Raw genomic sequence first — 56,040 nt, 5'->3', positions numbered from 1 at the left:
CACGACGAGCTGCGCACGCGGCTCGAGAGCGGCGGCACCGCGAGTGCCTGAACCGGACGGAGCCGTGCCCGACGCGACCCCGGTCCGCCTCGATGCCCTGCTCGCGACACGTGGCCTCGCGCGCTCGCGCACCGCTGCCACCAAGCTCATCCAGGACGGCCGGGTGACGGTGGACGGTCGTCCTGTCGTGAAGCCCTCCACCCCGACCTCGCCGGCTGCCGACATCGTGGTCGACGCGGCCGACGAGTGGGTCTCCCGCGCTGCCCAGAAGCTGATCGGAGCGCTCGATGCGTTCGGCGTCGACCCGTCCGGCCGTGTGGTGCTCGACGTCGGTGCGAGCACGGGTGGCTTCACGCAGGTGCTCCTGGCCCGTGGTGCTCGCCGGGTCATCGCGCTCGACGTCGGGCACGGGCAACTGCACCCGACGATCGCCGTCGACGAACGTGTCGCCGTGGTCGAGGGCACCAACGCCCGCAGCCTGACCCGGTCGGACTACCTCGCGCTCGACGGCGCCGCAGCCGAGACGACCCTGGTGGTCGGCGACCTGTCCTTCATCTCGCTCCGGCTCGTGCTGCCCGCCCTGGCCGAGGCCGTCCCCGCCGACGACTTCGTCCTGTTGGTGAAGCCGCAGTTCGAGGTCGGTCGCGGTGGGGTGCGCGAGGGCATCGTGCACGATCCGGCGCTCCGCGACGACGCCCTGATGAACGTCCTGTGGGCCGCGTGGGACCTGGGCTTCGGGACCACCGGGCTCGCGGCGTCGCCCATCATCGGGACGCACGGGAACCACGAGTACCTCGCGCGCTTCCAGCGTGGTGTCGGTGGCAATCCGACAGAATGGAGAGTCCGAGCAACCGAACTCACAGAGGGGACCGCATGAGCGACGACCGGCACATCCTGCTCGTCTCCCACACGGGTCGCCGTGACTCGATCGACGCTGCGGTCGAGGTCTGCGACCTCCTGCACGCCGCCGGTCTGATCCCGGTGATGCCGTTCGACGAGTACGCCGACATCCGGCGGGCCGAAGCCTCGGTGGGGCAGGTCGACATCCTGGGCGTCGACGTCCAGGCGGACCAGCTCGAGATCGTCATCGTGCTCGGCGGCGACGGCACGATCCTGCGCGCGGCCGAACTCGTGCGCGAGACGCGGGCACCGATCGTCGGCGTGAACCTCGGGCACGTGGGCTTCCTGGCGGAGAGCGAGCGGGACGCCCTCGCCGAGACCGTCGAGCGTGCTCTGTCGGGTGAGTACCACGTCGAGGAGCGCGTCACCCTGCAGGTCGACGTGGTCGTCGGCAACCAGATCGTCTACTCGAGTTGGGCGCTCAACGAGGCCACCATCGAGAAGGCATCGCGCGAGCGCATGCTCGAAGTGGTGACCGAGGTCGACGGACGCCCGCTGTCCTCGTTCGGGTGCGACGGCGTCGTCGTGTCGACCCCCACCGGGTCCACGGCGTACTCGTTCTCCGGCGGCGGTCCCATCGTCTGGCCCGACGTCGACGCCCTGCTGATGGTGCCGCTCAGCGCGCACGCCCTGTTCGCCCGCCCGATCGTGGTGGGCCCGGACTGCACGCTCGCGATCGAGGTCCTGCGGCGCACGAGCGGTGTCGGGGTGCTGTGGTGCGACGGTCGCCGGACGCACGACCTGCCGCCGGGCGCTCGCGTCGAGGTCCGACGGTCGCCGGACCCCGTGCGGGTCGCGCGCCTCAAGGACGCCCCGTTCACCGACCGGTTGGTCGCGAAGTTCCGGCTCCCGGTCACCGGGTGGCGCGGGCCGCAGACCGACGAGGACGAGGACCACCTGTGACCGGCCGAGGCGAGGAGCACCACCGATGATCGAGGAGATCGCGATCCGTGACCTCGGGGTCATCGGCGAGACCACGCTCGAACTCGGTCCGGGGTTCACCGTCGTCACGGGCGAGACCGGTGCCGGCAAGACCATGATCGTCACGGCCCTCGGGCTGTTGCTCGGTGCTCGGGCGGACGCCGGTTCGGTCCGCCGTGGTGCCTCGAGCGCCGTGGTCGAGGGCCGGTGGAACGTCCCCGAGCACGCTGCCGTCGCCGAACGCGTCGAGGACGCCGGCGGCGCGGTGGAGGACGGCGAACTGATCCTCACGCGCACGGTCTCGGCCGAGGGGCGCAGCCGTGCGACCGTCGGGGGCCGCAGCGCTCCCGTCGCCGTGCTCGGTGAACTCGCGGACCAGCTCGTGACGGTGCACGGCCAGTCCGACCAGATCCGACTGACGTCGTCGACCGCGCAGCGTGCGGCGCTCGACGGCTTCGGCGGGGCGGCCCTCGAGAAGGTCCTGAACCGGTACGTCGCCGCGTACGACGCGTGGCAGCAGCACACGGGCGAACTGGAGACACTGACGCGCGACCGCGACGAGCGGGTGGCCGAGGCCGACCGGATCCGCGCTGCCTCGGACGAGATCGAAGCGGCCGACCCGCAGCCCGGCGAGGACGTCGAGCTCGCCGAGCGCGCCGACCGGCTCGGCAACCTCGAGGAACTCCGGCTGTCCGCGGCCCTGGCGCACGAGGCCCTGTCCAGCGAGTCCCTCGACGGCGTCTCCGACGTCGTCGGCCTGGTCGAGTCCGCCCGACGCGCCGTCGAGCGGGTCGCCGACTCCGACGCCGCCCTGCAGCCCGTGCTCGAACAGCTCACGGAGCTCGGCATCCAGGCGGCCGAGGCCTCGGCGAGCATCTCCAGCTACCTCGGCTCGCTCGAGCCCGAGGCCGGGCACGACCTGGAGCTCATCAACGAACGGCGCGCCCTGCTCGCCGGCCTCACCCGCAAGTACGGCGAGACCGTCGACGACGTCATCGACTACGGGCAGCGGGCGAGCGACCGCCTGCTCGAGCTGGACGGCGACGACGACCGCATCGCCGCCCTCCAGCAGTCCGTCGAACAGGACGAACAGGCACTCGGGGCGGCCGCGGCCGCGTTGACCGCTGCCCGCACGAAGGCAGCAGCGGACCTCGCGAAGCGCGTCACGACCGAGCTGAAGACGCTCGCGATGGCCGGCGCAACCCTGGTGGTCGAGGTCACCGAGGCGGGGGAGTACCGCCGACACGGACGCGACCAGGTGTCGATCCTGCTGCAGCCGCACTCCGGCACCGACCCCCGACCGATCGGCAAGGGGGCATCGGGCGGCGAGCTCTCGCGCGTGATGCTCGCGATCGAGGTCGTGATGGCCGGCAGCACGACCGTGCCGACGTTCGTCTTCGACGAGGTCGACGCCGGCGTGGGCGGTGCCGCGGCGATCGAGATCGGCCGTCGGCTGGCGAAGCTCGCCGAGCGCACGCAGGTCATCGTCGTCACCCACCTGGCGCAGGTCGCGGCGTTCGCGAACAACCACCTCAACGTGGTGAAGGACGCCAGCGGCGCCGTGACCTCGTCGAGTGTGCGACGGCTCGAGGGCGACGACCGCCTGCAGGAGATGGCGCGGTTGCTCTCGGGGCTCGGCGACAGCGCGAGCGGCGTGGAACACGCCCGCGAACTGCTCGACGTGGCCGGCCAGACGGCCTGACCTGCCACACGGCCGCAAGCACGCACGCAAGCACGCGCGCACGGCCCGAAGACCCGGCCACCCACCCCGCGCAACGCCCACGGCGAACCGAGGTCGCGCCTCCCGGCAGTTCTGACGTACGATGGAATCCCGTGGCGGACACTCTCAGCAGCGGTACCCAGGCAAACACCCCGACCCCGAAGGTGACGAAGCAGATCTTCGTGACCGGCGGGGTCGTCTCGTCTCTCGGCAAGGGCCTGACGGCAGCCAGCCTCGGCAATCTCCTGACGGCTCGCGGCCTCAAGGTCGTCATGCAGAAGCTCGACCCGTACCTCAACGTGGACCCGGGCACCATGAACCCGTTCCAGCACGGCGAGGTCTTCGTGACCGACGACGGTGCGGAGACGGACCTCGACATCGGGCACTACGAGCGTTTCCTCGACATCAACCTGGCGCAGTCGGCGAACGTCACGACCGGCCAGGTGTACTCGACGGTGATCGCCAAGGAGCGTCGCGGCGAGTACCTCGGTGACACCGTGCAGGTCATCCCGCACATCACCGACGAGATCAAGCGTCGGATGCGCGAGCAGGCGGAGAACGACCCGCAGCCCGACGTCATCATCACCGAGGTCGGCGGCACCGTCGGCGACATCGAGTCGCAGCCGTTCATCGAGTCGGCGCGCCAGGTGCGCCACGAGCTCGGCCGCAACAACGTGTTCTTCGTGCACGTGTCGCTCGTGCCGTTCATGAACGCCTCGGGTGAGCAGAAGACGAAGCCGACGCAGCACTCGGTCGCCGCGCTCCGCTCGATCGGCATCCAGCCCGACGCCCTCGTGCTGCGGTCGGACCGCCCGGTGTCGGACTCGAACAAGAAGAAGATCGCGCTGATGTGCGACGTCGACGAGGACGCCGTGGTGAACGCCGTGGACGTCCCGTCGATCTACGACCTGCCGACGCTGCTGAACAACCAGGGCCTCGACCAGGTCATCGTCGACGCGCTCAAGCTCGAGGCCGGCCCGGTCGACTGGACCGCGTGGACCCCGGTGCTCCGTGCCGTGCACGAGCCGAAGAAGGACGTCACGATCGCCCTCGTCGGCAAGTACATCGACCTGCCGGACGCGTACCTGTCGGTCACCGAGGCGCTCCGTGCCGGTGGCTTCGCGCACGACGCGAAGGTGACGCTGAAGTGGGTCGTCTCCGACGACTGCACCACGCCCGAGGGCGCTGCGAAGCAGCTCGGCGACGTCGACGGCATCTGCATCCCCGGCGGGTTCGGCGTGCGCGGCATCGAGGGCAAGCTCGGCGCGCTGCGCTTCGCCCGTGAGCAGGGCATCCCGACGCTCGGCCTGTGCCTCGGCCTGCAGTGCATGGTCATCGAGTACGCCCGCCACGAGGCCGGCCTGACCGACGCGTCGAGCACCGAGTTCGACCCGGAGACCTCGACGCCGGTCATCGCGACCATGGCGGAGCAGGTCGACATCATCGCCGGCGGCGACCTGGGCGGCACCATGCGCCTCGGCCTGTACCCGGCGACGTTCAGCTCCGGGTCGTTGGCCGAGTCGCTCTACGGTGCGCCCGAGGCGTCCGAGCGCCACCGTCACCGCTACGAGGTCAACAACACGTACCGGCAGCAGATCGCGGACGCCGGCCTGGTGTTCTCGGGCACGTCGCCCGACGGCAGCCTGGTCGAGTACGTCGAGCTGCCGCGTGACGTGCACCCGTTCTACATCGCGACGCAGGCGCACCCGGAGCTGCGCTCGCGTCCGACGAACGCGCACCCGCTGTTCGCGGGGCTCGTCGCGGCCGCGATCGAGCGCCACGAGGCGTCCAGCCTGTTCGACCCGCAGAACGAGGAGCAGGTCGCGTAAGCACAGCCCAGCCACGAGCGGACGGGAGGTGGGCCCCGCCAGCCGGTACCGGCGCACCGCGCCAGCGGGGTGACGGCCGTGCCTGGAGGGACGGTGCCAGCTGGCACCGCGCCTCCCGTCAGTCTTTGGTCGCGCCCACCGAACCTGGTTCCGGACACGGAACCACGGAACGACGCGGTGCTGTGTCCGGAACCTGGTTCCGCGAGGGGCGCGTGCTTGGATGGTTCCGTGACTGACGCACCCATCGCTGACGAAGCCGCCTCGTTCGAGGTCACCGAGTCCACCGTCGTGTACGACGGCGCCGTCTGGGACGTGCGCCGCGACGCGATCGCGTACCACGACGAGACGATGGTGCGGGAGTACATCGACCACACCGGTGCCGTCGCGGTCTACGCCGAGGACGACGAGGGCCGTGTCCTCGTGATCCAGCAGTACCGGCACCCCGTGCGGGTGCGCGACTGGGAGCTGCCGGCCGGCCTGCTCGACGTCGAGGGCGAGGACCTCCAGGTCGCTGCCGCCCGCGAACTCGCTGAAGAGGCCGACCTCGAAGCGGACACCTGGGAGCCGCTGGTCCGGTACAACACGTCGTCCGGCGGGAGCAACGAATTCCTGCAGGTCTACCGCGCCCGGGGCGTGCGGCCCACGACGACGGCGTTCGAGCGCGAGGCTGAGGAAGCCGACATCGTGAAGCGGTGGGTGCCGCGGGCCGAGCTGGTGGAGGCGATCCTCGATGGTCGGCTGCACAACTCCGGGCTGGTCGTGGCCGTGCTCGCGGTGGATGCGCTCGAGCGAGGCCGCGCATGAGCCTGCGAGAACTGGTCGACGCGGCGACGTGGACGCACGAGCCCGAGGCCGTGGAGTTCGACGGCGACGTGCTGCGCGTGACCGCGGTCGAGGGCAGCGACGCCTGGCGGACCACCTCGTACGGGTTCGTCCACGACTCCGAGCACGCGCTGGTGCAGCCCCTCGACGGGTCGTTCTCGGTCGAGGCATCGTTCGTCCTCGACTACACGGAGCAGTTCGACCAGGCCGGTGTCTTCCTGCGCGTCGACGAGCGGAACTGGATCAAGGCCGGTGTCGAGTTCTCCGACGGGACGCCGCAGCTCGGCGCCGTGGTGACCCGTGACTTCTCGGACTGGTCGGTGGCGCCCGTGCCGGAGTGGGTGGGACGTGTGGTGACCGTCCGGGCCAGCCGCGACGGTGATGCCGTGACCGTCCGGGCGTGGGCCGACGACGAGGAACCCCGGCTGGTGCGGGTTGCGTACCTCGATCCCGATGCTGCCGTGTCGGCCGGACTGCTGTGTGCAGCTCCGACGCGAGCCGGCCTGACCGTGACGTTCACCGGGTACCGGGTCGGGGCCCCCGACGAGGCACTGCACTGACCGTGCGCCTGCTGTCGTGATTCCCCTGGACCGTGCCACGGAGACGTACCTGCGGCACGTCGCGATCGAGCGCGGGCTGTCGCAGCACACGCTGTCGGCGTACCGGCGTGACCTGGCGGTGTTCACCTCGTGGCTGGCGACGGCTTCGGTCGTCGAGTCCGACGGTGCCGACCGGGCCGGCGGGGCATCTGCGATCGACGACGTCGGGCGGCTCGCTCGGGCAGACGTCTCGGAGTTCGTGACCTACCTGGCGACGAAGCCGGACGGTCCGCTGGCACCGAGGTCGATCGCCCGGATGCTCAGCTCGGTGCGGTCGTTCACGGCCTTCGCGGCGGGGGAGGGCTGGCTGCCGCTCGACCCCGGTACCGCCGTCCGGCCGCCGAAGGCCCCGATGCGGCTGCCCAAGGCGATCTCGGTGGAGGACATGGAGCGGCTGCTCGGCGCGGTGTCGACGGACGTCTCCGCAGACGGCGTTTCCGGTGTGGACGACCCCGTGCGGCTGCGGGACAAGGCGTTGCTCGAACTGCTCTACGCCACCGGCGCGCGGATCTCCGAGGCGGTGGGGTTGTCGGTGGACGACGTGACGACACTGTCCGACGACTCAGCCCCCGACGCCGACGGTCTCGCCGTCGTGAAGGTCACCGGCAAGGGGAACAAGCAGCGGGTCGTGCCCCTCGGCAGTTTCGCCCGGGCGGCGATCGACGCCTACCTGGTGCGGGCCCGTCCGGTGTTCGCGGCACGAGGGGCCTCGACGCCGGCACTGTTCCTCGGCGCCCGAGGTGCTCGGCTGTCACGGCAGAGCGCGTGGCTCGTGATCCAGTCGGCGGCCGAGGCGGCGGAACTCGAGGCGCATGTGTCGCCGCACACGTTCCGGCACTCGTTCGCGACGCACCTGCTCGAGGGCGGTGCCGATGTGCGCGTGGTGCAGGAGTTGCTCGGGCACGCGAGCGTCGCGACGACCCAGATCTACACGATGGTGACGGCGGACATGCTGCGGGACGTCTACCAGACGGCGCATCCGCGGGCGCGGCGGTAGGGCTCGTCGTTCGGCGGGCCCGGGCGTGCACTTCGTGAGCAGAAATGGTCGGGTCGCTGGTCGGTACCCGACCATTTCTGCTCACGAAGTCGGACGGTGACAGCCCCGGATGCGTCAGAAGAGGTGGAACTGGGCCGATGCCGCCACCGCGCCCGTCGCGACCGCCACCACCACCGCGCTCGAGGACGCACTCCTCGCCGCGACCGCCCACCCGCCGGTCGCACCGGGGCGAGCGACACCGACGAGCCCGCACACGAGGGCGAGCGCGCTGCTGACACCCAGCGGGTTGACGAGGATCGACGTCAGGGCCAGCAGCACCGCGAGTATCGTGAACACGCACAACCGGCGGTCGCGACTGCCGCCGGACGCCCACGCGTGGGTCCGGATCGATGCCGTGTGCACGGAGAACGAGGGGCCGACAGGTGCGACGACGATCGGCAGGACCGGTTCCGGAGCACTCGGCAGGACACGGGTCGCGGCACCCCAGGCGTGACCGTCCCACCAGCGGAGACGACTGGCGTCCTGCGGGTCCGGGAACCAGCCTGCGGCCGGCAGTGTCACGGGGACTCCTCGAGGTGCGGGGGGATGGTGCTCCTCGACGGTAGGGGACGCCGCCCCGCCGCCACAGTCCCAAGGTGGGTGTCGGCACAAGTGCGGACACCCGGCGGTGCGCTACGGTCGGCTGGTGACCGCGAGCCTGGACGACTTCTGGAACGAGCGGCGCGACGAGGCCTCGGAACTGCCGGCCGAGGTGCCGGAGGCGTGGTCGTTCGGTGCCACGCCGCACCAGGCTGATGAGCTGCTCGGCCTGGTGCTCCGCGGGGTCAAGGACGGCACAGCGTCATCGCTCTGGGACTACGAGGCGACGGGGGATCCGCTCCCCGCGGCCGGGGAGTGCAGCATCGTGACCGACGGCGCCGGTGTTCCCCGGGCCGTCATCGAGACGACGGACGTCCGGATCGTCCCGTTCGACGCCGTCGGGGCCGAGCACGCTCGCGCCGAAGGCGAGGGCGACCGGACTCTCGAGCACTGGCGGACGGTGCACGAGGCGTACTGGCGTGAGCACTCCGAGAACCCGCGCGGCTTCGAACCGGACATGCCGGTGGTCTGCGAGCGCTTCCGGCTGATCTGGCCGACGCCGACGCCGACGCCGACGCCTGCGCCGACCCAGACGACGACGCCGACGCCGGAGTAGACGCAGCCGCCGACCGTCAGCGCCTGACCGAGCAGATCAGGCCGGGACGGGTGCCGCGTCGACCTCGGTGAACACGTCCTTCACGGCGGCGAGCAGCCGCGCGTTGAAGTCGACGCCGAGCTGGTTCGGCACCGTGACGAGCACGGTGTCGGCAGCGCGGACGGCCTGGTCGGCCGCGAGCTCCGCGACGAGGTCCTCGGGTGAGCCGATGTACGAGCGGCCGAAGCGGGCGAGCCCGCCGTCGAGGTGCCCGACCTGGTCCTGCCCCTCGACCTGTGCGCGCACGCCGAAGTAGTGCCGCGACTCGTCGTCGATGATCGGGATGATGCTGCGCGACACCGACACCCGAGGGGTCCGCTCCCAGCCCGACTCGGCCCAGACGCGGCGGAAGCGCTCGATCTGTTCGGCCTGCAGTTCGTCGAACGGCACGCCGGTGTCCTCGGTGAGCAGGGTCGACGACATCAGGTTCATCCCCTGTTCGGCGGTCCACTCGGCGGTGGCTCGTGTGCCGGCGCCCCACCAGATGCGGTCGCCGAGCGAGTCGGAGAGCGGGGAGATCGGCAGCGATCCGACCGAGCCGGTCATCTGCGGGTTGGCGTTGGCCATCGGTTCGCCGGCGATGGCGCGACGGAACACGCTGGTGTGCGCGCGGGCCATGTCGCCGCCGTTCTCGTCGGACGCGTCCGGCACGTAGCCGAACTGCTGGTAACCGGCGAGGGCGGTCTCGGGTGAGCCGCGGGAGACGCCGAGCTGCAGTCGTCCGCCGGAGATCAGGTCGGTCGCCGCGGCCTCCTCGGCCATGTAGAGCGGGTTCTCGTAGCGCATGTCGATCACGCCGGTCCCGATCTCGATGCGGCTGGTCTTCGCGGCGATCGCGGACAGCAGGGGGAACGGTGCCGCCTGCTGCGGTGCGAAGTGGTGCACGCGGAAGTAGGCGCCGTCGACGCCGGCCTCTTCGGCAGCGACCGCGAGGTCGATCGCCTGCACCAGGGACTCACGCCCGCTGCGCACCTTCGACCCCGGCACGTCGCGCCAGTGTCCGAACGACAGGAACCCGATCTTCGTCATGTCGATGCAAACGCATCCGGAGAGTCGGGCATTCCGTCACGACTACGGTGTCCGCCATGGACGACCCCCGCACTGCGCTCGACGCGGAACGCGCCCGCAACGAACGGCTGCTCGCCGACGTCGAGCGGAGCATGCGCGACGTCAGTGACGCCCGCCAGGACGCCAACTCCGACGACGAGCACGACCCCGAGGGCGCGACCCTCGCGTGGGAGCGCGGCTCGCTCGGCGCCGTCCGCGACGCGGCCCGGCAGCGGATCGAGCAGGTGGACGCCGCGCTCGCGCGGCTCGACGCCGGCACCTACGGAACCTGCGCGGTCGGCGGCGAACCGATCCCAGCGGCCCGATTGGCCGCCGTCCCGTGGGCCGCGACGTGCGTCGCCCACGCGTGACGGGCCTCCCGGCGGACACCCGCTGACGGACGGGAGGCGCGGCGCATCCCCGCCACACGTCCTCCGTCACGCGCACCGCGCGTCCACCGCGTGCGCCGCGGATTCCCAGCCGCACGCCCTACGTTTTCGGCATGGACGGCGACGCGAACGACGGACCCGGCGAGGGCCGGACCGACGGTGCGCCGCGACAGCGCTTCCAGTGGTTCCACGACATGCGGACCTGGATCCACGCGCGGCCGCACCTGCACCTCTTCTACAAGGTGCTCGTCGGCATCGTCGGCGGGCTGGTCGTCATCATCGGACTCATCCTGGTGCCGCTGCCCGGGCCGGGATGGCTCGTGGTGTTCATCGGGCTCACGGTGCTGGCGAGCGAGTTCCACTTCTTCCACAAGATCATCGTGTGGCTCAAGGCGCAGCTGCACCGCTTCTGGGACTGGGCCAAGCGGCACGGACCAAAGCGCCTGCGTGATGCTGCCGACCGGGGCAAGGCCGACGTCGACGCCGCCCACACGGGTGCTGCTCGGACGGTCGGGGTGCGTGCTCGTGGACGGGCGCGCGGCGCGAACTCGGCGCACCCGGGGCACTAGCCGTCAGCTGGTGCGAGGTTGATCACTCCGTGCGGTGCTGTGGCCTCGCACCGTGTGGCCAACCTCGCACCAAGCGGGTGCCGGGCGCCGGCCCGCCTACTCCGCCGCGACGCGGATCGAGCCGGTGGCGGTGCGCTCGATGACCTCGGCGGCCTGCTCCTCGACGGCGGCTGCTTCCTTCGACGTCAGCTGCAGCACGAGCGCGACGACGGCCGCGAGGACGATGAACCCGCCGTACCCGGCGATGACGGGGACGAGTCCGATCGACGGTTCGAGCAGCCCACCGATGACGGCGGGGACCCCGAACGCCAGGTAGCTGACGACGTAGATCGTCGAGAGCAGTCCGGCGCGGTGGGTCGGTGCCGCGGTCGCGAGCAGCATCCGCAGCGGCGCCTGGAACCCGGCGCCGAAGCCGACGCCGGCGATCGCACTGCCGACGACGAGGCCGGGCAGGGAGTGGGCCATCACGAACGCCACGGTCACGATCGGGCCGAGCACCAGGGCGACGAGCCCGACGAGCACGGCGCGACGAGCGTCCATCCGCTGCGTCGTGAGCCCGGTCAGTGCACCGACGCCCGTGACGACGGCGATGAGTGCGCCGGCCGCGAAGTGGTTCGTGATGCCGAACACGGCACCGAGGGCCGAGGGGACGAGTGAGAGGAACATGCCGCCGAGGGCCCAGCTGGCGACGAGGGAACCGACGACCCCGCGGAACAGTCGACGCGAGCTCCGCGGCACGCTGATCGTCGGGCGCAGCGAACGGAGTGCTCCGGGGCGCCGTTGGACCTGCTCGGGGACCACGAACAGCGCCAGCACGAGGAGTACGAGCAGTGCGCCGAAGACCAGGTAGACGAGCTGCTCCGGCGCCGGACCCCACTGCACGAGCGCCCCGCTCGACATCGCACCGGTGGCCAGCGCGATCGGCGGGATGACGCCGTTCAGCACGCCGGCCAGGGTCGGGTGCCGCTCGAGCGAGTTGTCGATGAGGGCCGCCCCGAGCGCACCGATCAGGAGCCCGACGGAGATACCCTGCACGATGCGGTCGACGATGAGCGCGCCGACGCCGTCCGCGATCGCGAACAGTCCGAGCGACAGGGCGACGCCCAGACCGCCGGCGACGAGCACGGGTTTGCGGCCGACGTGGTCGGACAGTCGGCCGGCGATCAGCAGACTCGCGAGCAACCCGGCGACGTAGATGGCGAAGACGCCGGTCAGCATCAGTGGCGTGAGGTGCCACTCGGCGGCGTAGACCGGGTAGATCGGCGAGGGGACCGCGGACGACGCGACCGACACCAGGAGCATCGCCGCGAGGATCCAGAACCCGGCGACCGAGCGAGCTGACTGCTGCATGAGCATCCTTCCGATGGTCCGTTGTACGACTGCATTCGTACCGCAGTCCGCAGTACGACGCAAGTCGTACAGCAAGCCGAACGGTGGTAGCGTCCCGTCCATGCCCGCGCACGTCGATGCCCCCGAGCGGCTGCCCCAGCCGTCCGCGGCCGAGATGGACCTCCCCGTCGTCCTGGACGCCCTGAGTGACCCGATCCGGTTGGCGATCCTGCACCGCTACCTCGTCGACGCCGCCGGTGGCGAACGGAGCTGCGGCTGGGTCGGGATCGACCGACCGAAGTCCACGCTCACCCACCACTTCCGGGTCCTGCGCGAGGCCGGACTGCTCGAGCAGCACCTCGAGGGCCTGACCCGCATCAGCCGGGTCCGGATCGAGGACGTGCAGCAGCGGTTCCCGGGGCTGCTCGACCTGGTGCTCGACTGGCAGGTGCCCGCGGCGCTGCTCCGCGACGGGATCGAGTCGTGAGCACGGTACCCGGCGCGGGTGCCGGCGCCGGGGCGGCCGTGCACACGCTCCCCGACATCAGTGCTGACCCGGCCGCGACGACGGCGCTCGCCGCGGACCTCGACGCCGCCGGCTTCACCGTCGACCGGGTCGACGCACTCTGGGGGACCGAAGCGGCCGCATCGCTGCACCGGGGGTCGCGAGTGGCGGCCCGCCGTGCCCTGGCTGCTCGTGAGACATCCCCGCTCGGCACCCTCGCCACCCTGTTCGTGCTCGGGCTGCCGACGTCCCGCGCGGACGCAGCTGCCGCGTTCCCGACCGCCGGGCTCGACGCCGTGGTCGCGGCAGGCCTGCTGCGGGTCTGCGACACCGACGCCGCAGTCGTGGAGCCGACGGTGGACCTGCGCCCCTACGCCTTCGTCGACGACCTCGGCGCCGGCAGCTGGTGGATCGTCTCGGACCTCGGCGAACTCGCCCTCGGCCACGCGATCAGCGAGGAGCACGTCCTCGGCATCGGCGGCGCCACCACCACGCTGAGCGGCCTGCAGATCCCCGTCCCCGTCCGCACGGTCCTCGACCTCGGCACCGGATGCGGGATCCAGGCCATGCACGCCCGGCGCTTCGCCGAGCACGTGGTCGCCACCGACATCTCGCGCCGCGCCCTCGACATCGCCCGCTTCAACGCGCAGCTCAACGGCATCGACGGGATCGACTTCCGGTACGGTTCGCTCTTCGAGCCCGTCGCGGGGGAGCGGTTCGACCGCATCGTGTCGAACCCGCCGTTCGTCATCACACCCCGTCGGCCGGGCGTCCCCTCGTACGAGTACCGCGACGGCGGCATGGTCGGCGACGCGCTCGTCGAGACCGTGCTCCGCGGCCTGTCCGAGCACCTCGAGCCCGGTGGGACCGCGCAGCTGCTCGGCAACTGGGAGTACCACTGGGGCGTCGACGGCCTCGACCGTGTGCGCAGCTGGTTCGCGGACACCGACCTCGACGCGTGGGTCATCGAGCGCGAGCGCCAGGACCCCACGTCGTACGCCGAGACCTGGATCCGCGACGGCGGCACGAAGCCCGGGACGCCCGAGTTCGACACGCTGATGGGCGCCTGGCTCGACGACTTCGCGGACCGCCGCGTCACCGGCGTCGGTTTCGGCTACGTCGTGGTGCGTCGAGCCCTGCCAGGAGGAACGGCGAGCCTCCGCCGGTTCGAGCGCGTCCCCGAGACGCTCGGCTCCAACCCCGCCGGGCTCGGCGCCACGGTCGCTCGCGTCCTCGACGCGGCCGCGTGGCTCGCCGCGCACGACGACGCCGCGCTCGCCACGGCACACCTGACGGTGGCGGGCGACGTCACCGAGGAGCGCTACTACTGGCCGGGCAACGACGACCCCACGGTGATGACGCTCGTGCAGGGCGGCGGACTCGGACGGCGGGTGGACGCGGACACGGCGCTCGCTGCGTTCGTCGGAGCCTGCGACGGGGACTTGTCCGTCGCGGCGATCGTCGGCGCGCTGGCGCAGATCACGGGTGTCGACGAGCAGGTGCTCGCCGCCGACCTGCTGCCGGTGGCGCGCGACCTGGTGCTCGACGGGCTGCTGCTGCCGGCCTAGCGAAGGGGCCGCTCAGCGGCGGACGCGGGCGCTGCTAGCGGCCGTCGCGCCAGCTGTGCTCGGGGGCGTAGCCGAGCAGCTCGCGGGCCTTCTCGGACGACAGCAGCGAGCTGACGCCGTCGATGTCCGCGCGACGCTCGATGTCGGGCACGTAGCGCTCGACGAGCTCGATCGTCGGGGTGTCCATCACGGTGTCGGGGCTCGCGATGACGAACGCCTCGAACCCGGTGAGCTCGGCCTCGACGGCCTTGCGGACCGCCTGGGCGCCGTCACGCGAGTCGATGTAGGACCACAGGTTGAAGGTCTTCGCCTCCGGGGTGGCGTCCCACGGGAACGCCGGGTAGTCGGTCTCGTCCATCACGTTCGAGAACCGCAGGCCGATCATCTTCAGCTCCGGGTCCCAGCGGGTGAAGTGGCGGGCCATCTCCTCTTCGACCGCCTTGCCGAGCGAGTACGACGACTGCGGGCGGACCGCGAACTCCTCGTCGACGGGCAGGTAGGGCGGGTGGTGCTCGCCCATCGGGATGCCGAGCAGGGTCTCGCTCGACGCCCACACCAGGTTCTTGATCTTCGCGGCCCGTGCGGCGTGGAAGACGTTGATCGACGCCGTCACGTTGTTCGTGATGAGCGCCACGTCGGGGACCTGCCCCGGAGCGGGCACGGCCGCGAGGTGCACGACGGCGTCCACGTGGTCGTACCGGTCGTCGATGCCGAGCAGGGCGTTCAGGACCTGGCCGTAGTCGGTCAGGTCGATCCGGACGAACTGCACGCCCTCGGGCTGGTCGGGGGAGGGCACGCGGTCGAGCAGCACCACGTCGTACCCGTGCGCATCGAGGTCGCGCACCACCGCTCGTCCGAGCTTGCCGCTGCCGCCGGTCACCACTACACGCGTCATCGCGTCACTCCACATCCTCGTCGGGTCGCCCTCCGGGCACGCCCCATCCTGCCCGGCGCCGCCTGACCCGACCAGGCCCTGTCCGTACCCCGCTGTCCGGCGGGGAGCGCCGAATGTGATGTTCCGGCTACGCTGCAAGTGTGAGCACTCTCGCTGACCTGGTCGACGCGGGCAAGATCGGTGATGCCGTGCAGCAAGCACGCGGGCTCACCCCGGGGCGGGTTCGCGAACTCCTGTTCGCGTCCGGCGGCTTCATGCGAGACTCTGGGCCGTACGACGAGTTCTTCCGGCGTTGGTACGCCACGCTCGACAGTCCGTACCTGCGCGCAGAAGCGGCTGACCGGTTCTGCCAGGCCTACCTGACCGAGCTGGCCGACGTCCCCGGCGCGGAGCAGTTCGGCGCGGCATTGGCGACAGAGTCGAAGCGAGACGTGCTTGGGCACCTCGCGAAGGAGATGCGCGGGCGCAACATCTCGGATTGGTCGACCTCGCCGGAGGAGCCCCTGTCGAAGGCGCAGGTCCGTGCGTGGGCCGACGCGTCGTACGCGCTGGCCTCGGTGCGGTTGCCCTGACCGTCGCGTGACCGGAGCCGCCGCGCTGGACCGCGCCGTGCCTCCTGTCAGGCGGTGGGGGCGACCTGGGCGATCGCGAGCCGGGCGACGAGCTCGACGTGCTGCGCCATGTCCCGCGACGGGTCGAACAGCCACTGGATCTGCATGCCGTCGGACACCGCGAGCAGCACGCTCGTCAGTTCCTCGGCATCGACGTCGGCGCGGAGTCGTCCGTCCTGCTGCATGGTGCGGAAGTCGGCGGACAGGTCGCGACGGCTGCGCTCGTAGCGCTCCTGGAAGTACGCGTGCGCGGGGTGCTCGGGGTCGGTCGCAGCGGCGGCAGAGAGGTTGACGAACATCTGCACCAGGCCGGGGACCTCGGCGTTGTGCCGGACGATCGCGGCGAGCAGTGCAGCGGGGTCGGGTGCCTGCCAGTCGTGGGCGAGGTCGAGCTCGTCGCGTCGTCGCAGGATCTCGACCCAGAGCTCGTCCTTGGAGTCGAAGTAGTGCAGCAGGCCGGCCTGGGTCAGCCCGACGGCGTCGGCGATGTCCTTGATGCTGGTGCGGCGGAACCCCTGCGAAGCGACGAGGTCGAGCGCGACCGTGAGGATCTCCTCGCGCTTCGCGATGCCCTTCGCGTACGAACCCCGTCGTGCCATGGCAGGACTGTACCGCTCGGAGTGCACACAGAAAACCTAGCCGCACTTGGTTTTGGTGTTACCGTGGGCGGAGCCGCCGACGAAGGCGTGCGAGTCACCGGTGCAGGTGGCGTACCCGAGAAGAGGTTGCAGTGGCCAACGACGCCCTGACCGTCAACGACACCCCGACCGCAGTCGCACCCACGCGCGGCCGAGGTGCCCCGCTCATGTACACGCTCGGCATGCCGATCGCGATGCTCGGCCTGTACATCGCGCTGCTGCCGCCGGTGCTGGTCGCCATGGCGCTCAAGGTCGCCGAGATCGCGCCGGACAACCAAGCGGGTGTGCTCGGCCTGGCACTCGGTGTCGGCGCGTTCGCCGCGATGGTCGCCAACCCCCTGGCCGGTCGCTTCAGCGATCGGACTGCCGGGAGGCTCGGCATGCGTCGTCCGTGGATCATCGGTGGCACCGTGGTCGGCTTCGCGGGACTCGTGGTCGTCGCGACGACGACCTCGACCGTCGTGCTCGTCCTCGCGTGGGGCGTCACGCAGATCGCCTACAACGCCACGATCGCCGCCATGACCGCGGTCCTGCCGGACCACGTCACGCGGTCCCAGCGCGGCCGGGTCGCGGCGCTGCTCGGGCTCTCCCAGAACCTCGCGCTCGTCGGCGGCACGTTCCTCGTGCAGCTCTTCTCGACCTCGGCGACGCAGATGATCATCCCCGGCGCGATCGGGTCGATCGTCGTCGTGCTCTACGCGCTCGTGTTCCGCGACCGCGTGCTCACCAACCGGCCGACGTCGAAGCTCAGCATCGGGCAGGTCTTCGGCTCGTTCGTCTTCAACCCCGTGAAGCACCCGGACCTCGGCTGGGCCTGGCTCACCCGGTTCCTGATGGTCGCCGCGCAGTACACCGCGGTGAGCTACCTGACGTACTTCCTGCGGGACGACATCGGCGTGGACCCGGACCACGTCGCGAACGCGGTGTTCCAGGGAACGCTGTGGAACGTCGTCGGCATCGTGCTCACCTCGCTGATCGCCGGCTGGCTGTCGGACAAGCTCGGCCGCCGCAAGCTGTTCGTCGCGATCGCGGGCATCGTCGGCGTGGTCGGGCTCGTGATCATCGCGCTCGCGCCGTCGCTCGGCATGGTCCTGGTCGGCGAGTTCGTGATGGGTGCCGGCATGGGCGTCTTCTACGCCGTCGACCTGGCGCTCATCACCGACGTGCTGCCGTCCGACGAGGACAACGCGAAGGACCTCGGCGTCGTCAACATCGCGCAGGCCCTGCCCCAGTCGATCGTGCCCGCTGCGGCCCCGGGCGTCATCGCCCTGACCGGCGGGTACAGCGGCTTCTTCATCACCGGCGCCGTCGTCGGACTGCTCGGCATCGTCTCGGTGTCCCGCATCCGCGGCGTGCGCTGACCACGCTTCCCCAGGCTCTGAACGAAAGGACCGACCACCGTGACTACCGTGAACGACGTGACCGCTGCCTCCAGTACGGCCGAGCGCATCGACGCGCTCGTCGACCAGCTGACCACCGACGAGAAGGTGCAGCTCCTGACCGGGCGCGACTTCTGGACCACCTGGCCCATCGAGAAGATCGGGCTGCGCCGGATCCTGATGTCGGACGGCCCCTCGGGCGTCCGTGGTGAGGTCTGGGACGAACGCGACCCGTCGCTGAACCTGCCCTCGGCGACCGCGCTGTCGGCGTCCTGGGACCGCGCGATCGCGAAGCGCTACGGCGCAGCAGCAGCCGTCGAGGCACGCCGCAAGGGCGTCGACGTCGTCCTCGGCCCGACCATCAACCTGCACCGCTCGCCGCTCGGCGGCCGGCACTTCGAGGCGTTCAGCGAGGACCCGGTCCTGACCGGTGACCTGGCTGCGTCGTACGTCGACGGTGTGCAGGAGAACGGCGTGGCCGCGACCCCGAAGCACTACATCGCGAACGACTACGAGACCGACCGCTTCACCGCGTCGACCGAGGTCTCCGACCGGGCCCTGCGCGAGCTGTACCTGCTCGCGTTCGAGAAGGCCGTGACCGAGGCGCACGCCTGGGCGATCATGTCGTCGTACAACTCCATCAACGGCGTCACCGCGTCGGAGCACGACCTGCTCGAGACGCCGCTGAGCTCGGAGTGGGGCTTCGACGGCATCGTCGTGTCCGACTGGACCGGCGTGCGCTCGGTCGACTCGGCGAAGGCGTCGCAGGACGTCGCGATGCCGGGCCCGAACCAGTGGTGGAGCGAGGGTCCGCTGCTCGCCGCGGTGCAGTCCGGTGACGTGCCGATCGAGGCGATCGACCGCAAGGTCCGCCGCATCCTGACCCTGGCCGCCCGCGTCGGCGCACTCGAGGGCTTCGAGCCCGTGGCCGCGCAGCCGGTGCACGTCGAGGACGGCGTCGCCTTCGTCCGCGAAGCCGAGGCCGAGGGCACCGTCCTCGTCCGCAACACCGGCGTGCTGCCGCTCGATGCCCCCGCCGTCTCCCGCATCGCCGTCATCGGCCACAACGCCGACCAGGCCCGCACACAGGGCGGTGGCTCGGCCACGGTCGTGCCGTCGCAGGTCGTCTCGCCGCTCGACGGGATCCGCTCGGCGTTCCCGGGCGCCACGGTCGACTACGCGATCGGTGCCGTCGTGCAGGAGGGCATCGCGGAGTTCCCGCTGTCCACCATCACGAACCCCGGCACAGGCGAGCCCGGCGCCCGCGTCGCCTTCGTCAAGGACGACCAGGAACTGTACGTCGAGGACCGTCGCGCCACGGCACTGTTCTGGTTCGGCGGCGACGCCCCCACGCGTGAGGCCGACCGGCTCGACATCACCACGACCTACACCGCGCCGTCCACCGGCACCGTGCGGATCGGCATCGGCGCGGCCGGCCGGTCGCGGATGTGGATCGACGGCGAGCTCGTGCTCGACGAGGACGTGCCGTTCGAGGGTGACCAGCTCGGCGCAGCGTTCCTCAACCCGCCGGCCCGCTCGGTGCCCGTGTCGGTGGCCTCGGGGCAGCAGGTCGCGATCCGCATCGAGTACGACGTCATCCAGGACGAGACCCTCGGCGGGGTGCTCGCGTACCAGTTCGGCACCGAGCCGTCCGACGAGGACCCGTCGGTGCTCATCGATGCCGCAGTCGAGGCTGCCCGCGCGGCTGACGTCGCCGTGGTGGTCGTCGGCACGAACTCGAAGGTCGAGTCCGAGGGCTACGACCGCTCGTCGCTCGCGCTGCCCGGGCACCAGGACGACCTGGTGCGTGCGGTCGTGGCGGCGAACCCGAACACGGTCGTCGTCGTGAACGCCGGCTCGCCCGTGGAGATGCCGTGGCGGAACGACGTCGCCGCGGTCCTGCTCACCTGGTTCGGTGGGCAGGAGTACGGCAACGCGCTCGCCGACGTGCTGACCGGAGCGCAGGAGCCCGGCGGACGTCTGCCCACCACCTGGCCGGTCGCGATGGCCGACGTGCCCGTGCTGGACGTCACCCCCGTCGACGGCAAGGTGTCGTACGACGAGGGCGTCCACATCGGGTACCGTGCCTGGCTCCGTGCCGGCACCACGCCGGCGTACCCGTTCGGGCACGGCCTCGGCTACACCTCGTGGACCATCGACGGCGTCGTCGCGACGCCGACCGTGTCCGAGGGGGACGCGGTCATCGTCACGGCGACGGTCGCCAACACCGGACCGCGCGCCGGCAAGCACGTCGTGCAGGTCTACGCCTCGCGCGAGTCCTCGGCGGTGGACCGTCCGGCGCGCTGGCTCGTCGGGTTCGCCCCGGTCCGCCTCGGCGCGGGGGAGTCGACCGAGGTCTCGATCGAGGTGCCGGCCCGGGCGTTCGCGCACTGGGACGGAGCCTGGCAGTACGAGCCCGGCACCTTCACGCTGCACGTCGGAGCCTCGGTCGCCGACGAGTCCGGGAGCGCGGCCCTCGAACTGGTCTGACCAGTTCGTCCGGTTTCCGCGCACCGACGACGCCTGTTGAGTAACATCGATGTGCGCCAGTCGGCTGGTTACCGTCGGCGCACGCACCGACTACGGGGTCGCTGGTTGTGCGACTCAGCCTCCTGATCCGGCTGACGATGCCCCAGCTTCCCCGGTGCGTCCAGAATGCGTCCCCGCGTCCGCGCGGGGGCGCATTCGTTCGTCCCGACTGTTTCCGTCCTGGAAGGGGTTCGGCGAACCGGTTGACGGACTTCGTGCGATCCGGGCAAAACGGGTGACGGATGATCAACTTTCTCGTCCTGAGGGCGCAACCGAGTGTGACAAACCGCTCGGTAGGTGGAACGATGGTCCCACCATCCCGTGCGGATCAGGGACGAGATGGTCATCCGGCAGGGCTCTCGAGCATCACCGACTCGATCTGAGCCCCGCCGGGTGTCCTGATCCGTTCTCAGGCCCGCAGTGCCGGCGCGATCTCCTCGGCGACGATGCGCAGGATCCGCTCGTGGGCGGCCACGTCGCCGTTCGCGGGCAGGGTGATCACGAGCTCGTCCGTGGCGGTGACGGCGGGGTCGGCGAGCAGGGCGTCGACGATGGCGGCCGGCTCGCCGGACAGCACCTTGCTGAACCGGAACGGCGGACCGGAGAGCGGTCGGCCCTCGTCGTCCATTCCCGAGGCGTACCCGGTCAGGAACTCGTCGTGGACCGCGCGGTCGTGGTCGTCGAGCAACGGCACGACGATGCGGCCCACCGCGACCTTCGACGTGCGGCCGGTCCCGCCGTGCAGCTCGGTGAACCGCTCGCGGTAGGCGGCGATCTGGTCGGCCTGCGCCTGGGCGAAGGGTGCACCGGTGTCCTCGGTGTTGAGGGTCGAGCAGTGCAGGAGCAGCCCCTTCTCGGCCGTGCGCACCGCGGTGCCCATGCTGCCGCCGCCCCACCACACGCGGTCGCGCAGGCCGGGGCTGAGCGGCTGCAGGGTCAGGTCCGCACCGGCCGGGATGCTCTCGTAGCCAGAGCCGGCGCTGCCGAGTGCGTCGCCGTCGAGCACCTCGAGCAGTCGGGCGGCCCGGGCCTCGGCCTCGTCGCGGAACGAGCGGTCCACGGAGCCGAACACCGGGTCGAGGATCGGCCCGTACCCGGCGATGCCCGTGCTGATGCCGAGCTGCACGCGCCCACCGCTCAGCAGGTCGACCGTGCTGGCGTCCTCGGCGAGGCGCACCGGGTCCTCGTAGCGCATGCCGAGCACCGCGGTGCCGAAGGCGATGGTGCTGGTCCGTTGGGCCGCGGCGGCGAAGAACGTCATCGGGCTCGTCAGGAAGGGCTCGAAGTGCCGACCGCGGACCCAGCCCGTGCCGTAGCCGAGGGTCTCGGCCGTCTCGAACAGCCGCAGACCATCCTGCAGGGCGCTCGCCGCACCCGCAGTGCCGCCGTGGTTCGGGACGAAGGTGAGGAAGCCGAGTTGGCGCATGACGCGAGTCTATGCGCGCGTATGGAGCCGGGCCTCCCGGTCGTCCGTACCGACCACCTCGTCACCGCAGCCTGGGAGGATGGGGCCATGACCGACGTCACCACCGTGCCCCCGCTCGTCGCCGCGATCCCGGCGGCGGTGGACGGCGTCGTCGACGCCGACGAGGTCTACGAGGCCTTCGCGGCCTGGGCCGAGGAAGGCGGCCGGCCGCTGTACCCGGCACAGGACGAAGCGGTCATCGAGCTCGTCTCCGGCGCGAACGTCGTGCTGAGCACCCCGACCGGCACCGGCAAGTCGCTCGTCGCGGCCGGCGCGCACTTCGCCGCGCTCGCCGAGGACAAGCGGAGCTACTACACCGCACCGATCAAGGCGCTCGTCTCCGAGAAGTTCTTCCAGCTCGTCGAGCTGTTCGGCGCGCAGAACGTCGGCATGGTCACCGGCGACTCCAGCGTGAACGGCGACGCCCCCATCGTCTGCTGCACCGCCGAGATCCTGGCGAACCTCGCCCTGCGCGAAGGACCCGACGCCGACGTCGACGTCGTGGTGATGGACGAGTTCCACTTCTACGGCGACCCCGACCGCGGCTGGGCCTGGCAGGTGCCGCTGCTCGTGCTCGAACGTGCGCAGTTCCTGCTGATGTCGGCCACCCTCGGGGACGTCACCACCATCGCCGACGACCTGTCCCGACGCACCGGCCGACCCACCGCCCGCGTGACCGGGGTCAGCCGACCGGTGCCGCTCGAGTACGAGTACGTGATGACGCCCGTGCAGGAGACCGTCGAACGGCTGCTGGAGGAGGGCAAGGCACCGATCTACATCGTGCACTTCGCCCAGGCCGCGGCGCTCGAACGGGCGCAGTCGCTGATGTCGGCGAAGGTCGCTGATCGTGCGCGTCGAGACCGGATCGCGGAAGCGATCGCGGGCTTCCGTTTCAGCGCCGGCTTCGGACAGACCCTGTCCCGCCTGATCCGCGCCGGCATCGGCGTGCACCACGCCGGCATGCTGCCCAAGTACCGACGGCTCGTCGAGCAGCTCGCACAGCGCGGACTACTGCCCGTCATCTGCGGCACCGACACCCTCGGCGTCGGCATCAACGTACCGATCCGCTCCGTGCTGTTCACCGGGCTGACGAAGTTCGACGGCACCAAGATGCGGCAGCTGTCCGCACGCGAGTTCCACCAGATCGCCGGCCGCGCCGGACGCGCCGGGTACGACACCGAGGGTGACGTCGTCGCCGAGGCCCCCGAGCACGACATCGAGAACGCCCGCGCGGTCGCCAAGGCCGGCGACGACCAGAAGAAGAAGAGCAAGATCAAGCGGAAGAAGGCACCGGAGGGGTTCGTGTCCTGGGGGCAGGCCTCGTTCGACCGGCTCATCGGTGCCGAACCGGAACCCATGGTGTCTCGGATGCGCATCACGCACGCGATGGTGCTGTCCGTGGTGGCCCGGGGCGGTTCGGCGTTCGACGAGGTGCGCTCGCTGGTGTTCGACAACCACGAACCGCGCGCCCGCCAGCTCGCGATGGCCCGGCGTGCGCTCGTCATCGCCCGGACCCTCATCAACGCGCAGGTCATCGAGCGGGTGCCGGGGCCTCCGGTCTCCTACCGGCTCACCGTCGACCTGCAGTCGAACTTCGCCCTCAACCAGCCCCTGTCCCCGTTCGCGCTCGCCGCGTTCGAGCTGCTCGATCCTGCTTCTCCGACCTACGCGCTGGACATGGTCTCGATCGTCGAGGCGACACTGGACGACCCGCGGGCGATCCTGTCGCAGCAGCAGTTCAAGGAGCGCGGCGAAGAGGTCGCCCGCATGAAGCGCGAGGGCATCGAGTACGAGGAGCGGATGGAGCTGCTCGAGGAGGTCACCTGGCCTCGCCCGCTGTCCGAGCTGTTGGAGGCGGCGTACGAGACGTACGCGGCGGAACAGCCCTGGGTCCTCGACTTCCAGCTCTCGCCCAAGGCCGTCGTCCGTGACATGTACGAGCGCGCGATGACCTTCGGCGACTTCGTGCGGTTCTACCAGCTCACCCGGTCCGAGGGGCTCGTGCTCCGGTACCTGTCCGACGCGTACCGGACCATGCGGCAGACCATCACCGAGGAACAGCGGAACCAGGAGCTCGACGACCTGATCGAGTGGCTCGGCGAGGTCGTGCGCCAGACCGACTCCTCGCTCGTCGACGAGTGGGAGGCGCTGCTCAACGGCGACGTGCTGCTCGCCCTCGCCGAAGAGCAGGAGATCGCACCGCCGCAGCCGGCACGGCTCACCGGCAACGTGCGGGCCTTCACCGTGCTCGTGCGGAACGCACTGTTCCAGCGGGTGCTGCTCGCCGCGCGCGACGACGTCGACGGACTCGGGGCGCTCGACGCCGCGGCCGGGTTCGACGGCGACGCGTGGGACGCGGTGCTCGAGGAGTACTACGAGGAGCACGACACCATCGGCACCAATGCCGAGGCGCGGTCGATGTCCTACCTGGTGCTCGACCAGACGGGGGCGACGGGTGTGGGGGCGGGTGCTGGGGCGACGGGTGCGGGTGCGGCGGGCGTGGCGCGCGTGTGGCGCGCTCGGCAGATCTTCGCGGACCCGTCAGGCGACAAGGACTTCGGGTTCTCGGCGACGATCAACCTCGACGCCTCGGACGAAGCCGGTGAGGCCGTGGTCCGGGTCACCGAGATCGGTCGGTTCGACGGGTGGGCCGACGTGGACGTCGACTGATGCCGGCCGGTGCCGGTTCGTTCGTCGTGCGAGCGCTCGGTGCGGACGACGTCGATGCGCTGCAGGTGCTGCTCGAGACCGTGCCGGACTACGCCGAGCGGATCACCGGGTACCCGCCGGGGCCGTCCGACGGGCTGAGCGCACTCGTGTCGGTGCCGGACGGCTTCGACCCGGCGGGCAAGTACGGGATCGGGCTGTGGGACGGCGAATCGCTCGTGGCATTCGCGGACGTGCTGCTCGGGTACCCGGCACCGACCACGGCGTACGTCGGACTGCTCGTCGTCCGCGGCGATCGGCAGGGTTCCGGCCTCGGACGGGTCCTGCACGAGGCCGTCGTGTCCCTGGCGGCCGACGCCCGCGCCGACCGACTACGACTGGGGATCGTGGCGACGAACGCGGTCGGTGCCGAGCCGTTCTGGCGGGCGCTCGGGTACGCGCCGACAGGGGAGCGGAAGCCGTACCGGTACGACGGGCTCGAGAGCACGGTGGCGTTGTGGGAGCGGGCGGTCTGATCCTCGTGGGTCAGGGGTGGACCAGGCGCTTCGCCACCAGGCTCCGGGCCGCCGCCACGATCGCCTCGTGCGGATCACGAGGGGTCCAGCCGAGCACGGTGCGCGCTCGCTCGTTCGAGGTGCGCTTGGCGTAGCCGAGGTCGGGCACCATCGCACGGAACTGCGGCTGGGTCTCGGCTGCGGTCCGTACGACGTCGTCGGGCAGCGTCTGCGTCGGGACTGCCCGGGCGTCGTCACCGAGGTGGTCGCGCAGGGTGGCGGCGATCTCGGCCATCTCGAGCGCCGGGCCGTTCGACAAGAGGAACCGTTTGCCCGCTGCATCCGGGGCGGTCGTCGCGGTGACGTGCGCCGCGGCGACGTCACGCACGTCGACGATGGGGATGAACAGTCGCGGTGTCGCGGGCATCGCGCCGGAGAGCATGGCCTGCAGGATGTGGTTCGCACCGGACACCGCGTGCCCCATCGCCGGACCCATCACCGCGACCGGCATCGTCGTGACGAGCTCCGGCGCACCGGGCTCGGACGCGACGAAGTCCCACGCGGCCCGTTCGGCGAGGGTCTTGCTCTTCCCGTAGGCGTCGACTCCGGGCCCGTCGAGCACCGTCCAGTCGGCCTCGGTGAACACGTGGTCGGAGTGCGGGTGGCCCCAGCTGACCGCGTGGAAGGCCGAGGTCAGCACGACCCGATCGACTCCGGCCGTGTGTGCGGCGCGCAGCACCCGCAGCGTCCCCTCCACCGCCGGACGGATCACGGTGTCCTCGTCCTCGACGTGGCCGGGCATCACCGGCGAGGCGACGTGGTGCACGACGTCGATGTCCGCGACCGCCTGGGCCCATCCGTCATCGGACGTCAGGTCGGCGGCGACGAACTCCAGCCGGTCGTCGGCGGTCAGGCCGGCCTCGGCGAGGACCGCACGGACCTCGGGTGCACGGTCGAGGGACCGGATCGTGGTGCGGACGCGGTGCCCGGCGTCGAGCAGCTGCAGGATCAGGTGGCCGGCGATGAAGCCGGAGCCGCCGGTGACCAGGACGTGTTCGGTGTTCTCCATGCGTCCAGCATCGTCTCGGGGTCGGATGCGGACCAGTGCCTCGGTGTTCCTGGGTCTCCGAGACCCAGGCCGACCGAGCTCGTCGGTCAGAAGAGCGTGGCCGGCGGGGTCGCCTCGGGCAGTGCGGACGGCTCGGTGACCTCGACGCCGGGCCAGCCCGGACCGTGCGGCACGTCGGTGTGGTTCTGGTACGCGGTGGCGGCACCACGGGCGCGGACGTCGGCGGCCTCGTTCATCTCGTGGCCGACGTGCCCGCGGACCCACTCGAACGTGACCTTGCGGCCCTGCAGCTCGGCGTCGAGCTCCTTGATGATCTCGACGTTCATGACCGGCTTGCCGTCGGCCTTGCGCCAGTTCTTCCGCTTCCACCCGGCGAGCCACTCGGTGCAGGCCTTGATGGCGTACTGGCTGTCGCACAGGATGTGCAGCGGCTCGCCGGAGTCCTTCGTCGCGCGGAGCAACTGCAGGACGGCCGTGAGCTCGCCGATGTTGTTCGTTGCCCGGGGCCAGCCACCGGCGGCCCAGCGGTCGTCGTCGACGTACCAGGCCCAGCCGGCGGGGCCGGGGTTGCCGAGGGCTGAGCCGTCTGCTGCGGCGACGATCGTCACGAGGGGACCTCCTGGTCGGGGCTGGTGCCCGTCGAGCGTAACGGACGGTCGCGTGCCGTCCGCGCCGAGGTCATCGGCGCGCAGGGTCGAGGTTCAGCGTGCTGCCCCCGAGCAACCAGTCGTCGGCTCGGGTCTCCATGTACGGGTTGAGCCACTGCACCTCGGCCGGTGTGATGCCGAACCGCTGCGCGACCGTGGTCAGCTCGTCGCCGTGCGCCACCAGGTAGTCGGCCGGTCGTCCGTCGGCGTCCGTGACGATGCCGTACGCCCCCGGTCGGTCCTTGCCCACGGTGATGCGCAAGTCCGGGTAGGGGTTCGGGATCTTCCAGTCCAGAGCACCGACGGCCAGCACCGATCCGACCCACGGGCGTTTCGACGGGTCTTCGTCCGGCACTGAGGCGGGGACGAGGACGACGCTGCGCAAGTAGTCCGGTCGTGCACCGGCGTCGTTCATGACCACGGTCTTCGGCGGCCCGGAGGCGGCGGTCCACTCGGTCGTGTCCCGCGCCGAGGCGTCACCGCCGTCGAGCGGGCTGGCGGTCCGGTGCCGGAACTGCAGGCTCATCTGCTGCGGGTTGGTCGTGCGGTAGCCGGACAGCTGCGCGGTGAACGTACCCTCGTCGTTCGCCACGATGCGCACGTGGATGCTCGTGTCACCGCTCGGGGACGTGACGTCGGTCTCCGCCGCGACCGTGCCCGTGGGCAGGACCTGCTCGACCTCGTCCGGTTCCCCGTCGACTTGCTCGGTCGTGAGCGTCGGATCGGGGATCGGCTCCGCCGTCCGCTCGGTGGCCTGTCGGGTCGGCTTCGGCAGGGTGTCGTCCCCGCCGAACGCCGTGCAGCCCGTCAGCAGCAGCCCCACCATCGCCGTACCGATGACCGCGCTCGCCGCGGTCCGCATCCGTGTCATCGTTCCCCCACGGCAGGGAGCGTACCGCCGGGGTCCGGCCCGATCGACCGCCGTGACCGAACTGGTACTCGGGGCACACGGACTACCGTCCGGGTCATGAGCGACAGCATCCCGGAGACGCCGGATCCCGACTCGACCGACACTGCGTACAGCCCGTCGAGCGAGCGGGAGACCGAGGCGTCGCAGACCGACCAGCGCAGCGACGCCGAACTCGAGGCGGACGGCATCGACACGTCCAAGATCACCGCCGCACCGGGAACGGGAGGCGCGGACGACGCCGGCGACGTGGAACCCGCACCGGGCGATCTGCACCTGCCGTGGCAGTCGGAAGAAGACCGCCGGGGCTAGCGGGACACCCGGTCGAGTTCGCGGACGAGTTCCTCGCCGTCGCGGACGTCCCAGAAGGCGAACACCTGCGGTCCGAACAGCCCGTCGAGTCCGGTGTTCGCGTAGATCTTGGCGGTCGCTCCGCCGGCGAAGAACGCCGACACTCCGCTCGGATCGCCGGTGTTCCACTCCACCGAACAGTGTCGTCGCCCCCCGGTCCAGGTGATGGTGCGATCGGTGCGTCCCACCGGAACCTCGCGTGTGGTGTTCGGCGTGATGATCAGTGCGCGGCGGTCGGTGACGGCGTACACGGTCGTGCGTTTGCGGTGGGCCTTCACGAAGAAACGCCCGAACACGAGATGCAGGCCGACCAGCGACAAGACGATCGGGATGATCGCGCCCACGCCGAGGTACCCGTTCCGCACGACGTCGGCCACTGCGAACAGGATGAAGCCGGACCAGAACAGGGAGAACGGGATGAGGAAGCCGTCCCGCCCCGTGAAGAGCTTCGCCGGGTCGCTCGTGCCGGCCCAGTACAGGTGCTCGTCGGGCCCGAGGTGCTCACGTGCGGTCTGCTGAGGATCGTTCACCCCGAAGAACCTACGCCGTCACGCGAGCACCACGTCACGACGGCGCTACCGTCACGACACCGAGTCGGGGTGCGAGCCCGTCCGCTGCCCGGACTCGAGCGTGGCGATCGCCGCGAGCTCGTCGTCGCTGAGCACGAAGCCGTCGACGTCGAGGTTCGACCGGATCCGCGACGGCGTCACCGACTTCGGCAGCACCACGACCCCCTGCTGCACGTTCCACCGGACGAGGACCTGCGCGACGCTCACCCCGTGTGCGTCAGCGATGCCGGTGAGGATCGGTTCGTCGACCAGCCGACCGCGACCGAGCGGCGACCAGGCTCCGGTGACGATGTCGTGCTGCTGGTGGAACTCCATGAGCTCGCGCTGCGGGAGCCACGGGTGCCGCTCGACCTGGTTGAGCACCGGCGCCTCACCGGTTTCGTCGACGAGCCGCTGCAGGTGCGGCACCTGGAAGTTCGAGACCCCGATGCTCCGTGCCCGGCCGGAGTCGCGCAGTTCGACGAGCGCGCGCCAGGTGTCGACGTAGCGGTCGTTCGCCGCGGCCGGCCAGTGGATCAGGTAGAGGTCGACCGCGTCGAGCCCCAGCCGCTCGAGGCTGCCGTCGAAGGCACGCAGGGTCGCGTCGCGCCCCTGGTGGTCGTTCCACACCTTGGTCGTCACGAAGACGTCGTCACGGTCGAGCCCGGAGGCCCGGATCGCCTTGCCGACGCCGGTCTCGTTGCCGTACATCTCGGCCGTGTCGACGTGCCGGTAGCCGGCGTCGAACGCGAGACCGACCGCCGTCTCGGCCTCGGTGTCGTCGACCTTGTAGACGCCGAACCCGATCGCGGGGATCGCGGCGCCGTCACGCAGGGGAAGTGAACTGACCATGCATCCATCCTGCCGGTGCGTGGCGGGCGCGCGCCGGGCCTCCCGGCCATCTGTGGAGAACGCGAGCCGTCTGCCGGACGCTCGTTCCTTCCCACATCGGCCGCGATGGCAAATGCAATCGGGCATACCTGGTCAGAACTTTCGACCAGGTACGCCCGTTTCGGCCAGGTACGCCGCCGAAAGCCCGCGCCCGCCCCCCGCTCAGGTCGGCAGGACCACCGGCTCGGTGTCGGGGATGGGGCTGGCGTCACGGCCGCGCAGGTCGGGCAGCCAGCGCTTCGCCCCGAGCGCGACGACGACGCCCACCCCGGCCATGACCGCACCGACCGTGAAGCCGCCCACCGGGCCACTGCTGTCGATCAGGAAGCCGGCGACCGCGGACCCACCGGCGGCGCCGATGAGCTGACCGGTGCCCATCCAGCCGTAGGCCTCGGCGGTGTCGGAGAACTTGACGGTGGCGGAGACCGAGCCGAACATCACCGCGAGTGCCGGTGCGATGCCGATGCCGGCGATCACGAGGGCGATGCAGAGCCACCAGAAGTTCGTGCCGCCCAGGGCGAGCGCGAGACCGACGAAGACGATCGCCATGCGCGTCCACAGGGTGTTGGGGGAGATCGGACGGTGGCCGAAGGCCAGGCCGCCGAACAGGGACCCGACCGCGAAGACGGCCAGGACGATGCCGGCGTTCGGGCTGCCCTCGCCGAAGACGCTGGTGACGCTGGCCTCGACCGCCGCGCACGCGCCGATGAGCAGCAGACCGGTCAGGGTGGCGACGACGACCGACGGGCGCTTCAGCACCACGCCGAACGCGCGCTTCGAGCGGGGGATGCGGACGCGGCCGAGCTCGGGGGAGGCGATGAACCAGATGCCGCCGACCACCAGGAAGACCATGGCGACGACGATCGCCTCGACCGTGCCGACCTGGGTCGCGACGAAGGTGGTGATGACCGGTCCGGCGACCCAGATGAGTTCCTGGGCGCTGGCGTCGAGCGAGAACAAGGGGGTGAGCTGCGACGAGGTCACCATCTTGGGGTAGATGGTGCGCACCGCCGGCTGCACGGGAGGGACCGCGAGACCGCCGAGGAACCCGACCACCACGTAGCCCCAGAGCGGCATGAGCACGAAGCCGATGACGCCCATGCTCACGAGCGCGACGATGCTCGTCAGGATGAGGACGGGGCGCATGCCCCAGCTGCCCATCCAACGGCTGGTGAGCGGGCCCGCCAGCGCCTGCCCGACACTCGTCGTCGCGAGCACCAGACCGGCGGCGCCGTAGGAGTGGAAGACGTGCTCGACGTGCAGCAGGTAGGCCAGCGAGAGCATCCCGAACGGGAAGCGCGCGGTGAGCTGTGCAGCGATGACACGACCCACGCCGGGGGTCTTCAGGAGGGGGCCGTACGTGCTCACGAGACGAGTGTACGGACCGGACGGATCGGGGTGTCACCCGTCCGGGGGAGGTGTGGAGGAGGTCCTCGTCGACACCGTTCTCAGACACGCCGACGGGAGGTGTCGAGAACTTCCGTCCACAGCTTGTGGAGAGTGTCGGTGGTGGGTGCGAGAGTGGCGGAAAACCGGGCCTCCGGGAATCCACAGTCTGTGGATCGGGTTGTGGAAACTACAGGCGTGTAACACTTTCTCTTGTGGTCGACGGGTCCGCCGGGCACAACATGTAGTAGCGTCGTCCTCAGCACCGCACACGAACTTCGGACCTGGAATCAGGCCCAGAAACCAGGGGAGAACATGGCCGTCACCGTCTACACCAAGCCGTCCTGCGTCCAGTGCACAGCGACGTACCGGGCCCTCGACAACAAGGGCATCGAGTACGAAGTGCACGACGTCTCCACCGACGAGGCAGCCCTCGAGCATGTCAAGAGCCTGGGCTACTTGCAGGCCCCCGTCGTCGTCACGGACGACGACCACTGGTCGGGCTTCCGCCCCGACAAGATCGCGACGCTCAGCGCCGAACTGGCGTAGTCGCCTCCCGTCCTGTGGACGGTCACCCCGGACCCGCTCAGGAGGCCCGGATCGCCGCCCACAGGACACCCCCGGTCCGTCTGTCCGCACCTTCCACCGAGGAGCGCGCCATGAGCCGATTGGTCTACTTCTCGAGCGTGTCCGGGTACACCGCGCGCTTCGTCGAGAAGCTCGGCCGCGACGCGGACCGGATCCCGCTCTACCCGAGCGAACCCTTCCTCCACGTGGACGAGCCCTACGTCCTGTTCCTGCCCACCTACGGTGGCGGCAACGGCGAGGGTGCGGTTCCCAAGCAGGTCATCAAGTTCCTCAACGACGCGCACAACCGCTCGCTCATCCGCGGTGTGGTCGTCGGCGGCAACACGAACTTCGGCGAGGCCTACGGCCTGGCAGGGGACGTCATCGCGCGGAAGTGCAACGTCCCCCTTCTCTACAGATTCGAACTCTTCGGGACCCCTGACGACGTGTCGGCGGTCAACTCAGGATTGGATGCATTTTGGACGCAGCAGTTGCAGACGTCGATCTGACGTCGCCGCAGACGGGGATGGACTACCACTCCCTCAACGCGATGCTCAACCTCTACGACGCGGACGGGAACATCCAGTTCGACAAGGATCGTGAGGCCGCCAAGCAGTTCTTCCTGCAGCACGTCAACCAGAACACCGTCTTCTTCCACAACCTGAAGGAGCGGCTCGACTACCTGGTCGAGAACGAGTACTACGAAAAAGCGACGATCGACATGTACTCGCTGGACTTCATCCAGCGACTCAACGACCTGGCGTACTCGAAGAAGTTCCGGTTCCAGACGTTCCTCGGCGCGTTCAAGTACTACACGAGCTACACGCTCAAGACGTTCGACGGCAAGCGCTACCTCGAGCGCTTCGAGGACCGCGTCGTCATGACCGCCCTCGGCCTGGCGCAGGGCAACGAGCAGCTCGCGATCGACCTCGTCGAGGAGATCGTCGCCGGCCGCTTCCAGCCCGCCACCCCGACGTTCCTCAACACGGCGAAGGCCCAGCGCGGCGAACTCGTCTCCTGCTTCCTGCTGCGCATCGAAGACAACATGGAGTCGATCTCGCGCGGGATCAACTCGTCGCTGCAGCTCTCGAAGCGCGGCGGCGGCGTGGCCCTGCTGCTCTCCAACATCCGTGAGGCCGGCGCCCCGATCAAGCAGATCGAGAACCAGTCCTCGGGCATCATCCCCGTGATGAAGCTGCTGGAAGACTCCTTCTCCTACGCGAACCAGCTCGGTGCGCGTCAGGGTGCCGGCGCGGTCTACCTCAGCGCCCACCACCCGGACATCATGAAGTTCCTCGACACCAAGCGCGAGAACGCCGACGAGAAGATCCGCATCAAGACGCTGTCCCTCGGCGTCGTCGTGCCGGACATCACGTTCGAGCTCGCGAAGAACAACGAGGACATGTACCTGTTCTCGCCGTACGACGTCGAGAAGGTCTACGGCGTCCCCTTCGGTGACGTCCCGATCTCCGAGAACTACCGCGCGATGGTCGACGACTCGCGCATCAAGAAGACGAAGATCAAGGCGCGTGACTTCTTCACGACCATCGCCGAGATCCAGTTCGAGTCTGGCTACCCGTACATCGTGTTCGAGGACACGGTGAACAAGGCCAACCCGATCAAGGGTCGGATCAACATGTCCAACCTGTGCTCCGAGATCCTGCAGGTCAACACCCCGACGACCTTCAACGAGGACCTGTCCTACAAGGAGATCGGCAAGGACATCTCCTGCAACCTCGGGTCGCTGAACATCGCGCTGACGATGGACTCGCCGGACTTCGGCAAGACCATCGAGACCGCGATCCGTGGCCTGACGTCCGTGTCGCAGATGTCGCACATCGCCTCGGTGCGTTCCGTCGAGGACGGCAACGACAAGTCGCACGCCATCGGCCTCGGCCAGATGAACCTGCACGGCTACCTTGCTCGTGAGCGCGTCTACTACGGCTCCGAAGAGGGCATCGACTTCACGAACATCTACTTCTACACGGTGCTGTTCCACGCCCTGCGTGCGTCGAACAAGATCTCGATCGAGACCGGCGAGACCTTCGACGGCTTCCGTGACTCGAAGTACGCGTCGGGTGAGTTCTTCGACAAGTACACCGACCAGGCGTGGACCCCCGCGACCGCTCGCGTTGCCTCGCTGTTCGACAACGCGAACATCACGATCCCGACGCAGGACGACTGGAAGGCGCTGAAGGCGTCCGTCCAGGAGCACGGCATCTACAACCAGAACCTGCAGGCCGTCCCGCCGACCGGTTCGATCTCGTACATCAACCACTCGACGTCGTCGATCCACCCGATCGCGTCGAAGATCGAGATCCGCAAGGAAGGCAAGCTCGGCCGCGTCTACTACCCGGCGCCGTTCATGACGAACGACAACCTGGACTACTACCAGGACGCGTACGAGATCGGTGCCGAGAAGATCATCGACACGTACGCCGCGGCGACGCAGCACGTGGACCAGGGCCTGTCCCTGACGCTGTTCTTCAAGGACACCGCCACCACGCGTGACATCAACAAGGCCCAGATCTACGCATGGCGCAAGGGCATCAAGACGATCTACTACATCCGTCTGCGCCAGCTCGCCCTCGAGGGCACCGAGGTCGAGGGCTGCGTCAGCTGCATGCTGTAGAGCTGCTGCTCTCTTCCTGGAGGCGCGGGGCGGGCCCCGCCCCGCGCCTCCAGTCCGTCATCAGATCACCATCTCGAATCCGGAAGACAATCCCATGACCCTCACCGACCCGGTCCACGCCACGGGCAAGTCCATCCCGCTGATCAGCTCGGTCAGTGCCATCAACTGGAACCGCATCCAGGACGACAAGGACGTCGAGGTCTGGAACCGGCTGGTCAACAACTTCTGGCTGCCCGAGAAGGTGCCGCTGTCGAACGACGTGCAGTCGTGGAACACGCTGACGCCGGCAGAGCAGCAGCTCACCATGCGGGTCTTCACCGGCCTGACGCTGCTCGACACCATCCAGGGCACCGTCGGCGCGATCAGCCTGATCCCCGACGCGATCACCCCCCACGAAGAAGCCGTCTACACGAACATCGCGTTCATGGAATCGGTCCACGCGAAGAGCTACTCGTCGATCTTCTCTACGCTGGCCTCGACGCCCGAGATCGACGACGCCTTCCGCTGGTCCACCGAGAACGTGAACCTGCAGAAGAAGGCCCAGATCGTCCTCGACTACTACACCGGCGACGACCCCCTGAAGCGCAAGGTCGCCTCGACGCTGCTCGAGTCGTTCCTGTTCTACTCCGGCTTCTACCTGCCGATGTACTGGTCCTCGCGCGCCAAGCTCACCAACACGGCTGACCTGATCCGCCTGATCATCCGTGACGAAGCCGTCCACGGGTACTACATCGGGTACAAGTTCCAGAAGGGCCTCGAAGGCGCTTCCGAAGAGCGCAAGCAGGAGATCAAGGACTACACGTTCAACCTGCTGTTCGAGCTCTACGAGAACGAGGTGCAGTACACGCAGGACCTCTACGACCAGGTCGGGCTGACCGAGGACGTCAAGAAGTTCCTGCACTACAACGCCAACAAGGCGCTGATGAACCTGGGCTACGAGCCGATGTTCCCCAAGGAGACGACGGACGTGAACCCGGCGATCCTGTCGGCCCTGTCGCCGAACGCGGACGAGAACCACGACTTCTTCTCGGGGTCCGGGTCGTCGTACGTCATCGGCAAGGCGGAGAAGACCGAGGACGAGGACTGGGACTTCTGACCCTGGTCTGACTCGTGGGGACGCCCTGCTGGCTTCGGCTGGCGGGGCGTTCTTGTGTCCGTATGTCGCCCCCCGGATTCACTTGGTCGACGCAACACCTTCCTCCGAGGTGTTGCCCTTGTACTTGTCTCTGTCGTCTCCGCAAGCTGTTCGCTTCCTCGCCCTGATCCGGGAGGGGCGCGGTCTCAAACCTTCCGCCCGAATCGCTGGCATCGGCAAGGAGACCGGGTACCGGTTCCTGCGCGAGCGGTATCTGCAGCTGCGCCGTTCCGGTTCTGACCCTGCAGCAGCGGTGACCGTCGTCGGTGTGACGAGCAGTCGCGTGGCCTCGTGGGAAGCGCGTCTGAACCTCGACGGCAGGCATCATCTGCGCGTCGAGCTGAGCGTCGAGGACCGGTTCTGGTCGGCGTTTCACGCGGGTGCATCTGTCGAAGATGCCGCGGTGGAATCCGGGTTGGGCCGCGCGACCGGCTACCGGCTCGTCCGACGCCGATTCGACGAGCTCCGGGAGGGAAGCTCCGTCGCGTCTGTCGCCGTCACGCTTCGGCTGAGCGGGAAGCGCGCTGACTTGCTCGAACGAGAACGGCAGAGCAGACTCCGCCGCGACCAGAGCGACGCCGCGGCGGCGCTGCGGAAAGCGTTGGCAGCGTCGGCGCGCGTTGCTGACCTCACCCTGACGACGACGCGGCGGGGGCGGAAGGTCCGTGACGTCGAGGATGAGTACTGGCAGCTGATGCGGCAGGGCATGAGCAACACCGACGCCTGCAAACTGCTCGGCATGACCCGACGTTCCGGCACCTGGATCCGACAACGAGCCGGCTACCGCATCCCATCGCTCACACCGACCGCACCGGCAGTCGTCGGACGCTACCTCGAGCTGCGGGAACGGCTCCAGATCGCCGACCTCCACCGCCTGGGACTCTCGATGCGCCAGATCAGCGTCCGTCTGGGCCGGCACCCGTCAACGATCAGTCGCGAGCTCCGTCGGCACCGGACGGGAAGCGGGGACTACTTGCCGCATGTTGCTGACGACGACGCCAGGCGCCAACGCGCTCGTCCGAAACCGCACCGCCTCGTCGCCGATGCCGCGCTTCGGCGGCTGGTGCAGCGGAAGCTGAACCGGTTCTGGTCACCGGAGGAGATCAGCGGCTGGCTGCGAAAGACCTACCCCACGGACCCGGCCATGCGCATCTGCCACGAGACCATCTACCGAGCCCTGCTCCTCCGGGACGATGCCGGCCTGCACAAGCGCTACACGGGCAAACTCCGCACCGGACGTCGAGTCCGACGCACCAGGTGGAACAACCCCATCGGTCGAGGATCCCGCATCCGGAACATGGCCAGCATCACCCAGCGCCCCGCCGAAGCAGCCGACAAGCAGACCGCCGGGCACTGGGAAGGCGACCTCATCGTCGGTGTCGGCTCCGTGTCCGCGATGGCCACTCTCCGTGAACGCACCACCCACTACGGCATCGTCCTGAACCTCCCGAACGACCACACCGCGCGCAGCGTCAACGCGGCGATCACGGAAGCGTTCGCCTCGATCCCCAAGCACCTGAAACGGTCGCTCACCTGGGATCAGGGCGTCGAGATGGCCGCCCACGAACAACTCACCGCCACGACCGGCGTCCCTGTGTTCTTCGCCGACCGTTCCAGCCCCTGGCAGCGCGGCGCGAACGAGAACTTCAACGGGCTCCTCCGGCAGTACTTCCCCAAGGGCACGAACCTCGCCATCCACAGCCCCAGCCACGTCACCACCGTGATGAACGATCTCAACAACCGCCCGCGAAAGCGCCTCGACTACGACACTCCAACCGAACGATTCAACGCCGAGAAGCGCCGCAAACCCGCCCTCCAGCTACCCTGAAGCCAGCCCCAAATCGACCATCTGTTGCGTCGACCATCAGAATCCGCCGCCCCGTCAACGAAATGGAGCGCGGACGGGCTATGTGAGACATGGCTTGTCGGCACCCTGGAGTGTGCAGCAGTTCGTCCGGTGGGCGACCGGCTTACGGGACGCCCCGCGCTCGCTAGCATCGGGTCATGGCACAAGTAGTCGTCTTCGGCCTTCGTGCGTCTCTCGATGCACATCGTGCTGCCCTCTCCGATGCGATCCATGGCGCGATCACGAAGGCGCTCGACTACCCGCCAGAGAAGCGGTTCCAGCGGTTCATCGGTCTCGACTCCTCCGATTTCGTCTACCCGGAGGACCGGGGCCCGAACTACACGATCATCGAGATCTCGATGTTTGAGGGTAGGAGCGACGGGGCGAAGCGAAGGCTCATCAGTGAGCTCTTTGCCCGAATTGAATCCGCTGCCGGCTTCTCGCCGCACAGTATCGAAATCACGATCACCGAGACGCCGAAGGTGGCCTGGGGCATCCGAGGCCGGAACGCCGCCGACCTCGCGCTCGACTACACCGTCGAGGTCTGAGGGCGACGGACGCCGACCTGCTCGCCCGCGGGAGCCCGCGCTGGAGGGTATTGGCTTTGACTTCGGGCGCGCAGGTCGGTGAACGTCGCACCTGCACTGCGTTGTGCAGTTCTAATCTGTCGACATGGTGCGATCCCGTCAGAAAGCGGTGCTGAGTTGGCTACGCCGAGCGACGCTTCCCGCGGTGGTCGTTCTCGCTGGCGCGGTCTTCGCGGTCGGGATGTTCAGCCTCGGCAAGATCCGTTACAGCTACGTGAGTTGGGGATCGGTGGCTGTCGCCTCACAGGTCGCGATCCCACTGGGAGTTGCGGTTGCCGCGGCCGTCGCGCGGGCCGGAGTAGGCGTGAGGAACCGCGCGGAAGAGGAGCTGGTGGCGCATCCAGTGCGCCGTGCATCACTCGTCGTGGGAGTTCTCGCGTTTGTCACTGCCGTCATCGGCGGTCTGCTGCTAACTATTGGTGGTTGGCAACTTGTGTTGCCGGCGGCAGCCGTCTGCGGTTGTCTGGCCGCGGGAAGCGCAGGGGTTGTTCTGCGACGGCCGAGAGCAGTCGCTCGCGACGACGAGTGAGATCGCTGCGGGGCAGCGCTCGTCCGGTATCCGATCGGCTATCGGCACAAGGGTCAGCGCTAGTTTCGTGGTGTGAGTTTCAGTGCTGCACAAGCGTCGTCGTTCTTTCGTGAGATCGGCAGCAACGGCCCGGTGTGGACGGTCGAAGACGACAGCGGTGTGCCGGCACCGAAGGCAGCCGATGGTCGCCGGGCGATGCTGTTCTGGTCTCGACGGTCGCGAGCGGAGCACGTCATCGCACAGGTTCCGGCGTACAGGGGGTTTCGACCCCTGGAGATCTCGCGCGCTGACTTCGAGAGCAGATGGCTTCCTGGAATCGAGCGCGACGGACTGATCGCAGGTCTGAACTGGTCGGGACCTCGTGCGACGGGCTACGACTTGACGCCAGAAGAGCTCCGAGCCCGAATGACCGCCTAGCGATCGGCTATCGGACGATGCGTAGCTACCCGGGGTGCACAATCTCGTCGAGAAGGTTGTCGGCGTCGTTCGCGGACGCCTGGCCGAGCGAGAGCATCTCCCGTACCTGACGCAGCCGCCCCTCCACCGCCGTGTCTCCGGATGATTGAGCGGCGAGGATCAGATCCGACAGTGCGGCGTGCGCGTCGTCGCGGTCCTTCGTCTCACCGCCCACGGAATAGCCACGCAGGGCCTGGCTGGCGCGAGTTACTACTGCTGAGTTGAGGGTCATGCGGCGCAGCCTAGGTCATCGGCCCGACGCGACAGAGGCCCGGTCACCAACGGTGACCGGGCCTCTACGCGAAAGGATGCTCGGGTCAGCCCTTCACGTTCTTGGGGTCGTTGCCCGGCGCGATCGTGTCCTTCGCGCGCACCTGGCCCTCCCGGTTGTGGATGGAGAGTTCACCGCCACCCTGATTGTTGATGATCGTCCGCGCGCGGTCGATCGCCTCAGCCTGGGTGTCGGTGTGTGCGGAGGCTCGGCTTCCGCCGCCTCGCACGTCCCAGCCGCCGTTCGGGTTGGGCACCACGTTCCTGTTGCTACTCATGTCACCTCCCTCGTCACGAACAAGGTAACCCCGACCGCCGACACCTAAATATGACACGCCGTATGGCTGTGTTACAGATGTGTGACGACGGGAGGCTAGTCGTCGGGCCGGCTGGTAGCTCGGATGCCGGAGAAGGAGCGAGGCGGCTCAACGCCCGTCGTGCGCCGGGCCTCCGTACGTACGCGGTCACGGGTGCCGTCGAGCCCGTACACAGTGCCGCACTCCGAGCACGATGTGCCGCCGGCGGGATCGTCGTCGATTGGTTCGAACCAGATCACGGCTTGGTCGAAGCCGCAGCCCTCGCACGCTCGCCCGAACACCATGCCGCTGTCGTAGTCGGTCATGTCGCCCCTCTCGTTGTGGGGACGGTACCGATGGGCGCCGACAACCAGGTACCTGCTCGAGCATCCGGTGCGAACCCGCGGTGAGCGGCCACCTCCAGGCGCGACCGACAACCGAGCCGTGCGCTCCACTGGATTGGCGATGAGGCTGTCACAAACGATCGTTTGTGGCACATCCGATTCGGAGCTGCTCGAATGGCCTGATTGGCGGCGCGTCGTGTGGCGGATACCAGTGCCACTATCTCTGCATCAATACCAACCCGGTGTGACGAGTTCCGTTACGTTTCTGCGCATGGGTGAGCGTCTCGGGTACGCGCGGGTGTCGACGACGGATCAGGATGCGGCGTTGCAGCTCGACGCGTTGCACGCGGCCGGCTGCTACCGGGTCTGGACCGACACCATGTCCGGGTCGCTCGAGCACCGTCCGGAGCTCGCGAACCTGCTTGATCAGCTCCGTCCGGGTGACACGCTCGTGGTGTGGCGGCTTGACCGGCGTGACCGGCTTGGCCGGTCGATCCGGAACCTCATTGACCAGCTGCAGGCGTTGGGGGAGCGGGGTGTGGGGTTCCGGTCGTTGCAGGAGTCGATCGACACGACCTCTCCGGGTGGCCGGTTGGTGTTCCAGGTGTTCGCGGCGTTGGCGGAGTTCGAACGGGACCTCATCAAGGAACGCACCCACGCCGGCCTCGCGGCGGCGCGCGCTCGTGGGCGGACGGGTGGTCGGCCGCCGCGGCTATCGGCGGACCAGGCCCGGACGGCCCGGCGCTTGTATGACCAGCGGGACATGACGGTTGCGCAGATTGGTGACGTCCTCGGGGTGAGTCGGACAACGGTGTATCGGGCTCTCCGGCGCGATAGCGACCCGGTCGCGGGACGCCGCAGCAAGACCGTGCCGACGCACCTCGAACGTTGACGTTGATCACCTACGAAGACGCGCAGCGTCTGACTGGCAGTGAGCTCGAAGCGCAGCAGCGTGCCGTGGTGACCGCGCTGCGCCAGCTCAGCCGGAGTGTGCCGACGTACTGGGATGACCGGACCGACCTTGAGCGTGCGCGCCGGATCCTTGCCCGGGTGGATCGGGACCGACGCGCTGGCTGCTAGCCGGAGTGTTGCAGTGACAGCAGTCAGACACGGTTCTCGTCGGCTGCCCGCCAGTCGCCTCTCCAGCGGCGTGGGTGCAGAAAGAGGGCTCCCCTCCGGCGATGTCGCCGTGCTCCTTCCGATGTTGGTCGGAAATCGGCTACGGAGCTGTGCGGCGTGTGCTGGCAGCGGTGTTCGGAGCGCGGAATCACTGCGTCCTCGAACAGGGGGCACGAACCTGAACGCCTTTACATTGTCTGGCTGCGGTCGGTGCCCTAGGTTGTGGAACAGATAGGGGGTCGCAATGTTGCAGAACAGCGGTCGGATTGTTGCTGTCGCGTTGAGCATTGTGGCGCTCATCGCCACTGCGGGGTGTTCAACGCAAGGAGTTCATGCCAAGATAGCGGCGGCTACTTCGCATTGGCCGGTGGACCCGATCGTGCAGTTGCGCGACAAGTCGCACGATTTCTACACCGATGCGACACCAGTGCTGCATCGACGCGGAACCGGCACGAAGACTTTTACGCTCAAATCCGTCCCGGCTGGCACAACGCAGATCACGTACTACGTGTCGTGCAGTCCGTCGAGTCATTATCAGGTGACGATGGGCAAGAATTTCGACGGGCCGTGCGCGAACGTGGTGCAGAACAGTGGTGGAATTCCCTTGGCTTCCACGGGTGAAGTGAAGGTCAAGATCAAGCTTCCGGCGAAGACATCGTTCTACATCGTCGGTATTCCCGATAGTAATTAACTGACACCCTTGGGGGGACAATTGAAGAAAATCATCGCGACGTCGGTGCTCGCTGCTGCGCTCATCGGCTTCGGAGGGACCGCGGCACACGCTGACACGGCTCCGACCACGGACCCGGCAGACTCCGGCGACACGTCGGTGTCCACGGACGCCACCGATGGCGGGATCGTGTCCGACAACGGAACTGTCGTGACCGTCGGTGACGTGCCGATCAGCAACCATCCCGGGACGATCGACTCACCCAACGGTCTGTGTGAAGGGGGAGTCGTGAGCCGCAAGGCGACTGAGACCCTGACGAACTTCACGATCGCGACCGGCCGGGACAGCACCGTCAGCGGTGACAGCGGCGTCACTTTGACGATCAGTCGGTCCACGACGTTCGGCGTGACCGGGACGATCTCATCCACCACGAGCGTGTCGGCATCTGATGTGATCACGACGGTCAAGGAGGACGTCGGTGTTTCCGTGGCGGCGACCAAGTCCGGGACGAGCAGCACCAGCGGTGCGTGGAAGGTGCCGTCCGCGTGGAAACGCGGTCAGCTGCAGATCGGTGCGATCAAGCACAAGGGCTCGGTCCAGAAGTACGTCGAGAACAAGGCCTGCAAGAAGGTCGCGTCGGGTACTGCCGCGACCTACAACATCCCCGAGACCGGGTGGTATTTCCACCACGTCAAGCTCGGCTAACCCGTCACGCCAGACAGAAGCACCCACCCCGCTCCACGGGTTGGGTGCTTTGCGTGATTACGGCAATTGTTTGCTGTGGCGAAGAGCCACTGGCCACCGGACGCCGAAGTGAGCTCAGTCATTGAGGTTCCGATTGGGCTGTCGCAACATTGGCAGTCCGGCCGTTACTCGCTCAACGATAAAGCAGCGAAACGGGACGCCCTCGGGTTGCTCGGAGGAGCTTTTCGAAGCGTGGGCCGCAGGTGGCGTGGCAGGGTAAGGTTTGATGTACCAGATGCGTTTTTCGCGTCAGTTTCGGAAATGCTATATCGGGGATTCACTGTCAGTGATATCGGAGCGTGCGGATGCATAGCTCTGAATGTGAATCAATTCGCCGATGACGACTGCGAGCCGCACGGCCATGCCTACCGCGAGGACGGCGTATCCGATGATTACGAACGCCTTCGTCCATGCTGTCCAGATCGTCGATCGGCGATCGTTGGCCGGGTGGCCGGGTGGCCGGGTGGCCGGGTGGCCGGGTGGCCGGGTGGCCGGGTGGCCGGGTGGCCGGGTGGCCGGGGTGGCGCTGTACGTGCTCGGAACCACCCATCATGATTGGCGACGGGAGAGAGTGACGGGGGAGTGGTGTGACCGAAGTGTCGGGTGGTGGGCCGGGAGCAAGACGACGGGTGAGTGGGGTGTCCGTTGGTCTCGCGATCGCGGCGCTGGTGGCCTTGTTGGTGGCGTTTGTGCCGTACTTCCTCGGCGGTCTCCTGGCCGGCTACGGGCAGGACGGCGGCGACGGTGGTGACGGCGGCGGTCCCGGTGGGTTCGCTGGCTACGGAGTCGTCGCGATCGTGCTCGGTGTCGGGATCCCCGGGTGGGCGCTCGTTTGGGGCATCGTCGACGTCCGGCGCACTCGTGGGACACCGGGTGCAGCGCTCCTGGTCGGAGCTGTGGCGCTGGGTATCGCTCTCTGCACGATCGTCCCCGGGTCGGTGACGATCATCCGGACCTCGGTGCGGCTGCAGGCGGCGTACGAGCGGGAGAACCCGCGGTCAGAGGTGCTGGCGACGGCGAGAGCCGAGGCCCGAGCATCGGAGACCGCGGCCTCGCCGGCGGGTCGGGCTGCGGAACGCAACGCTCCCGCACGCCGGGCCGCGACGAAGCAGCGACTCGACGCGGTGAGCCAAGCCGTACTGGATGCGCTGGCGATCACACCGGACGACATCGTCCCCGCCGGGCGGCCATTGCCGACGGGTTCGGCTGCGGCGCGGTCTGTCCGCGTCACCCCGTCCACGGGGCACTGCGATGCGGGATACGGTCCGAAGGCGGGCGTGTTCTACCGGTGGGACCTGTTCCTCGATGATTCCGTCGACCCGGTCCGCGCCGCCGCGGCGGTCCGGGCAGCGGTCGAGGCGACCGTGCCGGGTGCTGATCTGCAGCAGCAGAAGGTCGATGCCAGCTCGAGCCGGCTGGAGTTCACGGACGACGTGTCCGGGTCTCCGGACTTGCACGGAATCTTCACGTGGGGGGACGGTATCGGCTCGACCAGCCGGATCGTTGCCCTTGACACGGCCTGTCACTGAGCGTGTTGCAGTGCGGCACCCGGACCGCGGTCAGCGCAGGTTCGGCGGTCCCTGGTGCTTCGCGATGATGACGAGCCCGTAGATGCGTGACCACACGTACGCGATGATCGCCACGCCCAGTCCCACGAGGCCGATGGCCCCGAGCGCGGCACTGTTCAGGTGAGCGGCGCCGTTGATGGCGAACGCTGCGCCGCCGACGACCGCTGCGATGAACGCGACCATCTGGATGCGGAGCTTGAACTGCACCCGTTTCTTGTGTTCCCCGACCGCGATGATGTCCGACACTGTGTCCCCCTTGGTGGCAGACCATCCGCCCCAGGGCGATGCTAACCCGCGGAGCAGCTCAGCACTGACCCATCTGACGCCGACACGGAGGCGCAAGGCTGCAACTGAACCCGGCCGAACGTGCAGGATCGAACAACACGACATCCCTGGACACCGAGAATGAGTCCGCCGTCGCTCTCGTCCGCCATCGGTGTTGGTACACCCGAGCGCAGTCTCGGTCGCTCTGACCGGCGAATGCCGCATCTGCGTCGCGTGGAGTTCGTACCCATAGCGGGCCGTCGTTCTACTCGTCCTTCAGGCGGTGGAGTGTCCCGTCGCGGTGCGCGGTGCGCGGTGCGCGGTGCGCGGCGCGTCTATGGGGCGCGCCGTACCGGTGATCATTGTCGCGGAAGTCCTGCAATGTAGGCGGTCAGGACGGAGACGGGGTCGAGCGGTGCAACCGCAGCCGTCCGGTAGAGCAACATCGCGTCGATGAGGCTGACGAGATCGACCGCCGCGCGGTCAGGGTCGTCCACTCGGAGCGCGTTTAGGAGTGATCGGGCTGTTTCGTTCAGCCGGCCGCGCACCGGGTCGGCCCCGGTGAGCGGCGCGCGGAGTTCCTCGTCCTCTCGGAGGTCGAGCAGGAGTGCAAGGCGAGCCGCTTGCGCTTCTGCTCGTGCTGCGAGTTGTTCGAGGAACGCGGCCGCGATGTGCACGACAGCAGCGTCGTCGAGGTCATCGGGGATCTGCAGGGCTCCGAGTTCGGCGGAGAGTTGCGCTGTGACGCGGGCGACCACGAGCGCTGTCAGCTCGCGGCGCGTGCGGGCGTAGTACGACGTCGACCCCGCGGCCAGTTCGGCCTCGGCGTCGACTGCGCGATGCGTGAGCGCGCGGACACCTCCGCGCGCTGTGAGCCTGATTCCCGCATCTGCGAGCAGTTCCCGCCGATCCATACCTGTCCCTTCGGCCTCTACTATCGTAGTGTTCTCTACGGACGTAGAGGACGGGTGGGCTCATGCGAGTAGGAGTTGTCGGCGGCGGGATCTCCGGTGCCGCGATCAGCCAGGCGGTGGAAGCGCGAGGATGTTCGGTCACGCAGCTATCCCGGTCGACGGGTTTCGACGTGTTGCGCGACGACGCAACCGCTGCGCTTGCCGGTGCGGACGTGATCATCGAGGCGACTGGACAGTTCACGACGAGCAGGAGAGCGGCCACGCAGTTCTTCACGGGGTCGACCCGCGCGATCGGCAGGGTAGCCGGTGCGACCGGCGCGCACCACGTGCTGCTCTCCATCGTCAACTGCATGCGTCCCGAGGTGCAGGGGTACGGCTACTTCGCCGGCAAGACCGCCCAGGAAGCAGTCGCGCGTTCCGTCAGCCCGCACCTCACGATCGTGCGCTCCACGCAGTGGTTCGAGTTCGCCCGGCAGAACCTCGAGCGGATGCGCTTCGGACCCGTCGCGCTGGTCCCGGGGATGACGATCGCTCCGGTTGCACTCGATGCCGTGGCAGCGGTGATCGCCGACGTCGTGGTCGGCGAACGCTCCGCGCGAGAGGTCGAGGTCGCAGGCCCCGACACCACGACGCTGTGGACGATGACGAAGGCGCTGCCCGGCCCCGGGGTGATCCCGGTGCTCCTGCCGATCCCGGGCCGGATAGGACGAGCGTTCCGCGAGGGCGCGCTCCTACCCAGTCCTGGCACCGAGGTCGTCGGCCCACGCTTCCGAGACTGGAGCACCGGTCACTGATTCTCGACGACGGCAAGGGAAGGGGGCGGGTGCTTTGGGTATAGCCCTTGTGAATTGCTACGCGGAGGAGGGTCTTGCGACGCACTGTTATCGAGCGCATCATGCGAGTAGAGGTCGTCATGCTGATCGATCGGTCGTGAACTTGTTGGCGCTCGGCGAGCAATATCTGGTGTGAGCACCGACAGCGACATCATCCGGCAGGCAGTGGACGTGCCCGCCGTGTTTGCGCAGCTGTACGACCGGCACGCTCGGCCGATTCACCGCTACGCCGCACGCCGGGCCGGCCCGGACGTCGCGGACGACCTGTTGTCCGAGACCTTCACCGTGGCGTTCGAGCGCCGTGGGGACTACGACTTCGGCCGGCCGGACGCCCTCCCGTGGCTGTACGGCATCGTCTCGACACTGCTGAAACGGCACCGCCGAGTCGAGGCGAGAGCGTGGCTCAGCGTGCGACCGGACCCGACGGCGCTGGTCACCGAGCACCACCACGAAGCACTCGAGGCGGTGCTCGAGGTGCGGCAGCTTGGGACAGCTCTGCGTCGGATGCCGGCTAGGGACCGTGATGCGCTGCTGCTCTACGCCTGGGGTGACCTCGACTACGAGGGCGTCGCTCAGGCATTGGACGTTCCCGTCGGGACCGTCCGCTCACGACTGAACCGGGCGCGCAGAATGCTGCGTGCTGCTGCTGGCCGGACCCCGGCCGAGGAGGTGGACCATGGACGAGCTGACACGACTCCGATCCGTCCGTAACGACGTCGAACCGGCGTCGCCCGAGACCCTGGCCCGTGGCCGCGACATCCTGCTCACGCACATCGCTGCTGCGGGGGAGCGGCCCGGCGCGACGTCACCGCGGAGCACCACGACCCGCCGCATCGGCTGGTTCGGTACCGGCTCGCTCGTCGCGGCAGGGGTCGCTGCGGCGCTCGTGGCCGGCAACGTCCTCGGGGTCGCCGGACTCCACGGCGGCGCGGACCCGGCCGCCGCCGCGGTCCTCAACGCCGCCGCCCTCGAGACGGTCAAAACCTCGGACCCGGCGGTCGGGACTGGGCAGTACCTCGAGGTCGCGACACACGCCGCGTACGCGTACGTCAGCAACGCCGACGACGGAAGCCGCCGCGTGTACCTCTCATCGCAGAACGGGCAGATGTACGTCCCGTCTGACACCGACGACGAGTGGGTGTGGGTGCGCGATGCGCAGCGTCCGATCAAGATGTTCGGCCCGGAGTCCGCACGTGCCGCAGCCGAGGCGAACCCGGCACCTGCCGAGTACCTCCGGGCTGCTGGCGGGGCGTTCTACGACAGCCCGGCGGTCGTCTCGCCCACGATGCTCAGCGACCTGCCGCGCGACCCGCAGGCGCTGCTCGACCGCATCCGCGCCGTGACGAAGGGACAGGGGAACTCCCCGGACTCCGAGGCGCTCGTCTGGATCGCCGACACTCTGCGAAGCGGCATCGTCCCCGCGGACCTCCGGGCGGCGATGTTCCGCGCCGCGGCATTGATCCCGGACATCGAGATCACAGATCGCGCGGCGAACCTCGACGGGCGAACCGGCATAGCGATCGGGCACACGTTCCGCGAGGGCGATGTCCAGGAGATCGTTATCGACCCCGACACGGGGCGTCTTATCGGTGAGCGCGAGGTCGTTACCGGGAAGGGCGCCGAGGAGTGGAACGTCCCGGACGGTACCGCGATCGGTTGGACCGCCGTCACGACAACGGTCGTCGACGCCGCCCCGGCGGGACTGGGCAAGTGAGGGCCGCGGAGGTTGGCACGGACACCGTCCCAATGGACGTGGTGGACTTGCCGACTACACGCTGGGTCGACGTGAGCTGGGCTCTCACCCCGACGGAACCGACGGGCTGAACCGCACCGGTCATCTAACGCCTCGCTTCGTGGCAGGCCACCGTCGGACCCGATACCCCGATCGCCTGGAGCCACAGCACCGACAGGCGCTGTGGCTCCGGCGGACCGGCTGATTTCACCACTCGACGCAAGGCTCCCCGCTTACTCCTCCACACCTCGCTTACACCCCCGCCAAGATATTCCGAGAAGAACCATTATCGGAACTAAGCGGCAGGCAGTATGGTGCAGACGCCGTTCGGTTGAGCATGCTCGCCGGCGGCGCACGGGCGTTCTCCTGGCAGTGTGGGACGCCCGGCCGGGGTGGTGTTTCAGGGACAGCGCCCCGGCACCTACCCCTCTCGGCAGAGAATCGGCTGGCGGACGCCGACATGGCGGAGGCCGCCGTGCTGATCGGAGCGTGGGACCTTCGTCGAGCAAGTAGTGAGTCCTACTGTCGAATCTATGACTGACCACCCCATAGTCTCCTACGTCGTACCCCCTGCGGATATCGACGAGCTCGTAGCGTTCTGGGAGATTGCGGGCGAGAACGACGCTCGGCCGACCGACTCCATGCAGGCAGTCCGGGCGCTGCTCCGGCGTGACCCGGAAGCGGTCCTCGTCATTCGTGCAGATGACCGGATCGTCGGCACGGTCATTGCCGGCTGGGATGGGTGGCGTGCCCACCTGTGTCGCTTGGCCGTGCATCCGGAACAGCGTCGGCAGGGCGTTGCTCGGGCCCTTCTCGATGCTGCCGAAGCGCGTCTGAGCGCGCTCGGCGCCGGACGGTTCGACGCGATGGTGCTCGAAGGCAACGCCCTCGGCCAGTCGGCTTGGTCCGCTCGCGGTTACGCGCCGCAGCAACAGTGGCGGCGCTGGGTGCGTGCCGCCCGCTGAACCATCGGCTATCGAGACCGTCGCGGCGAGCGGGGCACGGCGGCCTATCGGCCGTCCCGGGGCCCGAAGGCAGCGATGACGTCGATATCGGTGGCTTGTTGTCGAACGCTGTCCTCCAGCCATGCTGAGACGCCCGGCATCGTTGAAGCCGCGGTGACGTCGCGGATCAGATCGTCCGGGTCGATGCGGGACCTGCTGAGGGTGACCGATCCGTTGTCCAGGACCGCCCAGTGTGCGCCGGCGCGCCCGTAGGGGAGCCCTACGCTCCCTGGATTGACGACCAGGCGTCCGTCAACAAGCCGCGCGAAGGGCATGTGTGTGTGCCCGCACACGACGGTTTCCACCTCCATGGGTAAGTCTCGGTAGACCTCGGCCCACCGGTCGAGGCGGCTGTCCACGAGGACGACTTCTTCGTCGTTCCGCGGAGTTGCGTGCGAGAAGAACACCGGGCCGAACCCGGCTACGTCGACAGTGGCGCGTTCGGGCATCGCGTCCAGGAGGGATTGGTGTGCAGGAGTGAGTTGCGCTGCGCCCCACACGGACACCGGGTCGTCGTTGAGACCGACGTCGATGCCGCGCGACATGGAGAGCAGTTCTCGGTCTGCGTTCCCTCGAATCAGGAGGGCACGGTCTCCCAGCTCGGTGAGGCGGTCCAGGACGTCCGCTGGTTGCGGCCCCCAGGTGTGATCGCCAGTCACGACGATCAGCTCTGCGCTCCGCACGACCGGCTCGTCGAGCACCCGGTCGAGCGCGGGCAGCATTCCGTGGATATCCGAAAGGACAGCGACACGCGACACCATGCACGCAACCCTGCCACTCACGCCCGCTGACCGATCGGCTACTGAGACAGCTCTAGGATCATGGGATGCAGCTCGAACGGCCGGCCGAACGGTTCTTCCGATCGTTCCAGCAGTCGATGCTCGAGTGGGAGGGGGCGCACCAGGACGGTGCCGGCATTCGTGACGCAGCCCCGTTGGCGATGGAAGCCGGATTCGCCGAGTGGGTGATGCAGCTGCTGGCCGAGGAATTCGTCTCAGCGGGCGAGGGGTTCGTTACCTGCAGCTACTACTGGATGGTCGAGGGCGACGAATACCTCGGAAGCATCGCGCTTCGCCACGAGCTCAACGACTTCCTCCGCTGTTACGGCGGCCACATCGGCTACAGCGTTCGGCCCAGTGCCCGACGCCGAGGAATCGCCAGTCAAGCGCTCCAGGGTGCCCTCCGAATTGCTCACCACCGTGGCCTGTCGGAAGTGCTGCTCACCTGCGACCCCCAGAACCTAGGGTCCCGCCTCGTCATCGAGGGCAACGGTGGCCGGTTGGAATGCGAGGCGATCGACGGCGCCGGACAGGTGTTCCAACGTTTCTGGATCTCGACCGAGGCGGGGCGAGCAGAGCCGCATCGCTAACCGATCGTCCATCGAGACGGGCACGTAGTCTTGGAAACCAGCGTGCGGGTCAGAGGAATATCGAACGATGCGAGTCTTACGGATCGGAGGAGCGGTTTCCCTCGGCATCTCGCCGAGTCAAGAAGCAGCGTGGCCCGACCTTGCGGCTGCCGCGATCGAAGCGGTGCGCGAAGGCCTGTACCCGGTCCCGGTCGTCTGGTTCAAAACAGACACGGGCTCCTTTGGAAGCATCCCCGTGCATACTCATGTCGCGATTGGCTTCGTGGACGATGACGAACCCGCCGGGTTCCTTGGCGCGGTGACCCAGATGGGTCCGGGGCGGAACCCGCAGGATCAGTAGTCACAGTAGGCGGTCGCGTACCGGACGGGGTTCCTGATGTGAACTTGCTTGCTCGGAAAGGCGCACTCTGTCAGCGTTAACTCATGGGCGACGTCGTGAGCACGCTGCGTCGGGTGCCCGGTTTCCGCTCGTACTGGTATGCCGAAACGGTCTCCTCCTTCGGATCGGCGGTGAGTGCGGTCGCCGTTCCGGTTCTCGTGGTCACGGTGCTGCGTGCCAGTCCTCTCGAGGTGGGACTGGTGAATGCCGCCCAGTTCCTTCCGTACGCACTGTTCGGTTTGATCGTCGGCGCCTACGTCGACCGCGTCCGACGGAAGCCACTGCTCATCTGGGCGAGTGTCGGCCGCGGCGTGTGCCTCGGCACGATCCCGGTCCTTTGGCTGACCGGAGTCCTGAACCTCTGGGCCACGGCTGCGGCGCTCTTTGTGTTCGGCATCCTCTCCGTTGTGGGCTTCGCCGCCACCCAGTCGCTCCTGCCGCGGATAGTGCCCAGGAACCTCCTCCTGGCTGCCAACGCTCGGGTGGACCAGAGCGACGCGGCCGCACAGACCGCGGGTCCGGCGCTCGGCGGTGTCCTGGTCAGTCTCGTGACCGCACCGATGGCGATCGCGATCGACGCCGTGAGCTACTTCGTCGACGCGCTGCTCATCGCGCGGGTGCCCGCCGACGAGCAGGTGCCCGCCCGCCGAGTCGGTTCGCGGCTCCGGGGTGAGATCGCCGACGGCCTGCGGTGGACGTACGGGCACCGGACGCTCGCACCGCTGGCTGTGTCCACACACCTCTGGTTCCTCGCCAACGCCGCCGCCCTGACGGTGTTCGCGACCCTCGCGCTCCGCACGCTCGCACTCCCGGCGGCCGTCTACGGAGCAATCATCGCCGTGAGCGGCGTCGCAATGCTCCTCGGCGCGACTGCTGCTCCGCGTCTCGGCGTCCGCTTCGGTGCTGGCCGCACGATCATCGCCGCACGAGCCGCTTATCCCGTCGCGTGGGCAGCCATCACGCTTGCAACCCTCGGTGTCGGCGTTGCAGCACCCCCGGCGACTGTCGTGGTCCTGTTCGTCGCTTTCGCCGTCCACGGCGCTGCCGCGGGGTGCGAGAACGCGAACGAGATGAGCCTTCGCCAGAGCGTCACACCGGACGCCCTCCTCGGGCGGATGAACGGCACGATGCGCAGCGCGAACCGAACGCTCGCGGCTGCGGGAGCAGTTGGAGGCGGCGCTCTCATGACCGTCACCGGTGACGGCTTTGCCTTGCTCGCGGTGACACTGGTCTTCGCCGGCGCCATGCTGGTTGCTACGTGCTCTCCACTCCGGACAAACGCCGTCCGGTAGCCGATCGGCTAGTGCGACGGGGTTGTCAGCGTAAGGCATTGATGAGGGCCTGTCCCCCTACGCCGATGAGGGTGAGGGCAGCGAGACCGAGGAGGCCGGCTTGGACGCGTGGCGACGTGCCGACACTCGGGATACGGCGGACACCTTCGCTGAGCAGGGTCAGCCACACCAGGAGCAGGACGATGTGCACGCCGGCGAAGAGGAAAAACACGGCCGATCCGGTGACGGTGGTCGCGCCGAGCCCGGGCACGACCAGCACATAGAGGCTGAGCGCCTTGATGTTCGTGATGAGTGCGAAAAACGACCATAGGAAGTACCGGTCTGAGCGGCGTGCCACCGGTAGGGGCTGACGGAGCGACCGAAGCGCCTTGACCAGTGCGCTGACTCCAAGCGCGACCAGGACCACACCTCCGACGACGCCGAAAATCGTCCGGGCGACGTCGTGCTGGGCAAAGAACCGTCCGAGGCCGCTCACGGCCGCGATCGACGCGACGACGGCGATTCCAAGAGCGGTCCCGGCCCACACCCTGACGGCGGCCAACCGATCACCGGTGCTCGCCGCGTCGACGGTGATGGCGAAGCTCGCCCCGGGGCTGACGACGAATGGGATCACTGTCAGTACCAGGAGCGCAACAGTCACAACGCCAACGGGCTGAGGTAGTGGAACACGGTGCTGATCGTGGTGCCGGTGATGGTGTGCACCGCGAGTCCTGGCATCGCGTCACCATCGGCGATCGGACCGGCTTTGCTACCGAGTCGCATCGTGCTGACGATGCCTGGCGCGCCGAGCAGAGGAACGCCCGCGTAGGTCGTCGCCAGGGCAGTGTGCACGTGCCCGGTGAAGATGCCGATCACGTTGTCATGTTCACGGACGAGTTCGGTGAGGGCTGCACAGTTGCTCAACCCGAACTGGTCCATGACGTGATGCCCCACGGGTACCGGTGGGTGGTGCATTGCGAGCACGACCGGGCGGTCGGTGGTCGTGATCTGCTCGCGGGCGTAGTCGAGAGCCGCCGGAGCGAGTTCGCCGGTGTCGTCGTGGTTGATGTGCGAATCAAGGCCGATGAGTCGCAGCCCCGTGACGTCGATCGTGGTGTTGGTGGCAGCGTCCCCGTGCCATTCGCGGAGTGCCGCGAGGTAGGGGTTCGTGAGGTCGTGGTTGCCGGGCACCACGACCGTCGGTACGTCTCGCGGCAGAGCAGCGAAGAACTGTTCGTACTCAGCAGCTTCGCCGTGGTCGCTCAGATCCCCGCTGAGGAGTAGTCCGTCGAGGGCCGGGAGATCAGCCACCTGGCCGAGAACGACTTCCAGCCGGTGTAGACGCTCGGTACTTCCGTCGAGGTGTGGGTCGCTGAGGTGTGCAATGACGGTCAAGATTCCCCCTTGTGTGAACGCACGTCAGCCTGGCAGAAGTGCGGTCCTCGGCCTGCTCACACCGCGCCCGTTTTTCCACTTCGGGGGCGATCAGCTCCGGCAAAGAATCGTCTGGCGGACTCTGACGTGGCGGAGGGTGCTGTGCTGGTCGGAGCGTGGGGCCTTCGTCGAGTGAGCGCTGAGTTCTACTGTCGAATCTATGACTGACCACCCTGCGGTCCCGTACGTCGTAGTTACTGCGACCCTTGCGGATATCGATGAGCTCGTAGCGTTCTGGGAGATCGCGGGCGAGAACGACGCGCGACCGACCGACTCCATGCAGGCAGTGCAGGCGCTGCTCCGACGTGACCCGGAAGCGGTCCTCGTCATTCGCGCAGATGACCGGATCGTCGGCACGGTCATTGCCGGCTGGGATGGGTGGCGTGCCCACCTGTATCGCTTGGCCATACATCCGGAACACCGTCGGCAGGGCGTTGCTCGGGCCCTCCTCGATGCTGCCGAAGCGCGTCTGAGCGCGCTCGGCGCCGGACGGTTCGACGCGATGGTGCTCGAAGACAACACCCTCGGCCAGTCGGCTTGGTCCGCTCGCGGTTACGCGCCGCAGCCACAGTGGCGGCGCTGGGTGCGTGCCGCCCGCTGAACCATCGACTAATGGGGGTGGGTGGGGTGCTCATCTCGGCATATCCACTTCGTCGATGGGGCTGGCGAGCGTGGTTGCTCGAGCGGGCCTGGTTCGTGCGTGTCTGCGGGAACTTGGACCGGGGAGGGGGTGGACTGTGCAAATGCCGCCCCATATTCCGAAGCTCCCGGCCACTGCCTCGGTGCACGGTCACCGTCTGCAGCTCGATCTGGTGCCGTCGGACACGGCCAGGAAAACGTGGACGGTCACTGAGATGCTCGGGTCCCACCGGGTGGGGCAGCCACCGCTGCAGTATGAGCGTGGGGAGTTCAGCACTGTCACGTCGACGGGAACGATCACTGACGCGGACTGGGGTGTGGTGCTCACGCGTGCGTTCGGTCGCAGCTGGTCACCGCCGAGGTAGCCGGCGCGAGTAGGACCCGGCCGTGCGTGAGCCCGTTGAGGGGGTTACGGTCGGTGCATGTCGGCGTCGACGAGCGAGCTCTTAGCGGTGGGTATCGATGTTGGTGCGCAGAAGCCGGCGGTCGCTCGGGCGCTGGCGTGTATTGAGTCGCGGTATCGGGGTCGGTTGACGGCGCCGGAGATTGCGGCGGCGAGCGGGTATAGCAAGCGTGGTTTGCAGGGGGCATTTGAGCGAGATCTAGGGATGTCGCCGTCGTTGGTGGTTCGGCTACTGCGGATGCATCGTGCTCGGCAGATGCTGCTCGCGAACCCATATCAGTCGGTGATGACGGTCGCGGCCGAGGTCGGGGTCCCGCACTTCGGCCGGTTCTCCGGCTACTACCGGGCCCAGTACGGCGAGACACCGTCCGAGACTGCCCGCGGCGCCCGGGATCAGCTTCCTCGCTGAACCCGCCCCGCGCGAACGAAGCTTGGTGCGTTACGCGATCCTGCGGGGGAGTGCCGGTGCGCTGCCGCTGGTGTTGGTCGTGGCCGGGGTGAAGAAGTCGGCGTAGACGATCCCGGCCTGCCCGTGCAGGATCCGCCGGTGCACGATCCGTGCGAGCTCGTCGGGGTGATGCATGCCCCGACGGTGCCACTCTGCGGGGTCCCGCCGCAGCTGCTCGAGCTCTGCCCTCGTCTCCATGCGATCCCCTGTCCGTCGGCTCTGCGCCCCTGGCGAGCCTGGTCAGCATGCCGCCGAATCGTTTCATCCGCGAACTGTTTGTACGGCGGCTGCGCCTGCCGGACATTCCGGTGTACCCGGATCCGCGTCACGACTGGGCTCCACTGTCGTTCCCCCTGTTGTGGGGCTCTCCTCGACGTGCCGGCCGTGTTTGAGTCGGTCTCACGGACGCGGGCAGGGAAACACTGCGGCCGGATCCGACACCGCGACATCGTCGCGCAGGGGGATGTCTGGCTGTCTTCGGGTGGCAGCCAGACACCCCGGTTCGGAGGGGTAGCCACTTCGGAGCAGCGGTCCTCCGTAGTGCCGACTTGTCAGAACATGCGTGTGCGCGGATCGTTGATCATGCGCGCCCCCTGTTCGGGTCAGGATGTGGCGCGTTGCGGGATGTCGGTGGCGTTTGGTGCGTGGCCGGCATCCCGAATCCCTGTTACGGACACCGTCTGCCGGGGAACTGGACAGGGGCTTCTGTCAGCGGCGGCGCGGTTCTATGCTTGCCGGAGCGCTCCGCGGCGGTGATGCTGCGTGACACTCGTTTCCCGTTCGAGAGACTTGCCTTTCCTGCCTTGAGGCTGGTGGGGGAGTGCGCTATCCCGGGGGTGGCGGGATGACCCGAACGTTCCGTTGCCCCCGGGAACTAACACCGTCCCGCGGACCGCACCGGGCGGGGTTACTTCAGCAGCGCTGCGACGACCAGCACGGTCGTACCGGCGGCGAGGGCTCCGAGCAGCGCCCACTGCCACCAGCGCATGCGCAGGCTCCCGGGCGGCCGGCGGACTGGTGCGGGCTTCCGGCGGCGCGGTGCGGGCTTCGTCATCGACTGCACGGTACGAGGGGCTGGTTGGGGCAGACTGTGGACAGCAGCTGGGTGGTACCCGCTGTTAGCGGGGTGGGCTGCTACTGATCCGGTGTCCCGCCCCGCGCCATAACCAACACGGGGGCGCCGGCGTATGAGCGACGAAGACGAGACGCCCGTACACGTGGGTGCGTTCCGGATCGTGTTGCCGGCGCGGCACCGGTCGAGCGGGCTTCTGCAGCATCGGGTCGAGCAGCTCGTCCGCGACGCCATCGCCGACGGCACCCTCCGGAACGGGGATCAGCTGCCGCCGTACCGGGTTGCGGCAGCAACCTCTGGGCTGAGCATCAACACAATCTTGAACGCCTACCGGGCACTCATCCGCGACGACCTTCTACGTGCCGTTCCCGGCCGCGGGTACTTCATCGGCGGACCCGTCCGGTACCGGGACTTCTTCGCCGGGTGCGTGGGTGACTGTTCGCGCGTGGACGAGTAATCATCACCGCGAAAGTGAAGTCTGGGCGTCGGATATTGCGTGGGGTCTCCACGCATAAGCAACGCCCCGTCGCGAGCGACGGGGCGTTGGCCGTTCCGGTCTGCCATGCACAGCCGGAGTACGTGGGGTGTTACTTGATCTGTGCGGTGATG

General features: G+C 68.6%; 61 protein-coding genes (1 of these 61 only partly in view). 39 read left to right on the top strand and 22 right to left on the bottom strand.

Annotation, left to right across the window (positions count from 1 at the left end; genetic code table 11):
- The 8 genes from EDF47_RS19995 to EDF47_RS18550 form a co-directional block, all read left to right on the top strand.
- Positions 1-51: the 3' portion of a hypothetical protein gene (locus EDF47_RS19995; RefSeq protein ID WP_165932464.1), read on the top strand. The gene continues 117 nt to the left of window position 1, outside the view; only the last 51 of its 168 coding nucleotides appear in the window; the start codon falls outside the window, past its left edge; its stop codon occupies positions 49-51.
- Positions 52-64: 13 nt separating this feature from the next.
- Positions 65-877, top strand: coding sequence for a TlyA family RNA methyltransferase (locus tag EDF47_RS18580; protein ID WP_243692515.1), 813 nt, complete (start codon positions 65-67; stop codon positions 875-877).
- Entirely contained in the window at positions 874-1,803 is a 930-nt protein-coding gene (locus tag EDF47_RS18575; protein WP_111086586.1) for an NAD kinase, read from the top strand. The genes EDF47_RS18580 and EDF47_RS18575 overlap by 4 nt, the downstream gene beginning before the upstream one ends.
- Before the next feature lie 25 nt (positions 1,804-1,828).
- Positions 1,829-3,523, top strand: a complete 1,695-nt coding sequence (recN, locus tag EDF47_RS18570) for a DNA repair protein RecN (protein ID WP_131881740.1) — start codon at positions 1,829-1,831, stop codon at positions 3,521-3,523.
- Between the two features lie 131 nt (positions 3,524-3,654).
- The gene (locus EDF47_RS18565; protein WP_173170571.1) at positions 3,655-5,370 is read left to right on the top strand and encodes a CTP synthase; all 1,716 of its coding nucleotides are present in this window, start codon (positions 3,655-3,657) and stop codon (positions 5,368-5,370) included.
- A gap of 228 nt (positions 5,371-5,598) precedes the next feature.
- Positions 5,599-6,174 (top strand): NUDIX hydrolase, encoded by a 576-nt coding sequence (locus tag EDF47_RS18560; RefSeq protein WP_173170563.1) that lies wholly within the window; start codon positions 5,599-5,601, stop codon positions 6,172-6,174.
- A complete protein-coding gene (locus EDF47_RS18555) occupies positions 6,171-6,752 on the top strand; it encodes a DUF1349 domain-containing protein (protein ID WP_133939090.1) in 582 nt (193 codons plus the stop codon). Before EDF47_RS18560 ends, EDF47_RS18555 begins: the two co-directional genes overlap by 4 nt.
- A 19-nt stretch (positions 6,753-6,771) precedes the next feature.
- Complete coding sequence (locus EDF47_RS18550; protein WP_133939106.1) at positions 6,772-7,788, top strand: site-specific tyrosine recombinase XerD; 1,017 nt, start codon at positions 6,772-6,774, stop codon at positions 7,786-7,788.
- Between the two features lie 114 nt (positions 7,789-7,902).
- Here EDF47_RS18550 and EDF47_RS18545 read toward each other — a convergent pair whose 3' ends face one another.
- Positions 7,903-8,349: a DUF2510 domain-containing protein gene (locus EDF47_RS18545; protein ID WP_166673269.1), complete on the bottom strand. Its 447-nt coding sequence runs from the start codon at positions 8,347-8,349 to the stop codon at positions 7,903-7,905.
- A gap of 124 nt (positions 8,350-8,473) precedes the next feature.
- Here EDF47_RS18545 and EDF47_RS18540 point away from each other — a divergent pair, with 124 nt between their 5' ends.
- The gene (locus tag EDF47_RS18540) at positions 8,474-8,983 is read left to right on the top strand and encodes an ASCH domain-containing protein (protein ID WP_243834095.1); all 510 of its coding nucleotides are present in this window, start codon (positions 8,474-8,476) and stop codon (positions 8,981-8,983) included.
- Between the two features lie 36 nt (positions 8,984-9,019).
- Here EDF47_RS18540 and EDF47_RS18535 read toward each other — a convergent pair whose 3' ends face one another.
- Entirely contained in the window at positions 9,020-10,057 is a 1,038-nt protein-coding gene (locus tag EDF47_RS18535) for an LLM class flavin-dependent oxidoreductase (RefSeq protein ID WP_131847179.1), read from the bottom strand.
- Positions 10,058-10,107: 50 nt separating this feature from the next.
- Between EDF47_RS18535 and EDF47_RS18530 the strand changes: the two genes are divergently transcribed.
- Positions 10,108-10,440 (top strand): TraR/DksA C4-type zinc finger protein, encoded by a 333-nt coding sequence (locus tag EDF47_RS18530; protein WP_133939084.1) that lies wholly within the window; start codon positions 10,108-10,110, stop codon positions 10,438-10,440.
- Positions 10,441-10,571: 131 nt separating this feature from the next.
- A complete protein-coding gene (locus EDF47_RS18525) occupies positions 10,572-11,027 on the top strand; it encodes a TIGR02611 family protein (RefSeq protein WP_243834094.1) in 456 nt (151 codons plus the stop codon).
- Positions 11,028-11,123: 96 nt separating this feature from the next.
- Here EDF47_RS18525 and EDF47_RS18520 read toward each other — a convergent pair whose 3' ends face one another.
- Entirely contained in the window at positions 11,124-12,377 is a 1,254-nt protein-coding gene (locus EDF47_RS18520; protein WP_133939082.1) for an MFS transporter, read from the bottom strand.
- Positions 12,378-12,477: 100 nt separating this feature from the next.
- Here EDF47_RS18520 and EDF47_RS18515 point away from each other — a divergent pair, with 100 nt between their 5' ends.
- Positions 12,478-12,843 carry a helix-turn-helix domain-containing protein gene (locus tag EDF47_RS18515; RefSeq protein ID WP_131881720.1) on the top strand — a complete coding sequence of 122 codons (366 nt, stop codon included), beginning with the start codon at positions 12,478-12,480 and terminating at the stop codon, positions 12,841-12,843.
- Between the two features lie 38 nt (positions 12,844-12,881).
- Positions 12,882-14,429: a methyltransferase gene (locus EDF47_RS18510; RefSeq protein WP_207913295.1), complete on the top strand. Its 1,548-nt coding sequence runs from the start codon at positions 12,882-12,884 to the stop codon at positions 14,427-14,429.
- A 34-nt stretch (positions 14,430-14,463) separates the two neighbouring features.
- Here the strand turns inward: EDF47_RS18510 and EDF47_RS18505 are convergent, their stop codons facing one another.
- Complete coding sequence (locus EDF47_RS18505) at positions 14,464-15,324, bottom strand: NAD(P)-dependent oxidoreductase (RefSeq protein WP_111086594.1); 861 nt, start codon at positions 15,322-15,324, stop codon at positions 14,464-14,466.
- 140 nt (positions 15,325-15,464) lie between these two features.
- On the opposite strand from EDF47_RS18505, the gene EDF47_RS18500 reads away from it, so the two are divergent.
- Positions 15,465-15,896 carry a hypothetical protein gene (locus EDF47_RS18500; RefSeq protein ID WP_131881715.1) on the top strand — a complete coding sequence of 144 codons (432 nt, stop codon included), beginning with the start codon at positions 15,465-15,467 and terminating at the stop codon, positions 15,894-15,896.
- 47 nt (positions 15,897-15,943) lie between these two features.
- Here the strand turns inward: EDF47_RS18500 and EDF47_RS18495 are convergent, their stop codons facing one another.
- Positions 15,944-16,534 (bottom strand): TetR/AcrR family transcriptional regulator, encoded by a 591-nt coding sequence (locus EDF47_RS18495; RefSeq protein WP_123341243.1) that lies wholly within the window; start codon positions 16,532-16,534, stop codon positions 15,944-15,946.
- A gap of 131 nt (positions 16,535-16,665) precedes the next feature.
- Between EDF47_RS18495 and EDF47_RS18490 the strand changes: the two genes are divergently transcribed.
- Both EDF47_RS18490 and EDF47_RS18485 read left to right on the top strand, forming a co-directional pair.
- A complete protein-coding gene (locus EDF47_RS18490; protein ID WP_243834093.1) occupies positions 16,666-17,934 on the top strand; it encodes an MFS transporter in 1,269 nt (422 codons plus the stop codon).
- 48 nt (positions 17,935-17,982) lie between these two features.
- Positions 17,983-20,442, top strand: a complete 2,460-nt coding sequence (locus tag EDF47_RS18485) for a glycoside hydrolase family 3 C-terminal domain-containing protein (protein ID WP_243834091.1) — start codon at positions 17,983-17,985, stop codon at positions 20,440-20,442.
- Positions 20,443-20,890: 448 nt separating this feature from the next.
- Here EDF47_RS18485 and EDF47_RS18480 read toward each other — a convergent pair whose 3' ends face one another.
- On the bottom strand, positions 20,891-21,907 hold the full coding sequence (locus tag EDF47_RS18480) for an LLM class flavin-dependent oxidoreductase (RefSeq protein ID WP_133939078.1): 1,017 nt from the start codon (positions 21,905-21,907) through the stop codon (positions 20,891-20,893).
- Positions 21,908-21,994: 87 nt separating this feature from the next.
- Between EDF47_RS18480 and EDF47_RS18475 the strand changes: the two genes are divergently transcribed.
- Together EDF47_RS18475 and EDF47_RS18470 are read left to right on the top strand one after the other, a co-directional pair.
- The gene (locus EDF47_RS18475) at positions 21,995-24,616 is read left to right on the top strand and encodes a DEAD/DEAH box helicase (protein ID WP_208321009.1); all 2,622 of its coding nucleotides are present in this window, start codon (positions 21,995-21,997) and stop codon (positions 24,614-24,616) included.
- Positions 24,616-25,128, top strand: coding sequence for a GNAT family N-acetyltransferase (locus EDF47_RS18470; RefSeq protein ID WP_133939076.1), 513 nt, complete (start codon positions 24,616-24,618; stop codon positions 25,126-25,128). The genes EDF47_RS18475 and EDF47_RS18470 overlap by 1 nt, the downstream gene beginning before the upstream one ends.
- Positions 25,129-25,138: 10 nt before the next feature.
- On the opposite strand, the gene EDF47_RS18465 is transcribed toward EDF47_RS18470, so the two are convergent.
- The 3 genes from EDF47_RS18465 to EDF47_RS18455 form a co-directional block, all read right to left on the bottom strand.
- The gene (locus EDF47_RS18465; protein WP_133939074.1) at positions 25,139-26,176 is read right to left on the bottom strand and encodes an NAD-dependent epimerase/dehydratase family protein; all 1,038 of its coding nucleotides are present in this window, start codon (positions 26,174-26,176) and stop codon (positions 25,139-25,141) included.
- 86 nt (positions 26,177-26,262) lie between these two features.
- Complete coding sequence (locus tag EDF47_RS18460; RefSeq protein WP_123294960.1) at positions 26,263-26,784, bottom strand: ribonuclease H; 522 nt, start codon at positions 26,782-26,784, stop codon at positions 26,263-26,265.
- 70 nt (positions 26,785-26,854) lie between these two features.
- Positions 26,855-27,685: a hypothetical protein gene (locus EDF47_RS18455; protein ID WP_133939072.1), complete on the bottom strand. Its 831-nt coding sequence runs from the start codon at positions 27,683-27,685 to the stop codon at positions 26,855-26,857.
- A 105-nt stretch (positions 27,686-27,790) separates the two neighbouring features.
- On the opposite strand from EDF47_RS18455, the gene EDF47_RS18450 reads away from it, so the two are divergent.
- A complete protein-coding gene (locus tag EDF47_RS18450; RefSeq protein WP_123294958.1) occupies positions 27,791-28,042 on the top strand; it encodes a hypothetical protein in 252 nt (83 codons plus the stop codon).
- Here the strand turns inward: EDF47_RS18450 and EDF47_RS18445 are convergent.
- The 3 genes from EDF47_RS18445 to EDF47_RS18435 all read right to left on the bottom strand — a co-directional run bounded on the left by EDF47_RS18445 (position 28,039) and on the right by EDF47_RS18435 (position 30,888).
- Complete coding sequence (locus tag EDF47_RS18445; protein WP_133939070.1) at positions 28,039-28,611, bottom strand: hypothetical protein; 573 nt, start codon at positions 28,609-28,611, stop codon at positions 28,039-28,041. The genes EDF47_RS18450 and EDF47_RS18445 overlap by 4 nt on opposite strands.
- A gap of 51 nt (positions 28,612-28,662) precedes the next feature.
- Positions 28,663-29,481, bottom strand: a complete 819-nt coding sequence (locus tag EDF47_RS18440; RefSeq protein WP_133939068.1) for an aldo/keto reductase — start codon at positions 29,479-29,481, stop codon at positions 28,663-28,665.
- A 201-nt stretch (positions 29,482-29,682) separates the two neighbouring features.
- A complete protein-coding gene (locus EDF47_RS18435; RefSeq protein ID WP_123673613.1) occupies positions 29,683-30,888 on the bottom strand; it encodes an MFS transporter in 1,206 nt (401 codons plus the stop codon).
- A gap of 333 nt (positions 30,889-31,221) precedes the next feature.
- Here EDF47_RS18435 and nrdH point away from each other — a divergent pair, with 333 nt between their 5' ends.
- From nrdH to EDF47_RS18400, 7 genes are all read left to right on the top strand, one after another.
- A complete protein-coding gene (nrdH, locus tag EDF47_RS18430; RefSeq protein ID WP_056119985.1) occupies positions 31,222-31,455 on the top strand; it encodes a glutaredoxin-like protein NrdH in 234 nt (77 codons plus the stop codon).
- Positions 31,456-31,565: 110 nt separating this feature from the next.
- Positions 31,566-31,982: a class Ib ribonucleoside-diphosphate reductase assembly flavoprotein NrdI gene (gene nrdI / locus EDF47_RS18425; protein ID WP_071291227.1), complete on the top strand. Its 417-nt coding sequence runs from the start codon at positions 31,566-31,568 to the stop codon at positions 31,980-31,982.
- A 17-nt stretch (positions 31,983-31,999) separates the two neighbouring features.
- Complete coding sequence (gene nrdE / locus EDF47_RS18420; protein ID WP_133939066.1) at positions 32,000-34,105, top strand: class 1b ribonucleoside-diphosphate reductase subunit alpha; 2,106 nt, start codon at positions 32,000-32,002, stop codon at positions 34,103-34,105.
- Positions 34,106-34,199: 94 nt separating this feature from the next.
- Positions 34,200-35,201, top strand: coding sequence for a class 1b ribonucleoside-diphosphate reductase subunit beta (gene nrdF / locus EDF47_RS18415; protein ID WP_111086559.1), 1,002 nt, complete (start codon positions 34,200-34,202; stop codon positions 35,199-35,201).
- Between the two features lie 82 nt (positions 35,202-35,283).
- Positions 35,284-37,068 carry an IS30 family transposase gene (locus EDF47_RS18410; protein WP_243834090.1) on the top strand — a complete coding sequence of 595 codons (1,785 nt, stop codon included), beginning with the start codon at positions 35,284-35,286 and terminating at the stop codon, positions 37,066-37,068.
- Between the two features lie 176 nt (positions 37,069-37,244).
- The gene (locus tag EDF47_RS18405) at positions 37,245-37,634 is read left to right on the top strand and encodes a tautomerase family protein (RefSeq protein ID WP_133939064.1); all 390 of its coding nucleotides are present in this window, start codon (positions 37,245-37,247) and stop codon (positions 37,632-37,634) included.
- Between the two features lie 640 nt (positions 37,635-38,274).
- Positions 38,275-38,619 carry a DUF2750 domain-containing protein gene (locus EDF47_RS18400; protein WP_133939062.1) on the top strand — a complete coding sequence of 115 codons (345 nt, stop codon included), beginning with the start codon at positions 38,275-38,277 and terminating at the stop codon, positions 38,617-38,619.
- A 25-nt stretch (positions 38,620-38,644) separates the two neighbouring features.
- Here EDF47_RS18400 and EDF47_RS18395 read toward each other — a convergent pair whose 3' ends face one another.
- The 3 genes from EDF47_RS18395 to EDF47_RS18385 form a co-directional block, all read right to left on the bottom strand.
- On the bottom strand, positions 38,645-38,890 hold the full coding sequence (locus EDF47_RS18395) for a hypothetical protein (RefSeq protein WP_133939060.1): 246 nt from the start codon (positions 38,888-38,890) through the stop codon (positions 38,645-38,647).
- An 85-nt stretch (positions 38,891-38,975) separates the two neighbouring features.
- Entirely contained in the window at positions 38,976-39,188 is a 213-nt protein-coding gene (locus EDF47_RS18390) for a DUF2188 domain-containing protein (protein ID WP_243834089.1), read from the bottom strand.
- Between the two features lie 113 nt (positions 39,189-39,301).
- On the bottom strand, positions 39,302-39,550 hold the full coding sequence (locus EDF47_RS18385) for a hypothetical protein (protein WP_133939059.1): 249 nt from the start codon (positions 39,548-39,550) through the stop codon (positions 39,302-39,304).
- Between the two features lie 289 nt (positions 39,551-39,839).
- Here EDF47_RS18385 and EDF47_RS18380 point away from each other — a divergent pair, with 289 nt between their 5' ends.
- From EDF47_RS18380 to EDF47_RS18365, 4 genes are all read left to right on the top strand, one after another.
- The gene (locus tag EDF47_RS18380; RefSeq protein WP_133939098.1) at positions 39,840-40,460 is read left to right on the top strand and encodes a recombinase family protein; all 621 of its coding nucleotides are present in this window, start codon (positions 39,840-39,842) and stop codon (positions 40,458-40,460) included.
- A gap of 471 nt (positions 40,461-40,931) precedes the next feature.
- Positions 40,932-41,378, top strand: coding sequence for a hypothetical protein (locus EDF47_RS18375; protein WP_133939058.1), 447 nt, complete (start codon positions 40,932-40,934; stop codon positions 41,376-41,378).
- A gap of 21 nt (positions 41,379-41,399) precedes the next feature.
- The gene (locus EDF47_RS18370) at positions 41,400-42,062 is read left to right on the top strand and encodes a hypothetical protein (RefSeq protein WP_133939057.1); all 663 of its coding nucleotides are present in this window, start codon (positions 41,400-41,402) and stop codon (positions 42,060-42,062) included.
- A gap of 677 nt (positions 42,063-42,739) precedes the next feature.
- Entirely contained in the window at positions 42,740-43,630 is an 891-nt protein-coding gene (locus EDF47_RS18365) for a hypothetical protein (protein ID WP_133939056.1), read from the top strand.
- A 30-nt stretch (positions 43,631-43,660) separates the two neighbouring features.
- Here EDF47_RS18365 and EDF47_RS18360 read toward each other — a convergent pair whose 3' ends face one another.
- Both EDF47_RS18360 and EDF47_RS18355 read right to left on the bottom strand, forming a co-directional pair.
- The gene (locus EDF47_RS18360; protein ID WP_131845521.1) at positions 43,661-43,915 is read right to left on the bottom strand and encodes a hypothetical protein; all 255 of its coding nucleotides are present in this window, start codon (positions 43,913-43,915) and stop codon (positions 43,661-43,663) included.
- A gap of 377 nt (positions 43,916-44,292) precedes the next feature.
- A complete protein-coding gene (locus EDF47_RS18355) occupies positions 44,293-44,847 on the bottom strand; it encodes a TetR family transcriptional regulator (protein WP_133939054.1) in 555 nt (184 codons plus the stop codon).
- A 170-nt stretch (positions 44,848-45,017) separates the two neighbouring features.
- On the opposite strand from EDF47_RS18355, the gene EDF47_RS18350 reads away from it, so the two are divergent.
- From EDF47_RS18350 to EDF47_RS18335, 4 genes are all read left to right on the top strand, one after another.
- Complete coding sequence (locus EDF47_RS18350) at positions 45,018-45,641, top strand: SDR family oxidoreductase (RefSeq protein ID WP_208321008.1); 624 nt, start codon at positions 45,018-45,020, stop codon at positions 45,639-45,641.
- A 171-nt stretch (positions 45,642-45,812) separates the two neighbouring features.
- On the top strand, positions 45,813-46,391 hold the full coding sequence (locus EDF47_RS18345; RefSeq protein WP_243834088.1) for a sigma-70 family RNA polymerase sigma factor: 579 nt from the start codon (positions 45,813-45,815) through the stop codon (positions 46,389-46,391).
- Positions 46,357-47,394, top strand: a complete 1,038-nt coding sequence (locus EDF47_RS18340) for a CU044_5270 family protein (RefSeq protein ID WP_133939050.1) — start codon at positions 46,357-46,359, stop codon at positions 47,392-47,394. Before EDF47_RS18345 ends, EDF47_RS18340 begins: the two co-directional genes overlap by 35 nt.
- A gap of 551 nt (positions 47,395-47,945) precedes the next feature.
- On the top strand, positions 47,946-48,377 hold the full coding sequence (locus tag EDF47_RS18335; RefSeq protein ID WP_133939048.1) for a GNAT family N-acetyltransferase: 432 nt from the start codon (positions 47,946-47,948) through the stop codon (positions 48,375-48,377).
- A 44-nt stretch (positions 48,378-48,421) separates the two neighbouring features.
- Here EDF47_RS18335 and EDF47_RS18330 read toward each other — a convergent pair whose 3' ends face one another.
- Positions 48,422-49,177 (bottom strand): metallophosphoesterase family protein, encoded by a 756-nt coding sequence (locus EDF47_RS18330; RefSeq protein ID WP_133939046.1) that lies wholly within the window; start codon positions 49,175-49,177, stop codon positions 48,422-48,424.
- Positions 49,178-49,242: 65 nt separating this feature from the next.
- On the opposite strand from EDF47_RS18330, the gene EDF47_RS18325 reads away from it, so the two are divergent.
- Entirely contained in the window at positions 49,243-49,785 is a 543-nt protein-coding gene (locus EDF47_RS18325; RefSeq protein ID WP_133939044.1) for a GNAT family N-acetyltransferase, read from the top strand.
- Between the two features lie 423 nt (positions 49,786-50,208).
- Complete coding sequence (locus tag EDF47_RS18320) at positions 50,209-51,456, top strand: MFS transporter (RefSeq protein ID WP_133939042.1); 1,248 nt, start codon at positions 50,209-50,211, stop codon at positions 51,454-51,456.
- Between the two features lie 25 nt (positions 51,457-51,481).
- Here the strand turns inward: EDF47_RS18320 and EDF47_RS18315 are convergent, their stop codons facing one another.
- A complete protein-coding gene (locus EDF47_RS18315; RefSeq protein WP_133939040.1) occupies positions 51,482-52,096 on the bottom strand; it encodes a LysE family transporter in 615 nt (204 codons plus the stop codon).
- Positions 52,093-52,830, bottom strand: a complete 738-nt coding sequence (locus tag EDF47_RS18310; protein WP_166673267.1) for a metallophosphoesterase — start codon at positions 52,828-52,830, stop codon at positions 52,093-52,095. The genes EDF47_RS18315 and EDF47_RS18310 overlap by 4 nt, the downstream gene beginning before the upstream one ends.
- A gap of 199 nt (positions 52,831-53,029) precedes the next feature.
- On the opposite strand from EDF47_RS18310, the gene EDF47_RS18305 reads away from it, so the two are divergent.
- Both EDF47_RS18305 and EDF47_RS18300 read left to right on the top strand, forming a co-directional pair.
- Positions 53,030-53,470, top strand: a complete 441-nt coding sequence (locus EDF47_RS18305; RefSeq protein WP_133939036.1) for a GNAT family N-acetyltransferase — start codon at positions 53,030-53,032, stop codon at positions 53,468-53,470.
- A 460-nt stretch (positions 53,471-53,930) separates the two neighbouring features.
- Positions 53,931-54,320, top strand: a complete 390-nt coding sequence (locus EDF47_RS18300; protein WP_133939034.1) for a helix-turn-helix domain-containing protein — start codon at positions 53,931-53,933, stop codon at positions 54,318-54,320.
- A 30-nt stretch (positions 54,321-54,350) separates the two neighbouring features.
- Here the strand turns inward: EDF47_RS18300 and EDF47_RS19990 are convergent, their stop codons facing one another.
- Positions 54,351-54,494 (bottom strand): hypothetical protein, encoded by a 144-nt coding sequence (locus EDF47_RS19990; protein ID WP_166673266.1) that lies wholly within the window; start codon positions 54,492-54,494, stop codon positions 54,351-54,353.
- A 772-nt stretch (positions 54,495-55,266) separates the two neighbouring features.
- Positions 55,267-55,413: a hypothetical protein gene (locus EDF47_RS19985; protein WP_166673265.1), complete on the bottom strand. Its 147-nt coding sequence runs from the start codon at positions 55,411-55,413 to the stop codon at positions 55,267-55,269.
- Positions 55,414-55,546: 133 nt separating this feature from the next.
- Between EDF47_RS19985 and EDF47_RS18295 the strand changes: the two genes are divergently transcribed.
- The gene (locus EDF47_RS18295; RefSeq protein ID WP_133939032.1) at positions 55,547-55,888 is read left to right on the top strand and encodes a winged helix-turn-helix domain-containing protein; all 342 of its coding nucleotides are present in this window, start codon (positions 55,547-55,549) and stop codon (positions 55,886-55,888) included.
- Positions 55,889-56,040 lie beyond the last annotated feature (152 nt).

Origin of the sequence: Curtobacterium sp. PhB190 (assembly GCF_004365385.1) — a bacterium.
Taxonomy (GTDB): Bacteria; Actinomycetota; Actinomycetes; order Actinomycetales; family Microbacteriaceae; genus Curtobacterium.
Note: the sequence above shows the minus strand (reverse complement) of the source record. Positions and strands in the feature narration are given on the sequence as shown.

Coding starts and splice junctions, on each gene's coding strand:
- EDF47_RS18575 (WP_111086586.1), top strand. CDS start 874: ATGAGCGACGACCGGCACATCCTGCTCGTCTCCCACACGGGTCGCCGT.
- recN (WP_131881740.1), top strand. CDS start 1,829: ATGATCGAGGAGATCGCGATCCGTGACCTCGGGGTCATCGGCGAGACC.
- EDF47_RS18555 (WP_133939090.1), top strand. CDS start 6,171: ATGAGCCTGCGAGAACTGGTCGACGCGGCGACGTGGACGCACGAGCCC.
- EDF47_RS18530 (WP_133939084.1), top strand. CDS start 10,108: ATGGACGACCCCCGCACTGCGCTCGACGCGGAACGCGCCCGCAACGAA.
- EDF47_RS18525 (WP_243834094.1), top strand. CDS start 10,572: ATGGACGGCGACGCGAACGACGGACCCGGCGAGGGCCGGACCGACGGT.
- EDF47_RS18520 (WP_133939082.1), bottom strand. CDS start 12,377: ATGCAGCAGTCAGCTCGCTCGGTCGCCGGGTTCTGGATCCTCGCGGCG.
- EDF47_RS18515 (WP_131881720.1), top strand. CDS start 12,478: ATGCCCGCGCACGTCGATGCCCCCGAGCGGCTGCCCCAGCCGTCCGCG.
- EDF47_RS18505 (WP_111086594.1), bottom strand. CDS start 15,324: ATGACGCGTGTAGTGGTGACCGGCGGCAGCGGCAAGCTCGGACGAGCG.
- EDF47_RS18495 (WP_123341243.1), bottom strand. CDS start 16,534: ATGGCACGACGGGGTTCGTACGCGAAGGGCATCGCGAAGCGCGAGGAG.
- EDF47_RS18480 (WP_133939078.1), bottom strand. CDS start 21,907: ATGCGCCAACTCGGCTTCCTCACCTTCGTCCCGAACCACGGCGGCACT.
- EDF47_RS18475 (WP_208321009.1), top strand. CDS start 21,995: ATGACCGACGTCACCACCGTGCCCCCGCTCGTCGCCGCGATCCCGGCG.
- EDF47_RS18470 (WP_133939076.1), top strand. CDS start 24,616: ATGCCGGCCGGTGCCGGTTCGTTCGTCGTGCGAGCGCTCGGTGCGGAC.
- EDF47_RS18465 (WP_133939074.1), bottom strand. CDS start 26,176: ATGGAGAACACCGAACACGTCCTGGTCACCGGCGGCTCCGGCTTCATC.
- EDF47_RS18455 (WP_133939072.1), bottom strand. CDS start 27,685: ATGCGGACCGCGGCGAGCGCGGTCATCGGTACGGCGATGGTGGGGCTG.
- EDF47_RS18450 (WP_123294958.1), top strand. CDS start 27,791: ATGAGCGACAGCATCCCGGAGACGCCGGATCCCGACTCGACCGACACT.
- EDF47_RS18440 (WP_133939068.1), bottom strand. CDS start 29,481: ATGGTCAGTTCACTTCCCCTGCGTGACGGCGCCGCGATCCCCGCGATC.
- nrdH (WP_056119985.1), top strand. CDS start 31,222: ATGGCCGTCACCGTCTACACCAAGCCGTCCTGCGTCCAGTGCACAGCG.
- nrdI (WP_071291227.1), top strand. CDS start 31,566: ATGAGCCGATTGGTCTACTTCTCGAGCGTGTCCGGGTACACCGCGCGC.
- nrdE (WP_133939066.1), top strand. CDS start 32,000: ATGGACTACCACTCCCTCAACGCGATGCTCAACCTCTACGACGCGGAC.
- nrdF (WP_111086559.1), top strand. CDS start 34,200: ATGACCCTCACCGACCCGGTCCACGCCACGGGCAAGTCCATCCCGCTG.
- EDF47_RS18405 (WP_133939064.1), top strand. CDS start 37,245: ATGGCACAAGTAGTCGTCTTCGGCCTTCGTGCGTCTCTCGATGCACAT.
- EDF47_RS18395 (WP_133939060.1), bottom strand. CDS start 38,890: ATGACCCTCAACTCAGCAGTAGTAACTCGCGCCAGCCAGGCCCTGCGT.
- EDF47_RS18385 (WP_133939059.1), bottom strand. CDS start 39,550: ATGACCGACTACGACAGCGGCATGGTGTTCGGGCGAGCGTGCGAGGGC.
- EDF47_RS18380 (WP_133939098.1), top strand. CDS start 39,840: ATGGGTGAGCGTCTCGGGTACGCGCGGGTGTCGACGACGGATCAGGAT.
- EDF47_RS18375 (WP_133939058.1), top strand. CDS start 40,932: ATGTTGCAGAACAGCGGTCGGATTGTTGCTGTCGCGTTGAGCATTGTG.
- EDF47_RS18355 (WP_133939054.1), bottom strand. CDS start 44,847: ATGGATCGGCGGGAACTGCTCGCAGATGCGGGAATCAGGCTCACAGCG.
- EDF47_RS18340 (WP_133939050.1), top strand. CDS start 46,357: ATGGACGAGCTGACACGACTCCGATCCGTCCGTAACGACGTCGAACCG.
- EDF47_RS18335 (WP_133939048.1), top strand. CDS start 47,946: ATGACTGACCACCCCATAGTCTCCTACGTCGTACCCCCTGCGGATATC.
- EDF47_RS18330 (WP_133939046.1), bottom strand. CDS start 49,177: ATGGTGTCGCGTGTCGCTGTCCTTTCGGATATCCACGGAATGCTGCCC.
- EDF47_RS18325 (WP_133939044.1), top strand. CDS start 49,243: ATGCAGCTCGAACGGCCGGCCGAACGGTTCTTCCGATCGTTCCAGCAG.
- EDF47_RS18320 (WP_133939042.1), top strand. CDS start 50,209: ATGGGCGACGTCGTGAGCACGCTGCGTCGGGTGCCCGGTTTCCGCTCG.
- EDF47_RS18305 (WP_133939036.1), top strand. CDS start 53,030: ATGACTGACCACCCTGCGGTCCCGTACGTCGTAGTTACTGCGACCCTT.
- EDF47_RS18300 (WP_133939034.1), top strand. CDS start 53,931: ATGTCGGCGTCGACGAGCGAGCTCTTAGCGGTGGGTATCGATGTTGGT.
- EDF47_RS19990 (WP_166673266.1), bottom strand. CDS start 54,494: ATGCATCACCCCGACGAGCTCGCACGGATCGTGCACCGGCGGATCCTG.
- EDF47_RS19985 (WP_166673265.1), bottom strand. CDS start 55,413: ATGACGAAGCCCGCACCGCGCCGCCGGAAGCCCGCACCAGTCCGCCGG.
- EDF47_RS18295 (WP_133939032.1), top strand. CDS start 55,547: ATGAGCGACGAAGACGAGACGCCCGTACACGTGGGTGCGTTCCGGATC.